At 71.4% G+C, this 54,449-nt stretch carries 58 protein-coding genes (2 of these 58 running past the window's edge); 32 read left to right on the forward strand and 26 right to left on the reverse strand.

Going from position 1 to position 54,449, the window contains the following annotated elements:
- The 5 genes from AMY39116_RS0314480 to AMY39116_RS0314500 all read right to left on the reverse strand — a co-directional run.
- On the reverse strand, positions 1-86 hold the 5' portion of the coding sequence (locus AMY39116_RS0314480; RefSeq protein ID WP_235716128.1) for a hypothetical protein. The gene continues 784 nt to the left of window position 1, outside the view; the window shows 86 of its 870 coding nt (coding positions 1-86); its start codon is at positions 84-86; the stop codon falls past the left edge of the window.
- A 54-nt stretch (positions 87-140) separates the two neighbouring features.
- On the reverse strand, positions 141-758 hold the full coding sequence (locus AMY39116_RS0314485) for a hypothetical protein (RefSeq protein ID WP_020418356.1): 618 nt from the start codon (positions 756-758) through the stop codon (positions 141-143).
- A gap of 23 nt (positions 759-781) precedes the next feature.
- Positions 782-1,786: a cation diffusion facilitator family transporter gene (locus AMY39116_RS0314490; protein WP_020418357.1), complete on the reverse strand. Its 1,005-nt coding sequence runs from the start codon at positions 1,784-1,786 to the stop codon at positions 782-784.
- A 20-nt stretch (positions 1,787-1,806) separates the two neighbouring features.
- The gene (locus tag AMY39116_RS0314495; RefSeq protein ID WP_020418358.1) at positions 1,807-2,520 is read right to left on the reverse strand and encodes a DUF742 domain-containing protein; all 714 of its coding nucleotides are present in this window, start codon (positions 2,518-2,520) and stop codon (positions 1,807-1,809) included.
- Between the two features lie 463 nt (positions 2,521-2,983).
- A complete protein-coding gene (locus AMY39116_RS0314500; protein WP_020418359.1) occupies positions 2,984-5,269 on the reverse strand; it encodes a (Fe-S)-binding protein in 2,286 nt (761 codons plus the stop codon).
- Positions 5,270-5,416: 147 nt separating this feature from the next.
- Between AMY39116_RS0314500 and AMY39116_RS0314505 the strand changes: the two genes are divergently transcribed.
- Together AMY39116_RS0314505 and AMY39116_RS0314510 are read left to right on the forward strand one after the other, a co-directional pair.
- Entirely contained in the window at positions 5,417-5,740 is a 324-nt protein-coding gene (locus tag AMY39116_RS0314505; RefSeq protein ID WP_020418360.1) for a multidrug efflux SMR transporter, read from the forward strand.
- Complete coding sequence (locus AMY39116_RS0314510; RefSeq protein ID WP_020418361.1) at positions 5,737-6,297, forward strand: TetR/AcrR family transcriptional regulator; 561 nt, start codon at positions 5,737-5,739, stop codon at positions 6,295-6,297. Before AMY39116_RS0314505 ends, AMY39116_RS0314510 begins: the two co-directional genes overlap by 4 nt.
- A 43-nt stretch (positions 6,298-6,340) precedes the next feature.
- Here AMY39116_RS0314510 and AMY39116_RS46105 read toward each other — a convergent pair whose 3' ends face one another.
- Both AMY39116_RS46105 and AMY39116_RS0314520 read right to left on the reverse strand, forming a co-directional pair.
- Entirely contained in the window at positions 6,341-6,604 is a 264-nt protein-coding gene (locus tag AMY39116_RS46105; protein ID WP_020418362.1) for a hypothetical protein, read from the reverse strand.
- Positions 6,605-6,783: 179 nt separating this feature from the next.
- Entirely contained in the window at positions 6,784-7,326 is a 543-nt protein-coding gene (locus tag AMY39116_RS0314520; RefSeq protein WP_020418363.1) for a YbhB/YbcL family Raf kinase inhibitor-like protein, read from the reverse strand.
- 148 nt (positions 7,327-7,474) lie between these two features.
- Here AMY39116_RS0314520 and AMY39116_RS0314525 point away from each other — a divergent pair, with 148 nt between their 5' ends.
- From AMY39116_RS0314525 to AMY39116_RS0314550, 6 genes are all read left to right on the forward strand, one after another.
- Positions 7,475-8,152: a DUF4097 family beta strand repeat-containing protein gene (locus AMY39116_RS0314525; protein ID WP_020418364.1), complete on the forward strand. Its 678-nt coding sequence runs from the start codon at positions 7,475-7,477 to the stop codon at positions 8,150-8,152.
- Positions 8,149-9,525 carry an alpha/beta hydrolase gene (locus tag AMY39116_RS42850; RefSeq protein WP_020418365.1) on the forward strand — a complete coding sequence of 459 codons (1,377 nt, stop codon included), beginning with the start codon at positions 8,149-8,151 and terminating at the stop codon, positions 9,523-9,525. Before AMY39116_RS0314525 ends, AMY39116_RS42850 begins: the two co-directional genes overlap by 4 nt.
- 133 nt (positions 9,526-9,658) lie before the next feature.
- Positions 9,659-11,515, forward strand: a complete 1,857-nt coding sequence (gene dnaK, locus AMY39116_RS0314535) for a molecular chaperone DnaK (protein ID WP_020418366.1) — start codon at positions 9,659-9,661, stop codon at positions 11,513-11,515.
- On the forward strand, positions 11,512-12,207 hold the full coding sequence (gene grpE / locus AMY39116_RS0314540) for a nucleotide exchange factor GrpE (RefSeq protein ID WP_020418367.1): 696 nt from the start codon (positions 11,512-11,514) through the stop codon (positions 12,205-12,207). Before dnaK ends, grpE begins: the two co-directional genes overlap by 4 nt.
- A 27-nt stretch (positions 12,208-12,234) precedes the next feature.
- Positions 12,235-13,413 carry a molecular chaperone DnaJ gene (gene dnaJ, locus AMY39116_RS0314545; RefSeq protein WP_020418368.1) on the forward strand — a complete coding sequence of 393 codons (1,179 nt, stop codon included), beginning with the start codon at positions 12,235-12,237 and terminating at the stop codon, positions 13,411-13,413.
- A gap of 5 nt (positions 13,414-13,418) precedes the next feature.
- Positions 13,419-13,847: a heat shock protein transcriptional repressor HspR gene (locus tag AMY39116_RS0314550; RefSeq protein ID WP_020418369.1), complete on the forward strand. Its 429-nt coding sequence runs from the start codon at positions 13,419-13,421 to the stop codon at positions 13,845-13,847.
- A gap of 55 nt (positions 13,848-13,902) precedes the next feature.
- Here the strand turns inward: AMY39116_RS0314550 and AMY39116_RS0314555 are convergent, their stop codons facing one another.
- Together AMY39116_RS0314555 and AMY39116_RS0314560 are read right to left on the reverse strand one after the other, a co-directional pair.
- The gene (locus tag AMY39116_RS0314555; RefSeq protein WP_020418370.1) at positions 13,903-14,610 is read right to left on the reverse strand and encodes a dienelactone hydrolase family protein; all 708 of its coding nucleotides are present in this window, start codon (positions 14,608-14,610) and stop codon (positions 13,903-13,905) included.
- A gap of 10 nt (positions 14,611-14,620) precedes the next feature.
- Entirely contained in the window at positions 14,621-15,793 is a 1,173-nt protein-coding gene (locus tag AMY39116_RS0314560; protein ID WP_193354354.1) for a globin domain-containing protein, read from the reverse strand.
- A 302-nt stretch (positions 15,794-16,095) separates the two neighbouring features.
- Here AMY39116_RS0314560 and AMY39116_RS0314565 point away from each other — a divergent pair, with 302 nt between their 5' ends.
- The gene (locus AMY39116_RS0314565) at positions 16,096-16,593 is read left to right on the forward strand and encodes a MarR family winged helix-turn-helix transcriptional regulator (RefSeq protein WP_020418372.1); all 498 of its coding nucleotides are present in this window, start codon (positions 16,096-16,098) and stop codon (positions 16,591-16,593) included.
- A 35-nt stretch (positions 16,594-16,628) separates the two neighbouring features.
- Complete coding sequence (locus tag AMY39116_RS0314570; RefSeq protein ID WP_235716132.1) at positions 16,629-18,911, forward strand: MFS transporter; 2,283 nt, start codon at positions 16,629-16,631, stop codon at positions 18,909-18,911.
- A gap of 76 nt (positions 18,912-18,987) precedes the next feature.
- Here AMY39116_RS0314570 and AMY39116_RS0314575 read toward each other — a convergent pair whose 3' ends face one another.
- Entirely contained in the window at positions 18,988-20,235 is a 1,248-nt protein-coding gene (locus AMY39116_RS0314575) for an MFS transporter (protein WP_020418374.1), read from the reverse strand.
- Positions 20,232-20,771: a transcriptional regulator gene (locus AMY39116_RS0314580; RefSeq protein ID WP_020418375.1), complete on the reverse strand. Its 540-nt coding sequence runs from the start codon at positions 20,769-20,771 to the stop codon at positions 20,232-20,234. The genes AMY39116_RS0314575 and AMY39116_RS0314580 overlap by 4 nt, the downstream gene beginning before the upstream one ends.
- A 141-nt stretch (positions 20,772-20,912) precedes the next feature.
- Between AMY39116_RS0314580 and clpB the strand changes: the two genes are divergently transcribed.
- From clpB to AMY39116_RS0314595, 3 genes are read left to right on the forward strand one after another with little or no spacing between them, the layout of a single operon-like run.
- Positions 20,913-23,516 carry an ATP-dependent chaperone ClpB gene (clpB, locus tag AMY39116_RS0314585; protein ID WP_020418376.1) on the forward strand — a complete coding sequence of 868 codons (2,604 nt, stop codon included), beginning with the start codon at positions 20,913-20,915 and terminating at the stop codon, positions 23,514-23,516.
- Positions 23,517-23,576: 60 nt separating this feature from the next.
- A complete protein-coding gene (locus AMY39116_RS0314590) occupies positions 23,577-24,302 on the forward strand; it encodes a hypothetical protein (RefSeq protein ID WP_020418377.1) in 726 nt (241 codons plus the stop codon).
- Complete coding sequence (locus AMY39116_RS0314595; protein WP_020418378.1) at positions 24,299-25,063, forward strand: SDR family oxidoreductase; 765 nt, start codon at positions 24,299-24,301, stop codon at positions 25,061-25,063. The genes AMY39116_RS0314590 and AMY39116_RS0314595 overlap by 4 nt, the downstream gene beginning before the upstream one ends.
- A gap of 10 nt (positions 25,064-25,073) precedes the next feature.
- Here AMY39116_RS0314595 and AMY39116_RS45450 read toward each other — a convergent pair whose 3' ends face one another.
- Entirely contained in the window at positions 25,074-25,457 is a 384-nt protein-coding gene (locus AMY39116_RS45450) for a hypothetical protein (RefSeq protein ID WP_020418379.1), read from the reverse strand.
- Here AMY39116_RS45450 and AMY39116_RS42855 point away from each other — a divergent pair.
- A complete protein-coding gene (locus tag AMY39116_RS42855; RefSeq protein ID WP_020418380.1) occupies positions 25,443-25,610 on the forward strand; it encodes a hypothetical protein in 168 nt (55 codons plus the stop codon). The genes AMY39116_RS45450 and AMY39116_RS42855 overlap by 15 nt on opposite strands.
- A 6-nt stretch (positions 25,611-25,616) precedes the next feature.
- Here the strand turns inward: AMY39116_RS42855 and AMY39116_RS0314610 are convergent, their stop codons facing one another.
- Both AMY39116_RS0314610 and AMY39116_RS0314615 read right to left on the reverse strand, forming a co-directional pair.
- Entirely contained in the window at positions 25,617-26,279 is a 663-nt protein-coding gene (locus tag AMY39116_RS0314610; RefSeq protein ID WP_020418381.1) for a DUF4097 family beta strand repeat-containing protein, read from the reverse strand.
- Positions 26,280-26,375: 96 nt separating this feature from the next.
- On the reverse strand, positions 26,376-26,978 hold the full coding sequence (locus AMY39116_RS0314615; protein ID WP_027935923.1) for a PadR family transcriptional regulator: 603 nt from the start codon (positions 26,976-26,978) through the stop codon (positions 26,376-26,378).
- Positions 26,979-27,034: 56 nt separating this feature from the next.
- On the opposite strand from AMY39116_RS0314615, the gene AMY39116_RS42860 reads away from it, so the two are divergent.
- On the forward strand, positions 27,035-28,252 hold the full coding sequence (locus AMY39116_RS42860) for an NAD(P)/FAD-dependent oxidoreductase (protein WP_020418383.1): 1,218 nt from the start codon (positions 27,035-27,037) through the stop codon (positions 28,250-28,252).
- Here AMY39116_RS42860 and AMY39116_RS0314625 read toward each other — a convergent pair.
- Positions 28,212-28,733, reverse strand: a complete 522-nt coding sequence (locus AMY39116_RS0314625) for a DinB family protein (protein WP_020418384.1) — start codon at positions 28,731-28,733, stop codon at positions 28,212-28,214. The genes AMY39116_RS42860 and AMY39116_RS0314625 overlap by 41 nt on opposite strands.
- An 84-nt stretch (positions 28,734-28,817) precedes the next feature.
- Between AMY39116_RS0314625 and AMY39116_RS0314630 the strand changes: the two genes are divergently transcribed.
- Positions 28,818-29,771 (forward strand): YafY family protein, encoded by a 954-nt coding sequence (locus tag AMY39116_RS0314630; RefSeq protein ID WP_020418385.1) that lies wholly within the window; start codon positions 28,818-28,820, stop codon positions 29,769-29,771.
- Here AMY39116_RS0314630 and AMY39116_RS0314635 read toward each other — a convergent pair.
- On the reverse strand, positions 29,732-30,217 hold the full coding sequence (locus AMY39116_RS0314635; protein WP_020418386.1) for a DoxX family protein: 486 nt from the start codon (positions 30,215-30,217) through the stop codon (positions 29,732-29,734). The genes AMY39116_RS0314630 and AMY39116_RS0314635 overlap by 40 nt on opposite strands.
- A gap of 77 nt (positions 30,218-30,294) precedes the next feature.
- On the opposite strand from AMY39116_RS0314635, the gene AMY39116_RS0314640 reads away from it, so the two are divergent.
- Positions 30,295-30,843, forward strand: coding sequence for a TetR/AcrR family transcriptional regulator (locus AMY39116_RS0314640; RefSeq protein ID WP_020418387.1), 549 nt, complete (start codon positions 30,295-30,297; stop codon positions 30,841-30,843).
- Positions 30,844-31,035: 192 nt separating this feature from the next.
- On the opposite strand, the gene AMY39116_RS0314645 is transcribed toward AMY39116_RS0314640, so the two are convergent.
- Together AMY39116_RS0314645 and AMY39116_RS0314650 are read right to left on the reverse strand one after the other, a co-directional pair.
- A complete protein-coding gene (locus tag AMY39116_RS0314645; RefSeq protein WP_020418388.1) occupies positions 31,036-32,271 on the reverse strand; it encodes an FAD-dependent oxidoreductase in 1,236 nt (411 codons plus the stop codon).
- Entirely contained in the window at positions 32,268-33,476 is a 1,209-nt protein-coding gene (locus tag AMY39116_RS0314650; protein WP_235716129.1) for an MFS transporter, read from the reverse strand. The genes AMY39116_RS0314645 and AMY39116_RS0314650 overlap by 4 nt, the downstream gene beginning before the upstream one ends.
- A 126-nt stretch (positions 33,477-33,602) precedes the next feature.
- Between AMY39116_RS0314650 and AMY39116_RS0314655 the strand changes: the two genes are divergently transcribed.
- A complete protein-coding gene (locus tag AMY39116_RS0314655) occupies positions 33,603-34,472 on the forward strand; it encodes a LysR family transcriptional regulator (RefSeq protein WP_020418390.1) in 870 nt (289 codons plus the stop codon).
- 36 nt (positions 34,473-34,508) lie between these two features.
- Here AMY39116_RS0314655 and AMY39116_RS0314660 read toward each other — a convergent pair whose 3' ends face one another.
- A complete protein-coding gene (locus tag AMY39116_RS0314660; protein ID WP_027935924.1) occupies positions 34,509-35,708 on the reverse strand; it encodes an IS110 family transposase in 1,200 nt (399 codons plus the stop codon).
- 247 nt (positions 35,709-35,955) lie between these two features.
- Positions 35,956-37,161, reverse strand: a complete 1,206-nt coding sequence (locus AMY39116_RS0314665; RefSeq protein ID WP_027935925.1) for an IS110 family transposase — start codon at positions 37,159-37,161, stop codon at positions 35,956-35,958.
- Between the two features lie 334 nt (positions 37,162-37,495).
- On the opposite strand from AMY39116_RS0314665, the gene pyrE reads away from it, so the two are divergent.
- From pyrE to AMY39116_RS0314685, 4 genes are all read left to right on the forward strand, one after another.
- Entirely contained in the window at positions 37,496-38,056 is a 561-nt protein-coding gene (gene pyrE, locus AMY39116_RS0314670) for an orotate phosphoribosyltransferase (protein WP_027935926.1), read from the forward strand.
- Between the two features lie 123 nt (positions 38,057-38,179).
- Positions 38,180-38,563 (forward strand): DUF2784 domain-containing protein, encoded by a 384-nt coding sequence (locus AMY39116_RS0314675; RefSeq protein ID WP_027935927.1) that lies wholly within the window; start codon positions 38,180-38,182, stop codon positions 38,561-38,563.
- A gap of 15 nt (positions 38,564-38,578) precedes the next feature.
- The gene (locus tag AMY39116_RS0314680) at positions 38,579-38,944 is read left to right on the forward strand and encodes a hypothetical protein (RefSeq protein WP_020418395.1); all 366 of its coding nucleotides are present in this window, start codon (positions 38,579-38,581) and stop codon (positions 38,942-38,944) included.
- Positions 38,941-39,591 (forward strand): TrmH family RNA methyltransferase, encoded by a 651-nt coding sequence (locus AMY39116_RS0314685; protein WP_020418396.1) that lies wholly within the window; start codon positions 38,941-38,943, stop codon positions 39,589-39,591. Before AMY39116_RS0314680 ends, AMY39116_RS0314685 begins: the two co-directional genes overlap by 4 nt.
- Here AMY39116_RS0314685 and AMY39116_RS0314690 read toward each other — a convergent pair.
- The gene (locus tag AMY39116_RS0314690; RefSeq protein ID WP_027935928.1) at positions 39,557-41,737 is read right to left on the reverse strand and encodes a molybdopterin-dependent oxidoreductase; all 2,181 of its coding nucleotides are present in this window, start codon (positions 41,735-41,737) and stop codon (positions 39,557-39,559) included. The two genes, AMY39116_RS0314685 and AMY39116_RS0314690, sit on opposite strands and share 35 nt — an antisense overlap.
- 56 nt (positions 41,738-41,793) lie before the next feature.
- Here AMY39116_RS0314690 and AMY39116_RS0314695 point away from each other — a divergent pair, with 56 nt between their 5' ends.
- The gene (locus AMY39116_RS0314695; protein WP_020418398.1) at positions 41,794-42,783 is read left to right on the forward strand and encodes a glycoside hydrolase family 76 protein; all 990 of its coding nucleotides are present in this window, start codon (positions 41,794-41,796) and stop codon (positions 42,781-42,783) included.
- Positions 42,784-42,879: 96 nt separating this feature from the next.
- Here AMY39116_RS0314695 and AMY39116_RS0314700 read toward each other — a convergent pair whose 3' ends face one another.
- Complete coding sequence (locus tag AMY39116_RS0314700) at positions 42,880-43,890, reverse strand: LacI family DNA-binding transcriptional regulator (RefSeq protein ID WP_020418399.1); 1,011 nt, start codon at positions 43,888-43,890, stop codon at positions 42,880-42,882.
- A gap of 118 nt (positions 43,891-44,008) precedes the next feature.
- Between AMY39116_RS0314700 and AMY39116_RS0314705 the strand changes: the two genes are divergently transcribed.
- From AMY39116_RS0314705 to AMY39116_RS0314740, 8 genes are all read left to right on the forward strand, one after another.
- Complete coding sequence (locus AMY39116_RS0314705) at positions 44,009-45,013, forward strand: substrate-binding domain-containing protein (RefSeq protein WP_027935929.1); 1,005 nt, start codon at positions 44,009-44,011, stop codon at positions 45,011-45,013.
- Entirely contained in the window at positions 45,010-45,993 is a 984-nt protein-coding gene (locus tag AMY39116_RS0314710; RefSeq protein WP_020418401.1) for an ABC transporter permease, read from the forward strand. The genes AMY39116_RS0314705 and AMY39116_RS0314710 overlap by 4 nt, the downstream gene beginning before the upstream one ends.
- Positions 45,990-46,796 carry an ATP-binding cassette domain-containing protein gene (locus AMY39116_RS0314715; RefSeq protein WP_020418402.1) on the forward strand — a complete coding sequence of 269 codons (807 nt, stop codon included), beginning with the start codon at positions 45,990-45,992 and terminating at the stop codon, positions 46,794-46,796. The genes AMY39116_RS0314710 and AMY39116_RS0314715 overlap by 4 nt, the downstream gene beginning before the upstream one ends.
- A complete protein-coding gene (locus AMY39116_RS0314720) occupies positions 46,793-47,632 on the forward strand; it encodes a PfkB family carbohydrate kinase (RefSeq protein ID WP_020418403.1) in 840 nt (279 codons plus the stop codon). Before AMY39116_RS0314715 ends, AMY39116_RS0314720 begins: the two co-directional genes overlap by 4 nt.
- Positions 47,629-48,270: a nucleoside/nucleotide kinase family protein gene (locus AMY39116_RS0314725; protein ID WP_020418404.1), complete on the forward strand. Its 642-nt coding sequence runs from the start codon at positions 47,629-47,631 to the stop codon at positions 48,268-48,270. Before AMY39116_RS0314720 ends, AMY39116_RS0314725 begins: the two co-directional genes overlap by 4 nt.
- Positions 48,267-49,013 carry an SDR family oxidoreductase gene (locus AMY39116_RS0314730; protein ID WP_020418405.1) on the forward strand — a complete coding sequence of 249 codons (747 nt, stop codon included), beginning with the start codon at positions 48,267-48,269 and terminating at the stop codon, positions 49,011-49,013. Before AMY39116_RS0314725 ends, AMY39116_RS0314730 begins: the two co-directional genes overlap by 4 nt.
- A 119-nt stretch (positions 49,014-49,132) precedes the next feature.
- Positions 49,133-49,546, forward strand: a complete 414-nt coding sequence (locus AMY39116_RS0314735) for a VOC family protein (RefSeq protein ID WP_020418406.1) — start codon at positions 49,133-49,135, stop codon at positions 49,544-49,546.
- Positions 49,547-49,634: 88 nt separating this feature from the next.
- On the forward strand, positions 49,635-51,116 hold the full coding sequence (locus AMY39116_RS0314740) for a class I adenylate-forming enzyme family protein (protein ID WP_020418407.1): 1,482 nt from the start codon (positions 49,635-49,637) through the stop codon (positions 51,114-51,116).
- Here AMY39116_RS0314740 and AMY39116_RS0314745 read toward each other — a convergent pair.
- Positions 51,073-51,489 carry a YdeI family protein gene (locus AMY39116_RS0314745; protein ID WP_020418408.1) on the reverse strand — a complete coding sequence of 139 codons (417 nt, stop codon included), beginning with the start codon at positions 51,487-51,489 and terminating at the stop codon, positions 51,073-51,075. The genes AMY39116_RS0314740 and AMY39116_RS0314745 overlap by 44 nt on opposite strands.
- Entirely contained in the window at positions 51,486-51,881 is a 396-nt protein-coding gene (locus tag AMY39116_RS0314750) for a VOC family protein (protein ID WP_020418409.1), read from the reverse strand. Before AMY39116_RS0314750 ends, AMY39116_RS0314745 begins: the two co-directional genes overlap by 4 nt.
- Before the next feature lie 80 nt (positions 51,882-51,961).
- Between AMY39116_RS0314750 and AMY39116_RS0314755 the strand changes: the two genes are divergently transcribed.
- Positions 51,962-52,897 carry a YafY family protein gene (locus AMY39116_RS0314755; protein ID WP_020418410.1) on the forward strand — a complete coding sequence of 312 codons (936 nt, stop codon included), beginning with the start codon at positions 51,962-51,964 and terminating at the stop codon, positions 52,895-52,897.
- Positions 52,898-52,903: 6 nt separating this feature from the next.
- Here the strand turns inward: AMY39116_RS0314755 and AMY39116_RS0314760 are convergent, their stop codons facing one another.
- Entirely contained in the window at positions 52,904-53,584 is a 681-nt protein-coding gene (locus AMY39116_RS0314760; protein ID WP_020418411.1) for a DedA family protein, read from the reverse strand.
- A gap of 111 nt (positions 53,585-53,695) precedes the next feature.
- Positions 53,696-54,449, reverse strand: partial view of a YceI family protein gene (locus AMY39116_RS0314765; protein ID WP_020418412.1) — the 3' portion only. It continues 68 nt past the right edge of the window; 754 of the gene's 822 nt are visible here — the last part of the coding sequence; the start codon falls outside the window, past its right edge; it ends in the stop codon at positions 53,696-53,698.

Here is a 54,449-nt window from a genome sequence, read left to right on the forward strand (position 1 = left end):
TCGGGCAGTTCGGCGGCTTGCGCGGGCACGGCCAGAAGCGCCGTCGACGCCACGAACGCGGCGGCGAGGCTCAGGACTTTACGCACGTCGGTTCCCCACAGATCGATGATCGAATTGGTGAGGCGCACACTATCGCCTCGTCAGGTTTCGACCAGCGGGCGCAGTGCGTTCACCAGATCTTCCTCGCGGGGGCTTTGCAGCATCCGGTAGTCCGGGCGGCCACCGTTGTCCGCGGCGACCGAGCTCGGGCACACGTCCCCGCTCTCCAGGGTGAACTCCGCGACCGGCCGGGAGGTGCGCGCTTCGAACACGCGGTAGGCGTAGGAGGTGCGCAGGAAATCCACCTCGTGGGCTCCGCCGTACGTGCAGGTGGTCGCGACCTCGCCGGCCGAAACGGCGTACTCGCAGACGATCAGTTGCACCGCGGACTCCGGCTCGCCTTCGGCGTCCCACTCGACGGGCACGCGCAGGCTCCACGTGTCGTAGGGCCGGCCGACATCGCCGACGCCATCTCCCGCGTTGACGAAGAGCACGGGGTGCACTCCGCTGCCGCTGTAGGGCGCGGCGCGGTCGGTGTAGGCGTTGGGGTGCCGCACCTCGGCGTCGGGGCGGCCGACCGGGCACGGGTTCGGCGGGAGCACCGGCGCCGGTTCCGAGGACACCGGCTCGTCCTCGAACAGGGCTTCCCCGTAGAGCGGCAACGTCACGAGGGCCAGCGCGAAGAGCATGGGGAAGACCAGCAGCCACCGACGCGACATTCCGCCCTCCCCAGCGAGGTCACCTACCGCCCGTAGCGTTTCGCGATCTCGCCGTACCGCGCAAGTACCGCGGCGCGCAGCTCGGGATCGCTGCGCGGCACGGGCTCGATGAAGACCTCGGTGACGTCGGAGAACTCGTCGTGCAGCTCGGCGGCGAGGCGGACGCACGCGCGCTCCACGTCCGCCGCCCCGAGCGCGTCGTCGAAGTCCACGCGCGCGCACACCAGGATCTGGTCCGTCCCCAGCAGCATCGTCTGCAGGTCGACCACCGACTCGATCTCGGGCGCCCCGGCCAGGTGCTCGCGGATCCCCCGCAGCACGGGCAGATCCGCCTGCCGCCCGATCAGCAGCCGCAGGTTCGTCCGGCCGAGCACGTACGCAACGACGGCCAGCAGCACGCCGATCAGGATCGACGCGAACCCGTCGTACACGGCGGAACCGGTGACGTGGTGCAGGAACAACCCGGCGAACGCCAGCACCAGGCCGATCAGCGCGGCCGAATCCTCCAGGAACACCGTCTTCGGCGCCGGATCGTCGATGTAGCGCAGGAACTTCCAGATCGTCCGGTTCTGCTCCGCCGCGCCCCGCCGCACCTGGCGGAACGCCTGCGACCACGACACCGACTCCAGGACGAACGCCAGCGCCAGCACGACGTACCCGACGATCGGACTGGTCTGCTCCACCGGCTCCCCGAACACCGTCGAGAAACCTTCGTACAGGGCGAAAGTCGCACCGGAGGCGAAGATGGACACCGCCGCGAGCAGCGACCAGAAGTACCGCTCCTTACCGTACCCGAACGGGTGCACGACATCTGCCGGGCGGCCGGACCGGCGCAGCGCCGTGAGGAGCAGGATCTCGGTGAACGTGTCGGCCACCGAGTGCGCCGCCTCGGAGAGCATCGCCCCCGAACCGGTGATCACGCCGGCCACGGCCTTCATCACGGCGATGGCCAGGTTCACCCCGCCCGCCAGCAACACGGTGAGGGTGCTTTCGCCGCCGGCGTCCCGGCGCTCCGGTTCCTCGCTCACCGGCCGATCCTACGAGCGGATCACAGCCGCTGCAGGCCGTCCAGCACGCGCTTCATCAGCTCGAGCGGCGGGCGCCCCTCGGCGGTCCGTTCGATGCCGTGGATGTGCAGCAACCCCAGTTCGGCCATGTCAGACAACAGCACCCTGGCCACGCCGAGCGGGATCGACAGCAGCGCCGCGACCTCCGCCAGCGAGCGCGGGGTGTCGACCACCGCGCGGACCGGCTGGTACTCCGCGCTCAGCGCGGGACCGGTCCACTTCGCGTCGGCGCGGACCGAGACCAGCGTCTCGATCGCCAGCTCGTAGACGGAGTGCGTGCGCCCCTTGGTCAGCACGTACGGCCGCACGCGCAGCCGGTTCTCGTCGTCGGGGTCGAGCAGCTCGGGTGGCTCCGGCTCGGCGGCGGGCGCGGGCTCGGGGCGGGGCCGCGGCGAGGGTTTGAACTCCTCGCGCGGTTCGGGGTCCGGCAACGGTTCGGGCTCCGGTTCGGGCGCGGGCCGCGGCTCCGGTTCACCGAACCGAGCGAGCTGCTTCTCGGTCGGGAACCGCGCGCCTGCGGCCCGTTTGGTCGTCGTGGTCTCGGCGGGGACAGGGCCCGGAGCTTGTGGTTCCGGGCCAGGGGGGTCGGCGTGTTCGCCGGTCAGCTTCCGCAACTGCTTCACGGACGGGAACCGGGCACCGGCGCGCGCGACCACCGGCTCACCGGCCGGCCCGGTCCCGTCGGGTACTCCCATGCTCAGCCCCGTTCGCGCGCGTCAGCATCCTCCGCGGGCAGCGTCGGCAGCGTGACGAACAGGATAACCCGGGTGTCGAGACCCCAACGGGTGGTGACGGTGAAGGCGCCCGCCGTGCGGAACGCACTGGCGCGGAGTGGAACTCGCGTGCGCGAGAGTGGAACTCGGAGTCAGCGACGCGCCCGCCCACGGGCGGCGCACCTGCCCCGCGGTGCGGCAGCGCACCCGACCGGCCGCCCCACCGAGCCGCGCGGCCAGCGACGCACCCACTCCGCAGCGCGGTGGGCGGCAATCCGCCGCCGGTGGCGGCCCTGCGGGTGGTGACGGTGAAGGCGCCCGCCCGGCCGCACGTCCGCCCCGGCGGGTCGCGCGGCACCCGAGGCACTCCCGTCGAACCGTCCCGCGGGCGGTAACGACGAAGGCCACCCCGCCGCGGCGGGGTGGCCTTCGTGTGCCCCGGAAGTTACTTGTCCTCGGTCGGCAGCGGCGTGCCGGTCGACACCTTGTCCGTCGGGGCGTCGGCCTCCAGCGGGTCCGACTCGACGGCCGGCAGCGAGTCCGCACCGGGCGCAGGCGCGGGCTGCGGGCGGCGCTTGACCGCCGACAGCAGCAGCTGCGAGACGTCGACGACCTCGACCTTCTCGCTCGCCTTGCCGTCGTTCTGCCGCGCGGTCACACCGTCGGTGAGCATGACTCGGCAGAACGGGCAGCCGGTCGCGATCTTCGACGGCGCGGTGCCGAGCGCCTCGTCCACGCGCTCGACGTTGATCCGCTTGCCGATCTTCTCTTCCATCCACATGCGGGCGCCACCGGCGCCACAGCACATCGACCGGTCGCCGTGCCGCGGCATCTCGCGGAACTGCGCCCCCGACGCGCCGACCAGCTCACGCGGCGCCTCGTAGACCTTGTTGTGGCGGCCCAGGTAGCACGGGTCGTGGTAGGTGACGTCGTCGGCGATCGGCGCGACCGGCACCAGCCGCTTCTCCCGCACCAGGCGGTTGAGCAGCTGCGTGTGGTGCACGACCTCGAACTTCCCGCCGAGGTCCGGGTACTCGTTGGCGAGGGTGTTGAAGCAGTGCGCGCAGGTCGCGACGATCTTGCGGCTGCCCGCCTCCCGGCCCTCGAACACCGAGTTCAGCACCTCGACGTTCTGCTGCGCGAGCATCTGGAACAGGAACTCGTTGCCTGCGCGGCGGGCCGGGTCACCGGTGCACGACTCCTCCGGGCCGAGCACGGTGTACTTGACGCCCGCGATGTGCAGCAGCTCGGCCACCGCGCGGGTGGTCTTCTTCGCCCGGTCCTCGAACGCGCCGGCGCAGCCGACCCAGAACAGGTACTCGGTGTCGCCCAGCTCGCCGTCGAACACCGGCACCTCGAAGTCCAGGTCCTCGGCCCAGGCCATCCGGTCCTTGGCGTTCTGGCCCCACGGGTTGCCCTTGTTCTCCAGGTTCTTGAACATCCCGTTCAGCTCGGTCGGGAAGTTCGACTCGATCATCACCTGGTAGCGGCGCATGTCGACGATGTGGTCGACGTGCTCGATGTCCACCGGGCACTGCTCCACGCACGCGCCGCAGGTGGTGCACGACCACAGCACCTCGGGGTCGATGACACCGCCGTCGTCGCCGACCAGCGGGCGCTCGGCCTCGGCCAGCGCCAGCACGTCGATGCCGGCGTACGGGTTCTCGCCGGTCAGGCCGACCTCTTCACCCGTGACGTCCTTCTTGCCGCCCGCGAGCAGGTACGGCGCCTTCGCGTAGGCGTGGTCGCGGAGCTGGGTGATGACCAGCTTCGGCGACAGCGGCTTGCCGGTGTTCCACGCCGGGCACTGCGACTGGCAGCGGCCGCACTCGGTGCAGGTGGTGAAGTCGAGCCAGCCCTTCCAGCTGAAGTCCTCGATCTGGCCGGCGCCGAAGACGTCCTTCTCCGGGTCGGCCTCTTCGAAGTCGAGCGGCTTGCCCCCGCTCATCATCGGCTTCAGCGCGCCCAGCGCGGTGCCGCCGTCGGCCTCGCGCTTGAAGTAGATGTTGAAGAAGGCGCTGAAGCGGTGCCAGGCAACGCCCATGGTGAGCGTCTGGCCGACGATGTAGAGCCAGATCATGCCGGACAGCAGCTTGACCAGCGCGGTGATCGTGACGGCGACCGTGCTGGCGGGCAGGATCTCGGCGAGCGGCTTCGTGACGAAGCTCGTCCACAGCGCCGGGTCCTCGATGCCGCTGGAGATCTTGAACGCCTTCACGCCGAGGATGCCGAGACCCTCGACGATCACCACGGTCTCGACGAAGTAGGCCTGCTTGAAGTTCGACCCGGCGAAGCGCGACTGCCGGTCGGCGCGGCGCGGGTGGTTCAGCTGGCGGATGATCACCAGCGCGAGACCGCCGACGACGGTGCCGAGGCCGAGCAGTTCGGTGAGCAGCAGCCAGATGCTCCAGTTGCCGATGATCGGCCAGTGGAAGTGCGGGTCGAACGTCTCGCCGTAGGCCTCGAACCAGGACAGCGAGCCGATCAGGAAGCCCCACATGACCAGCCAGTGCCACGGGCCGACGTGGCGGAACTTGTTCATCCGCGTGTGGGCGGCGAACTCCTTGATCAGCGTCATGATGCGCGGCCCGAACGGGCCGTTGCGCGTCGCGTCCGGTTGACCGAGCCGGATGATCCGGACCATCCGGTACACGCCGGTGCCGAACATGATCCAAGCGACGATGCTTACGGCGACGCCGACCACGCCGAGCGTGATCTGCAGTGCACCCATGATCGGGGCCTTTCGTCCGTGATGTGGTGGGTTGGCGGGAGCCTAACCGGATTTACTCATGAGTAACCGATCGGCGCGAGTTGAGTCCCACGAGTGTGGCGTAGGACTCGCTGGATATCGGGACGATCGTACCGGTAGTTTGGCGGGATGGTCGCCTATCTGCTGCTCGCTCTGGCCATCGCGGCCGAGGTCACCGCCACTGTTTCGATGAAGTTGTCCGAGGGCTTCACCAAACTGTGGCCGTCGGTGATCGTCGTGGCCGGGTACCTCGTCGCCTTCGCGGCGCTGGCGAGCGTGTTGAAGCGCGGGATGCCGGTCGGGGTGGCGTACGCGATCTGGGCCGCGGTGGGCGTCGCGGCGGTCGCGATCATCGGCGTGCTGTTCCTGGGCGAGCCGGTGAACCCGACGATCGTCGCCGGACTGGCACTGGTCATCGGCGGTGTGGTGCTGATCGAGGTGGGTTCGGCGTGAAGCCCCAGCGCGACGGGCGGCGGGCCCGCGGCGAGAAGCGGCGGCAGGAGATCATCGACGCGACGCTGCGGGTGATCGAGCGGGACGGCGTGGCTGGGGTGACGCACCGGACGGTCGCGGCCGAGGCCGGGGTGCCGACGACGTCCACGACCTACCACTTCGAGACGCTCGACGACCTGCTGATCGCGACCCTGATCGCGTGCGCGCGCGACATGGCGACCGAGGTGTACTGGACGATCGACCGGGCCAGGTCGCGGGGCAGCCGGGGCGCGTCCGAGGTGGCGACGCTGCTCGCGGAGGCGCTGGGCCCGCGGCGGGGCCGGACGATGGCGGAGTACGAGCTGTACCTGCTGGCCGCGCGCCGGCCGGAGCTGCGGCCGGCGGCGCGGCGGTGGCTGGACGTGCTGACCACGATGGTGCGGCCGGACGACCTGGTGGCGCTGCGGGTGTTCCTGGCCGGGATCGACGGGCTGCTGATCCAGGGCCTGATCGACGACGAGCCGCCGACCGCCGAGGAGCTCCGGCCGACCGTGGAGTACCTGCTGAAACCCCGGTGATCAGCGCGGGACCGGCACCGTGTGGCGACCGCCGCGGTCGCGGTCACGCGTTCGGCCGCTGGGTGCGTCGCGCCGACCAGCACCGGGTTCCGCAGCAGCGCAGGTCGACCAGCGGCGGGGCCATCCGGCGCTCCACCACCGGGAAGGCGAGCGCCGTGACGGCAAGGCAGACCACGGTGGGCACCGACCACCAGGCCGCGCCTGCGGCACCCTGCACGACCCGGCCGACGACGACCATCCACCCGCCGCGCGCGAGCGCCATCAGGGCGCACGACACCACGAACAGCCCGAGACCCAGCACGAACATCCGGCGGCCCGAAGACGTCGCCGAGCGCGCCGGACCTCACGATCTCGCGGCCCCGACGAGCGCAGGCGGTGCCGAGCACCCCGCCGGTCTTCACCGCGCTGGTCGTGGACATCCCGCCTCCCGTGGTCCGGCGACCATGGCGGCCGCCGCCACGGCGCCTCATCCGGGGGTGAAAGGACTCAGCCCTTGTTCTCGTACACCGGCACGACCATCGCGCGCGCCAGCGTCGCCCCGAACATGTTGAAGCCAAGGAACGCGGGCGTCGCCGTCTCGGGGAGGTCCAGGGACTCCACGTTCAGCGCGTGCACGACGAAGAAGTAGCGGTGCGGCCCGTGCCCCGGCGGCGGCGCGGCGCCGAGGAACTGCCGCACGCCACCGTCGTTGGTCACCGTCACGGCGCCGGACGGCAGGCCGGACCCCGACGCGTCCCCGGCGTCCGACGGGAGCGAGGTCACCGAGGCCGGGATGTTGTACACCGCCCAGTGCCAGAACCCGCTGGCCGTCGGGGCGTCCGGGTCGTAGCAGGTCACGGCGAAGCTCTTGGTCTCGGCCGGGAAGCCCTCCCACGCCAGGTGCGGCGACCGGTCCTCGCCGCCCGGGACGCCGAAGATGCCGCTGAGGTGCGGCGCCGCGAGCGTCTCCCCGTCCGCCACGTCGTCGCTGCGCACCGTGAAGGCGGGCACCGACGGCAGGAACTCGTACGGATTCGGTGGTTGTGGCATCGATTCCTCCTCGTCACAGAGTGGCCGGTGATCACCCTAGTGCCGTTCGGGGTGACCCCCGGGACGAACCGGGGGCTTCCCTGATACCGGCGCGCCCCGCGCAGGCCATAGCGTGACCGGCACAGCAAAGTTCACTGGGGAGGACGCAATGCGCAAGCCGGCACTCGCGATAGGCGGGATCGCGCTCATCGTCGCCGGGATCGGGCTCGCACTGGGGTGGAACTGGAACTGGTGGCGCATCTCGGACCGCGCCGAGATCACCGAAACCGTCGCCCAGCCGGTCTCCTCGGTCCGCATCGACAACAACTCCGGTGACGTGCGGATCCGCGTCGAGGACACCGCCACGACGTCGGTCAACCAGGTCCTCCACTACGACGGCGACCAGCCCGCCCGCGCCTTCCGCCTGGACGGCGCCCAGCTGGTCCTCGACGGCTGCGGCGGGGACTGCACCGTCGACTACGAGGTGGTGGTCCCACGCGGGACCACCGTGACCGGCGAGGTCCGCTCCGGCAACCTCACCGTCTACGGGGTCGGCGCGGTCGACCTGGCCGCCAGTTCCGGCGACATCCGCGTCGAAGACGTCACCGGCCCGGTCACGACCCGCACCAAGTCGGGCAGCATCGAGGTCGACCTCGCCACCGCCCAGAACGTCCGCGCCGAGGCCCAGAGCGGCGACGTCCGCGTCGTCGTGCCCGCCGACCGCTACCGGGTCACCGGCGAGACCAGGAGCGGCGACCGGTCGATCGAGGTCGTCCAGGACCCGTCGGCCCCGTACGTCCTGGACGTCAGCACCTCCAGCGGCGACGCGAGCGTGAAGCAGGCATGATCCCGGCACTCGCCCTCGCCGCCACCCTGCTCGTCACACCCGCCGCCACCCCCGCCGCGCCCGCTCTGACCTGGCGCGACTGCGCCACTCCGCAGACCGCGCAGCGCCTGCAGTGCGCCGAGCTCGACGTGCCCGGCGCGACGCTGCGGCTGGCCCGCCTGCCCGCGCTCGACCCGGCCCGCCGCATCGGCTCGCTGCTGGTCAACCCGGGCGGCCCGGGCGGATCCGGGGCCGACGTCGTCGCGTACGGCGGGCTCGGCCTCGCCACGCCGGAGTTCGCCGAGCTCACCCGGCGGTTCGACGTCATCGGCTTCGACCCGCGCGGCGTCGGCGGCAGCACCCCGGCGATCACATGCGGCCCGGTGCACGACCCCGCGGTCAGCCGCTTCCCCGCCGACGACGCCGGCTACGCGCGGCTCGCGGCGCACAACCGGAACGCCGGCCTCGGCTGCCGCGGACCCCGCGACGTCGACACGGCCACCGTCGCCGAGGACGTCGAGCGGATCCGGCTCGCCATCGGCGAGGAGCGGATCTCCTGGCTCGGCGCCTCGTACGGCACCGAGATCGGCGCGCTCTACGCCGCCCGCCACCCGCACCACGTGCGTGCCATGGTCCTGGACGGCGCGGTCGACCACGCCCTGCCGATGCGGCAGGCCGTCCTCGACGCGGCCGCGGCCACCGAGGACGCCCTGCTGCGCTTCGCCCGGTGGTGCGCGAGCAACTGCGGCGACGACGACGTGCTCGCCCGCTACGACGCGCTCATGACCACCGGCGCGCCCTCCGCGCAGCTCGGCCGCAACGCCACGCCCGAGGAGCTGGCCGCGGGCGTCTACTCGCACCTCTACTTCCCGCAGCTGTGGCCGCGGCTGGCCGACGCCCTGCGCGCCGCGCCGGCGGACGCGAGCGCGCTGACCTCGGCCATGCCCTTCGGCTCGGCCGAGTACCCCGCCTACCGGGCCGTCGGCTGCCAGGACTTCCCGTCACCCTTCACCGGCCCGGCGGACCTGCGCCGGACGGCCGACCGGGTCCGGGAAGCCGCGCCGCACAGCTGGCGCTACTCCGAGTTCTGGGACTTCGCGTCGGGCTGCCTCGGCTGGCCCGTCCCGGCGGCGAACCCGCCGCACGCCGAGCCCGTTCGCGGGGCCCCGCCGATCCTGGTGGTCGGCGGGGAGCACGACCCGGCCACGCCGCTGACCTGGGCGCGCAGCCTCGCTTCCCGGATCGAGCGCAGCGTGCTGCTCACCGACCCCGAGGACGGCCACACCGGGGTCTACAACTCCGCCTGTGCGCGGTCCCACGAGGCGGCCTACCTGATTTCGGGTACGCCGGGAACAACACCGCAGACCCGCTCGTTACCCTGTCAGAAAGGTTGAGCGGGCAGCACTCAAGTCTGATTGACGCCCGACACGCGCCCGAGATAGAACTTGAGTACCACCCGCTCAACGCGGGCGCGAAACCGCAGCTCACCGGGGCTGCGCACACAGCATGACCAGGAGGGAACACACCATGGCGCGAGCGGTCGGCATCGACCTCGGCACGACCAACTCGGTCGTCGCTGTCCTGGAGGGCGGCGAGCCGACGGTCATCGCCAACTCGGAAGGCTCCCGCACGACCCCGTCGATCGTCGCGTTCGCCAAGAACGGCGAGGTGCTGACGGGCCAGCCGGCGAAGAACCAGGCCGTGACCAACGTCGACCGGACGATCCGGTCCGTGAAGCGGCACATCGGCACCGACTGGAAGACCGAGATCGACGGCAAGGCCTACACGGCCCAGGAGATCAGCGCGCGCGTGCTGATGAAGCTCAAGCGCGACGCCGAGGCCTACCTCGGTGAGGAGATCACCGACGCGGTCATCACCGTCCCCGCCTACTTCGAGGACGCGCAGCGGCAGGCCACCAAGGAGGCCGGCCAGATCGCCGGCCTGAACGTGCTCCGCATCGTCAACGAGCCCACCGCGGCCGCGCTGGCCTACGGCCTGGACAAGGGCGAGAAGGAGCAGACCATCCTGGTCTTCGACCTCGGTGGCGGCACCTTCGACGTGTCGCTGCTGGAGATCGGCGAGGGTGTCGTCGAGGTGCGCGCCACCAGCGGTGACAACCACCTCGGTGGTGACGACTGGGACCAGCGCATCGTCGACTGGCTGGTGGACAAGTTCAAGGCCAGCCACGGCATCGACCTGACCAAGGACCGGATGGCGCTGCAGCGCATCCGCGAGGCCGCGGAGAAGGCGAAGATCGAGCTGTCCAGCTCGAGCAGCGCGAACATCAACCTGCCCTACATCACGGTCGACGCGGACAAGAACCCGCTGTTCCTGGACGAGACGCTGTCCCGCGCGGAGTTCCAGCGGATCACCTCCGACCTGCTGGACCGCACCAAGGCGCCGTTCAACAACGTGATCCGCGACGCCGGCATCTCGGTCGGCCAGATCGACCACGTGGTGCTGGTCGGCGGTTCCACCCGCATGCCCGCCGTCGCCGAGCTGGTCAAGGAGCTGACCGGCGGCCGCGAGCCGAACAAGGGCGTGAACCCGGACGAGGTCGTCGCCGTCGGCGCCGCGCTGCAGGCCGGTGTGCTCAAGGGTGAGGTCAAGGACGTCCTGCTGCTCGACGTGACCCCGCTGTCGCTGGGCATCGAGACCAAGGGCGGCGTGTTCACCAAGCTCATCGAGCGCAACACGACCATCCCGACGAAGCGGTCCGAGATCTTCTCCACGGCGGACGACAACCAGCCGTCGGTGCAGATCCAGGTGTTCCAGGGCGAGCGCGAGATCGCCGCGCACAACAAGAAGCTCGGCATGTTCGAGCTGACCGGCATCCCGCCGGCCCCGCGCGGCGTGCCGCAGATCGAGGTCACCTTCGACATCGACGCGAACGGCATCGTGCACGTCACGGCGAAGGACCTGGGCACGAACAAGGAACAGTCGATGACCATCACCGGTGGCTCCGCGCTGCCGAAGGAGGACATCGAGCGGATGGTCAAGGACGCCGAGGCGCACGCGGAGGAGGACCGCAAGCGCCGCGAGGAGGCCGAGACCCGCAACCAGGCCGAGACGCTGGTCTACCAGACCGAGAAGTTCGTCAAGGACAACGAGGACAAGCTGCCCGAGGACCTCAAGGGCAAGGTCAAGACCGCGATCGACGAGGCCAACGAGGCGCTCAAGGGCACCGACACGGCCAAGATCAAGGAAGCCATCGAGAAGCTGAACACCGCGTCGCAGGAGCTGGGCACCGCCCTGTACGCCAACGCGCAGCAGGCCGGTGGCGCCAACCCGGGCGCTGACTCGGGTGCGGCGGGCGCGTCCGGCGACAAGGGCGCGGACGACGTGGTGGACGCCGAGATCGTGGACGAGGACGAGAAGAAGTGACGGGACGCCACTCGAACGAGATCGACGAGCAGGAGCCGGTCACCGAGCCTCTGGTCGTGCGGGACCGGCGCAAGATCGACCCCGAGACCGGCCAGGTGCGGACCCAGCCGGAGGCTTCCGAGGCGCCTGCCGCGGAAGCCCCGGCGGCCCACGCGGGCCCGTCGCTCGGTGAGTCCATCGTGGACGACGCGGTGGCGGCTCCGTCCGAGGTCGAGAAGGAACTGGCGGAGCGCACCGCCGACCTGCAGCGCCTGCAGGCGGAGTTCGCGAACTACCGCAAGCGCGTCGACCGCGACCGCGAGGCCGTGGTCAGCGCCGCGAAGGCGTCGGTGGTGAACGAGCTGCTGCCGCTGCTCGACGACTTCGAGCGGGCCGAGCAGCACGGCGACCTCACCGGCGCGTTCAAGGCGGTCGCGGACAAGCTGGTCGCGAGCCTGCAGCGGATCGGGCTCGAGCCGTTCGGCGCGGAGGGCGAGCCCTTCGACCCGAGCGTGCACGAGGCCGTGCAGCACAACACCTCGCCGGAGGTGTCGGGGCCGACGGTGACGACGGTGCTGCGCCGTGGTTACCGGTTCGGCGACCGGACGCTGCGGGCCGCGCTGGTCGGCGTCACCGACCACGAGCCGGGCGAGGCCCCGGTCGAGGGTGAGCTCCCGGTCGAGCAGTTGTCGGATGAGAACGCACAGCAGTAACGAACAGGCGAGAGGAGGAGACGTCCGGTGAGTGCACGGGAGTGGATCGGTAAGGACTTCTACCGTGAGCTGGGCGTCTCCTCCGACGCTTCGCAGGACGAGATCAAGAAGGCCTACCGCAAGCTGGCGCGGGAGAACCACCCGGACGCCAACCCCGGCAACACGGAGGCCGAGCAGAAGTTCAAGGCCGTGTCCGAGGCCTACGGCGTGCTGTCGGATCCGGCCAAGCGCAAGGAGTACGACGAGGCGCGGCGGCTGTTCGGTTCGGGCGGCGGGCCGGGTGGCTTCGGCTTCCCCGGCGCGGGCGGCACCGGTGGTTTCGACTTCGGCGACATCTTCGGGCAGACCGCGGGCGCGGGCGCGCAGGGCGGTTTCGGCGGGCTCGGCGACATCCTCGGCGGCCTGTTCGGCCGGCGGGGCCAGCAGAACCCGGGCGCCCGCGGCCAGCGCGGCGCCGACGTCGAGACGGACGTGCGGATCGATTTCGCCGAGGCGGTGAAGGGCGCGACGCTGCCGCTGCGGCTGTCCAGCCCGGCGACGTGTTCGACGTGCCACGGCAACGGCGCCCGCCCGGGCACCACGCCGCGCACCTGCCCCACCTGCAAGGGCGCCGGGCTGGTGAGCCGCAGCCAGGGGGCGTTCGCGTTCTCCGAGCCGTGCCCGGACTGCCGTGGCCGCGGCCGGATCATCGACGACCCGTGCCCGGAGTGCGGCGGCGAGGGTGTCAGCACCCAGACGCGCACGCTGACCGTGCGGGTGCCTGCGGGTGTGGACGACAACCAGCGGATCAGGCTGGCCGGCCAGGGCGAGCCGGGCCGCGGCGGCGCGGCCGCCGGTGACCTGTACGTGCGGGTGCACGTGAACCCGGACCCGGTGTTCGGCCGGTCGGGTAATGATCTGACGATCACGGTCCCGGTGAGCTACCCCGAACTGGCTCTGGGTGCGACGATCACCGTGCCGACGCTGGACGGGAAGGTTTCGGTGAAGGTGCCCGAGGGCACCGGCAGCGGCCGGGTCCTGCGGGTGCGCGGCAAGGGCATCAAGAAGCGGGACGGTTCGCAGGGCGACCTGCTCGTCACGTTGCAGGTGGCCGTGCCGTCGCGGTTGGAGTCTTCGGAGCGGGAGGCGCTCGAGGCGTACGCCAAGATCGCCGAGAAGCACGACCCGCGCCCGGAGATCACGAAGCTGCTCCGCGAAAGGGGTTGATCTAGGTGTTCGGCGGGTTGCCGCACGGGGCCGACGAAGAGACGCCGGTCTTCGTGATCTCCGTGGCCGCTCAGCTGTCCGGCCTGCACGCCCAGACCCTGCGCTCGTACGACCGCATGGGCCTGGTCTCCCCGGGCCGGACCGCGGGCGGCGGGCGGCGCTACTCCATGCGGGACATCGCGCTGCTGCGTGAGGTGCAGCGCCTGTCCCAGGAGGAGGGCGTCAACCTGGCGGGCATCAAGCGGATCATCGAGCTGGAGAACCAGGTCGAAGCGCTGCAGTCCCGGATCGCCGAACTGACCGAAGAACTCGCCACCGCGTACGCCGCAGCCGAACAAGCCGCGGCGGCCGTGCACCGTTCCTACCGCAAGGACCTGGTGCCGATGAAGCAGGAAACCGCCCTGGTGGTGTGGAAACCACGCCGAAGGCGATAAACGACGAAGGGCCCCGCAGCACGCGGGGCCCTTCTTTCTTTCAGCAGAACGCGCTCTACGCCGCCTCGCGCCCCAAGTGCTCCGCGAAGAAGGCCAATACGCGCCGCCAAGCGTCCTCGCTGGCCTCCCGGTCATAGCTCATCCCGGCGATCTTCAGCAGCACATTGACCGGCCCGTGGAACTGATTGGCGAAACTGTGCCCAACCCCCGGGTACTCCTTGACGTCATGCGGCACCCCCCGAGCCGACAACTCCCGCTCCAGCTTCGCCGCGGCCCCACGCAAGGAAAAGTCCTTCTTCCCGAACGAAGCCACCACCGGGCAAGCACCGTCCAAAACGGACAAATCCTTCGGCAGCTGACCGTAGTACGGAGCCGACGCGTCGAACCCCCGGGAAGCCGCCACCAGGGCGAACCCGCCACCCATGCAGAATCCGACGATCCCGACCCGCCCGGTGCAGTCGGACCGCGCAGCCAGCAACGACCGCGCCGCGTCCAGGTCGTCGAACGCCCGCCCCTTCCCGGCCGCCAGCTCCTTGAACACCGACTTCACGCACCGCACGAGCCCGCCACGCGAGTACATGTCCGGCGACAGCGCGACATATCCGGCGGTGGCGAACCGGTCGGTGATGTTCTTCGCGTCCTGCGACAGGCCGACCGCGTCGTGCACGATCACGACCCCTGGCCACGGCGGCTCGCCCGAGACCTCCCTCTGCGGGGTGGCCAGATAGCCGCGGATGGTTCCGTCTGCGACAGGAATGTCCATCCGTCGCAGGCTAGTCGATCGTGAACGGGTCGTACCTGATCTGATCGAGTGCCGTTCCGGCCACCAGCATCCGGGAAACCGTCGCCCGGATCATCGCGGGCGAACCGGACACCAGCACGTCGTGGCCGGGCCACGCGCCGTACCGAGTCACCACGTCGGCCAGCGTGCCCTGCTCGCCGCCGACCAGGCCCGGCCCGTTCTCCACCACCGGCGTCACCGTCAGCCACGGGTTGCACGACGCGACCATCCGCAGCCCCTCCAGCGCGTACAGGTCCTCGCGCGTCCGGCCGCCGTAGAACAGGTGCACCTTCGGGTTCTCGCCCCACTGGCCCAGCTCGTCGAGCATCGCCTGCATCGGCGCGACACCCGTGCCGCCCGCGACCATCAGCACGTCCCGGCCGCTCTCCCGGTCCACGCCCAGCGTCCCCAGCGGCGGCCCGAACCGCCACACGTCACCGGCCTGGGTGTGGCTGACGATCGCCCGCGACACCCAGCCGCCCTCGATGGCGCGGATGTGGAACTCCAGCGAGCCGTCGGGGCGCGGGGCGTTCGCCGGCGACAGGTACCGCCACAACCGCGGCCGCTGCGGCACCTCGACGCTCAGGTACTGCCCCGGCCGGAACGGGATGTGCTGCTCCGGCTCCAGCCGCACCATCGCCAGGTCCCAGCTCAGCCGCCGGTGCTCGGCCACCCGCGCCGACCAGTTCGGCGGGTTCGTGTCGGTGGCCGCGGCCTCCTGCATCTGCCGGGCGATGATCGTGAACGCCTCCGCCCACGCCCGCTCGACCTCGTCGGTCCAGTCCGGGCCCAGCTGCGTCTTCATCGCCGCCAGCAACGCGGTGCCGACCGCCTCGTAGTGGCCCGGCACCACGCCGAACTTGCGGTGGTCGCGCCCCAGCTGCCGCAGGAACGGCACCAGGTCGTCGGGCTGGTCGACCATCTGCACGACGTGCACCAGCGCGCGCACCATGCGGTTGCGCTGGACCTCCATGTTGATCGGGAAGAAGTCCCGCGTCGCGGGCGCGAGGGTGAACAGCATCCCGTAGAAGAACTGCGTCACCTCGGGCAGGTACGGCTCCGCCTTGACCCAGGAGTCCCGGATCAGGCGCACCATCGCGGTGACGGCAGGGGGCGCCTCCCGGTGCACGGACCGGGGAACGGGGCTGACGGGGTCGGCTGTCATGGGATCGGGGCTGCTCCGTAGTGCGCGTTCATGCTCGCCGTCGATTATTCATGAACACGCAATAGCACGTGAGCGTGTGAAAAGATCATGAATAATCCACCCTACTCGGTTAATCGTAGCCAGGTAATGCGAACACGATCCGTCGCAGGGTAACCGCCTCCGTCGCAATCCTCGCGAAGTTGCTCCTTCCGGGTGGTTCGGAGATGCCCTCCATCAGTGGGACAAGTCACCAACTTAGATAGTTGTGGCATACAACTACTGCTCCTATAGTTGTATGTGACAACCAACCAGGAGGTGGGTCCATGGGGGACCGCGACGAGAAGGCCGTCCAGCTGATGCGCGAGCTGCGCGCGGCCGGCCAGCTGCAGCACGCCTGGATCAACCAGTCCTGGCAGCGCGAGCACGACGGCCTGCACCCCGCGGCCGCCATGCTGCTGTCCGATCTCAACGTGCACGGCGAGAGCCGCCCGTCGGACCTCGCGAAGCGCAAGATGGTCGACATCTCGGTGATCAGCAGGCAGATCGGCCAGCTGGCCGCCGCCGGGCTGGTCGAGCGCAGGCCGGCGCCCGAGGACGGGCGCGCCAGCCTGATCAGCCTCTCCGAAGCCGGCCGCGCCGAGCTCGAGCGGTGGCGGCAGCTGCACGTCGACTTCATCCGGCGCGCGCTCGCGGACTGGTCCGACGACGAGGTCGAAGCACTCACCGCCCGGTTGACCCTGATGAACCAAGGACTGCGCGAGGCCCTCGGCCAGACGCCGGTCACCTGCCCGCCGGACCCGGCGGCGGAGAAGAGGAAGTGATCCCCGAAGTGAGCACGACAGCGAACCAGGAGGCGATGACGCGGCGCCAGGTCGGGCGCGCGTTCGTCGGCCTGCTCCTGGCACTGCTGGTCGCCGTGCTGTCCTCCACGATCGTCTCGAACGCACTCCCGACGATCCTGGCCGACCTCGACGGCTCGCAGAGCCAGTACACGTGGGTGGTCACCGCCACCCTGCTGGCGTCCACGGCGAGCACCCCGATCTGGGGCAAGCTGTCGGACCTGTTCAGCAAGAAGATGCTCTACCAGCTGTCGATCGTGATCTTCACGGTCGGCTCGGTGCTCGGCGGCATCTCCCAGTCCATGCCCGAGCTGATCGCGTTCCGCGCCGTCCAGGGCCTCGGCCTCGGCGGCATGCAGGCGCTGATCCAGGTCGTGATCGCGGCGATGATCTCGCCGCGGGAACGCGGCCGCTACAGCGGTTACATCGGCGCGGTGTTCGCGCTGGCGACCGTCGCCGGCCCGCTGCTCGGTGGCGTGATCGTGGACTCGCCGCTCGGCTGGCGCTGGAACTTCTGGATCACGGTCCCGGTCGCGGTGGTCGCGTTCATCGTGCTGGGCAAGACGCTGCACCTGCCGGTCCTCAAGCAGCAGGTGAAGATCGACTGGCTGGGCGCGACCCTGCTCGTCGGCGGCGTCTCGCTGCTGCTGATCTGGGTGTCGCTGGCGGGCAACAGCTTCGCCTGGTGGTCCTGGTCGACCCTGTTCTACGTGCTCGGCGGACTGGTCGCGCTGGCGCTCGCGGTGTTCGTCGAGTCGAAGGTGCCGGACCCGGTGGTGCCGCTGAAGTTGTTCCGCAACCGCACCTTCACGCTGGCCGTGATCGGCAGCCTGTCGGTCGGCACGGCGATGTTCGGCGGCGCGGTGTTCCTCGGGCAGTACTACCAGCTCGCCCGCGGCTACTCGCCGACGCACGCCGGGCTGATGACCATCCCGATGATGCTGGGGCTGTTCCTGTCCTCGACCATCTCGGGCCAGGTCATCTCGCGCACCGGCAAGACCAAGGCGTGGATGCTCGGCGGCGCGGTGCTGCTGGTGGCGAGCCTGTTCCTGCTCAGCACGATCGACCACCAGACCAACCTGGTGCTGATGGGCACCTACCTGGCGCTGCTCGGCCTCGGCGTCGGCACCCTGCTGCAGAACCTGGTGCTGGTCGTGCAGAACACCGTCGCGATGAAGGACATGGGTTCCTCGTCCTCGGTGGTGACCTTCTTCCGCACGCTGGGCGGTTCGGCCGGGGTGTCCGCGCTGGGCGCGCTGCTCGCGGCGAAGGTCAGCAGCCACGTGTCGAGCGCGCTGGCCGCGCTGGGCATCCAGGGCGGATCGGCAGGCGCGGGCAGCAGCCTGAACCTGGCCGCGCTGCCGGAGCCGATCCAGTCGATCGTGCGGGCCGCCTACGGCGACAGCATCGGCTCGATCTTCTTCGCAGGCGGGATCGTCGCGATCGCGACGCTGATCGCGGTGGTGCTCATCAAGGAGGTCCCGCTGCGCCGCAGCATCGACCTGACCGAGAGCACCGAGGCGGTCGCGGCCCCGGTCACCGGTCCGGCCGTCCACGGCGTGGTGACCGGCCCGTCGGGTCGTCCGCTGGCCGGTGCCGCGCTGACGCTGACCGACTCGTCCGGGCAGCAGGTGGCGCGGACGCTGACCGCGGCCGACGGCAGCTACCGGCTGCCGGCCCCGCCGAACGCCATCTACCTGCTGATCACCTCGGCGGCCCGGTTCCAGCCGAGCGCCGTGATGGTCACGGTCGACGGGCAGCCGGTGCGCCGGGACGTCGAGATGAGCGGCGCCGGTGGCCTCAGCGGTGTGGTGCGGTCGAGCGCGGGCCAGCCGGTCGGCGGCGCGACGCTCGTGCTGACCGACGACCGGGGCGAGGTGGTGTCGTCGGTCGTCACCGGTGGCGACGGCTGGTACCACTTCGACGACGTGCCGGGCGGCGTGCACACGCTGACCGTCACGGCCGCCGGTCACCAGCCTGCCGCGGTGCCACTGGCGACCACCGAGGGCGAGCAGGCCACGCACGACGTCGAACTCGGGCTCACCGCCCGGCTCGGCGGAGTGGTTCGCGCCGGCCGGGACGACCGCCCGGTCGCCGAGGCCCAGGTGACGCTGCTCGACGCGGGCGGCGAGGTGGTCGCGATGACGCTGACCGACGAGGACGGCCGGTACTCCTTCAGCGACCTCCCCGCGGGCGACTACACGCTCGTGACCAGCGGATACGCCCCGGTCGCGGCGCCGCTGGAAGTCGTCGCGGGCGCCCCGCTCTCGCGTGACGTGGAGCTGACGCACCCGCGCTGACCCGCGAACTACAGACCCGCGAAGACCGCCTCAATCCCCCGGGAGGCGGTCTTCGTGCTTTTCCGGGGCGGCAGCGTCACGACACGGCGGCCGGGGCGGCGGCCCGCAGCGCCGCTTCGACCCGGCGGTTGCTGGTCATGGACGCCGTGACGGCGGTCATCGCCAGTAGGAGGACGGCCGCGGCGTAGAGCGGGGTGCGGACGTCGTAGGTGGTGGCCAGCCAGCCGCCGAGGAAGGCCCCGAGCGGGGCGGCGCACATGGCCAGCATCCGGGAGGTGGAGGCGACCCGGCCCATGAGGTGGGCCGGGACGATGGCCTGCCGGAGGGAGGGTCCGAGCACCATCGTGGCGCCCATGCCGGCCCCGCACACGGCGAGCGCCAGCCCGGCCAGGTACGGGTTCGACGCGGTGGCCAGGCCCAGGATGGCGAGCCCCTCGACGGCGGCCGTGCAGGTCAGCGCGGTGCCGGTGCCCAGGCGCCTGCCCAGCGGGGAGGCGATGGCCGCACCGAGCAGGCCGCCGGTGGCCTCCGCCGTGAGGAGCAGGCCGAAGCCGGCGGTGCCGATGCCGAGGCGGTCGTGCGCGAAGAGGGCGAGAACGGTCTCCACGGCGAGAAAAGCGACGTTCCCGACCGCCGGGCGGAGCGCGAGCCCGAGCAGCACGCGGTCCCGGAAGACGTAGGAGGCGCCGGCCCGCGCCTGCCGGAGCAGCGACTCGCGGACCTCCGGCACGGGCCTGGGCATGGCGGGCAGCGTCCGCACGAGCAGTGCGGAGAACAGGAACGACACCGCGTCGGCGACCAGCGGGACGGCCCGCCCGAGCGCGAGCAGCGCACTGCCCGCGGGCGGTCCCGCGAAGCCGGACATGGCGGTCTGGGCGCCACGCAAGCGGGAGTTGGCCCGCTCCAGGAGCGCGGGGTCGCGGCGGAGCAGGTCCGGCAGGTAGGCCGAGGCCGCCGTATCGAAGAAGAGCCCGCCGAGGCCGAGCAGGAAAGCGACGATCGCGAGCAGCGGGATGGACTGCAGGTCGAACACCGCCGCCGCGGCGGGGATTGCGAGCAGCACCGCGCGTGCCGCGTCCGCGACCCACATCGTGCGGCGCCGGTCCCAGCGGTCCACCAGCGCACCGCCGAGCACCCCGAAGAGCAGCCACGGCAGCGTTCCCGCGGCCGTCACGACGGCGAGCGCCATCGGCTCCCGTGTCAGCGTCAACGCGATGAGCGGCAACGCGGCGTGCGTGACCCCGTCGCCGAGCGAGGAGATCGTCTGCGCGGTCCACAGCCGGCCGAACCCGGTCGGCAGCGTCTTCCGGACGTCCGAGGTCATCTGGCGCCTCCTTCGGGCTTGGCGCCCTGGGCCGGGTGGAACAACGCGAAGACGAGCGAGGTGTCCGGCAGCGACGGATCGGACAGCTTCCGGTACTCGTCCGCCAGCGCGTGCAGCCGCGCTCCCAGCTCCGCGAACTGCTCGTCGGTGAGCCGCAGGTGCGCCATCCGCACGTGCCGCTCGCCGTCCGCGGGCGATGCCTCCAGGTCCGCCACGGCGTGCCGCATCAGCACGTCCGGCCCGCCCTCGCCCGGATCAGGCAGCTCGATGCTCCGCGCGGTCATCGCGTAGTACCGCTCGACGACCCCGCGGACCTTCCGCGTCCGCACGACCTTCACCAGGCCGGCCTTCTCCAGGAGCCGCACGTGGTAGCTGGAACTCCCCTTCGCCAGACCGACCCGCTCGGCGATCTGCGTGATGGTGGCCGGCTCGAAGCGGAGCACGGCCATGATCCGGTGGCGCGTCAGGTTGGACACGGCGCGCAGTTGTTCGTCGGTGGTGACGCGGAACGTCTCGGACTGATCATCGGCAGGCATGCCAGCAATGGTCAACGATTCTTGACCATTGCGCAACGGGAAAAATCAGGGTTGAGCGGAACACACTCAAGTTTGTTGACGTTGTAGATGTCGAGGGACCTGGAGGAAGGTCTCCGGCAGGCATGCGACATGGAGTGTGGGATGGACGCTTTCAACCCGACGACGAAGACCCAGCAGGCGATCTCGTCGGCGGCGCAGGCGGCGACCGTGGCGGGCAACCCCAGCGTCACCGCCGCACACCTGCTCGGCGCGCTGCTGGCGCAGGGCGACGGGCTGGCCGGCCCGCTGCTGACGGCGGTCGGCGCCGATCCGCGGCAGGTGCACAAGGAGCTGGAGCCGATCACGCAGGGGCTGCCCTCCGCGACCGGCGCGACCGTGTCCACTCCGCAGTTCGACCCGCCCGCGGTGAAGTCGCTGACGCACGCCCAGAAGCTCGCGACCGAGCTCGGTGACGAATACGTCTCCACCGAGCACCTGATGGTCGGCCTCGCCGCGGAGGGCGGCCAGGTGGCGGACCTGCTCAAGCGGCACGGCGCCACCCCGGACGCGCTGCGCGAGGCGTTCACCAAGGTGCGCGGCTCGGCCCGCATCACCAGCCCCGACCCCGAGGGCACGTTCAAGGCGCTGGAGAAGTACGGCGTCGACCTGACCGACCGCGCCCGCAAGGGCGAGCTGGACCCGGTGATCGGCCGCGACGCGGAGATCCGCCGCGTGGTCCAGGTGCTGTCGCGGCGCACCAAGAACAACCCCGTCCTGATCGGCGAGCCGGGCGTCGGCAAGACCGCGATCGTCGAGGGCCTCGCCCAGCGGATCGTGGCAGGCGACGTGCCGGAGTCGTTGCGCGGCAAGCGGGTCGTGGCGCTGGACCTGGGTTCGATGGTCGCCGGCGCGAAGTACCGCGGCGAGTTCGAGGAGCGGCTCAAGGCCGTCCTCAAGGAGATCACCGAGTCGGCGGGCCAGGTCATCACGTTCATCGACGAGCTGCACACCATCGTCGGCGCGGGCGCGACCGGCGAGGGCGCGATGGACGCCGGGAACATGATCAAGCCGATGCTCGCGCGCGGTGAGCTGCGCATGGTCGGCGCCACCACGCTCGACGAGTACCGCCAGCACATCGAGAAGGACGCCGCCCTGGAGCGGCGCTTCCAGCAGGTGCTGGTCGGCGAGCCGTCGGTGGAGGACACCATCGGCATCCTGCGTGGCCTCAAGGAGCGCTACGAGGTGCACCACGGTGTCCGCATCACCGACGCCGCGCTGGTGTCGGCCGCGACGCTGTCCGACCGCTACATCACCGCGCGCTTCCTCCCGGACAAGGCGATCGACCTGGTCGACGAGGCCGCGTCCCGGCTGCGCATGGAGATCGACTCCCGCCCCGTCGAGATCGACGAGGTCGAGCGCGCCGTGCGGCGCCTGGAGATCGAGGAGATGGCGCTGTCCAAGGAGGAGGACCCGGCCTCGATCGAGCGGCTGGCCGCGCTGCGCGCCGAGCTGGCCGAGAAGCGCGAGGAGCTCTCCGCGCTGACCGCCCGGTGGCAGAACGAGAAGGGCTCGATCGAGAAGGTCCGCGAGCTGAAGGAGCAGCTGGAGCAGCTGCGTGGCGAGGCCGACCGGGCCGAGCGCGACGCCGACCTGGGCCGCGCCGCCGAGCTGCGCTACGGCAAGATCCCGGCGCTGGAGAAGGACCTGGAAGCCGCGCAGCGCAACACCGCGAACAGCTCGTCCGGCGCCGACGTCATGCTGAAGGAAGAGGTCGGCGCGGACGACGTGGCCGACGTGGTGAGTGCGTGGACCGGCATCCCGGCCGGCCGCCTGCTCGAAGGCGAGACCGGCAAGCTGCTCCGCATGGAGGAGGAGCTGGGCAGGCGGGTGGTCGGCCAGCGCGAGGCGGTCCAGGCGGTGTCGGACGCGGTGCGCCGCACGCGCGCCGGTGTCGCGGACCCGGACCGGCCGACCGGTTCGTTCCTGTTCCTCGGCCCGACCGGTGTCGGCAAGACCGAGCTGGCCAAGGCGCTGGCGGAGTTCCTGTTCGACGACGAGCGCGCGATGACCCGCATCGACATGAGCGAGTACAGCGAGAAGCACAGCGTCGCGCGGCTGGTCGGCGCTCCCCCGGGGTACGTCGGCTACGACCAGGGCGGCCAGCTGACCGAGGCCGTCCGGCGGCGGCCGTACTCGGTGGTGCTGCTGGACGAGGTCGAGAAGGCGCACCCGGACGTGTTCGACGTGCTGCTGCAGGTGCTCGACGACGGGCGGCTGACCGACGGCCAGGGCCGCACGGTCGACTTCCGCAACACGATCCTGATCCTGACCTCGAACCTCGGTTCGCAGGCGATCGCGGACGCCTCCCTCGACGAGCAGCAGCGGCGGGACGCGGTGCTGTCCACGGTGCAGCGGCACTTCAAGCCGGAGTTCCTGAACCGGCTGGACGACATCGTGGTGTTCCACTCGCTCGACACCGAGCAGCTGACGTCCATTGTGGACATCCAGGTCGCGAAGCTGGCCACCCGGCTGGCGCAGCGCCGCCTGACGCTGGACGTCACCCCCGGCGCCCGCGACTGGCTCGCGCTGAACGGGTTCGACCCGATCTACGGCGCCCGTCCGCTGCGCAGGCTGGTGCAGTCGGCGATCGGCGACCAGCTGGCGAAGAAGCTGCTGGCAGGCGAGGTCCGCGACGGTGACACGGTGCGCGTGGACGTGCCGGACCTGAACGCGGGCGACACGCTCGTGGTCACCCGGGCGGACTAACGGGTTGCGACACGGGCCGCTGACCTTGGTTCAGCGGCCCGGCGCGCTACCCTCACCCTCGTGGGTATTCCGGCGTGGGTCTGGTTCGTCATCGCCGCCGTCGCACTGGTGGCGGGGCTGCTGCTGCTCGCCGTCGACCGGACCAGGGAGGGCTCCCGCAACCGGGAGCGGATGCGCTGGTCCGACCTGCGCGGATGGCAGTTCGTGGAGGAGGACGAGCGGCTCGTCCGGCAGTGGTCCGGCGGCGCGCTCGGGTACTTCCGCGCCGAGACGGCGGTCAACGTCGTCGTCGGCTCGACCTTCACCGCCGACGGCCGCCGCCCGGTGTTCGTGTTCGACATCGAGGCCGACGGCCAGATCCCGGCGGTCGTGGTCGCCGTGCGCTGCAACCGCGTGCACCCGGTGCTCGTCGAGCTGTGGCTGGCGAGCGTGCCGTTCCAGCGCGCGGACATGCCGGAGCTGCTCGGTCCGGTGGGCCAGCGCTACGCGTTCGCCGACGACCCCGAAGGCGCCCGCGCGGTCATCACCCAGGAACTCGTGGACGCCGCCGACGCGCTCGGCGGTGACGTCGGCGTGGCGTGGCTGGAGAACGAGTGGGTGCTCGCCAGCGTCGCGCCGCAGGCCGGGCCGTCCCGGCTGGAGCGCCTGCTCCGCGACCTCGGCGAGATCGCCGACATCGTGGACCCGTTCGACGAGGAGTACCCGGCGGCCGGTCGTCACTGGCAGCCCGGCCAGTCCGAGCAGCCGGGCCTGAGCACGCCGCCGCCGGCCGGGCCCGCCCAGTGAGCACCGCGCTCGTCACCGGCGCGACCGCCGGGATCGGCGCCGCGTTCGCGCGCCGGCTCGCCGAGGAGGGTTACGACCTGGTCCTCGTCGCCCGCAACGCGGAGCGGCTGGAAGCGCTTGCCGGTGAGCTGTCGCGGCGGCACCGGATCAAGGCGGTCACGTTGCCCGCGGACCTCGCTTCGGCGGAGGGCCGGGCGGCCGTCGAGCAGCGGCTGGCCGCGGAGCCGGTCGACATGCTGGTCAACAACGCCGGGTTCGGCCTGGCCGGCGAGTTCTGGACCGCGCCGGTGGACGAGCTGCAGGCGCAGCTGGACGTGAACGTGACCGCCGTGCTGCGGCTGACCCGCGCGGCCCTGCCCGGGATGATCGAGCGCGGCCGCGGCGACATCATCAACGTGTCCAGCGTGGCCGGTTTCTTCTCCGGCCGCGGCTCGACGTACACGGCGAGCAAGAACTGGGTCACCTCGTTCACCGAGGGCATCGCGGCGGCGCTGCCTGCCGGCATTCGGATGACCGCGCTGTGCCCGGGTTTCACCGAGACCGAGTTCCACGAGCGGGCCGGACTGGAGAAGCCGGGCCCGAAGGCGTTCTGGCTCAAGGCCGACCGGGTGGTCGCCGAGGGCCTTGCCGACCTGCGGCGCGGGAAGGTCATCTCCATCCCGTCACCCCAGTACAAGACCATCGTCGCCATCGGCGGCCTGCTGCCGCGCGGCCTGCTGCGGCGGATCAGCAGCCTCGTCGCGGGGCGCGACCGCACCTGAGCCGCACCTCTCAACGCGCGGCGCCGTAGTCCTCGACGCGGACCAGAGCCCGCACGCCCAGGCGGGACCGGGGAACCAGGGTTCTCGCCGCCCTGAGCGCCGCCGCGCGGCTGCCCCGCACGTGCTCCGCCATCGCCCGCTCGTACGCGGGGAAGGCGCGCTCGTGGTCGCCGCCCGCCCGCGCCAGCTCTCCCGCGAGGACGTACGCGCCGACGACGGCCAGGCTGGCGCTGCCACCGACGGCCGGGCCGGGACAGTAGCCCGCGTCGCCGACGAGCGTCACCCTCCCCCGGGACCAGGTTTCCATGCGGAGCCGGGTGATCGAGTCGAAGTCGACCTCGGCCTGATCGACCGCGTGCTCACCTGGCGCGATCGGCTGGTGAGGCTGCTGCAAGGTCCCGAGCCCACCCTGGAGCAGGCCGCCCGCGCGGTGATCGCGTTCGGCGGGATCCAGGACTGCACCGTCCTGTTCCCCGATGTGCCCCAGGACGCGTTGCGCCGCGTTGCCGTGGACGGCGCGTGCGCGGCCCTGGGGCTCGGGACCTGACCCGCTTCACAGGCTGTGCGCGTGGATGTCGCCGTAGTCCGTGGTCGCGCGGATCGTCAGCCCGGCGGTCCCGTCGTTGCGGACCGCGTTGCGGATCCGGCCGAAGCTGGTGCCCGCGTCCAGCGAGGCGGAAACCCCCGCGGCGGCGCCGATCGACACGTCACCGGCCTCGGTGCGGAGCACGACCTCGCCGCGCTCGGCCTCGGCGATGCGGATGTCGCCCTTGCGGGTGCTGATCCGCGCGGAGCCGGTCAGGCGGCCGACCGTGACGTCGCCTGCCTGCGTCTCGACCCGGACGGCCGCCGCCTCGTCGAGTTCGATCTCGCCGTGCGCGCCCTCGACCACGACCTCGCCGAGCCGCCCGGTGCCACGCAGATCGAGGCCGGCGCCGGTCGCCTCGACGCGCGACCCCACGGGCAGCTGTACCGTCACCGCGACGAAGCCGGAGCTGCCGAGGACCTGGTTCCCGGCCGGGCCGGCGATCCGCAGCACGCCGTCGGCGTAGGCCACGGTCGTCTGCTCGGCCGCCCGCACGTCACGCCTCTTCGCGGCGTCCCCCGGCCGGACCTCGACGGTGGTGTCGGCCCGGTCGGCGGCCACGAACCGGATGCTCCCGGCGGGGATGTCGGCGACGGCGGCGATCGGGGCGGCGGTGTCGAAGTTCTGCATCGTGCTCTCCTGTGCTCGTTGTTCCTGCTGTCGAGGACAACTTTCGCCGGGAGCGCTGACACCGGGCCGCCACCGCGCTGACGCCGCCGCTGACACCTACGCGAACTTCTCCGCCACGGCGCGTATCGAGGCCTCCGACCAGGTGAGCTCACCGGACCGGAGCGCCGCCAGCAGGCGGTCGACCCACTTCAGCTCCGCCTCGCGAACGGCGATCGAGTACTCCTCGTCCAGGAGGAACAGGCGCGGGAGGCCGGGAACCGCCTGGAGTGCCGCGCGGTCGGCCGCCAGCGAGGCGGACAGCTCGGCCGCACGGTCGGACAGCCGGGCGAGCGCCTCGTCCGGGGTCAGGACCATGAGGGTGGCGAGCGCTGCCGGGAACTCCGGGAACTCGCGCGCTGGGCTGCCGAGCATCTCGGCGGTCCACTCGCGGAGGGCCGCCCGGCCGGCGTCGGTGATCTCGTAGACGGTGCGCTCGGGACGGCGCTCGTCGCGCTCGGTCTCCCGGACGGCGATCAGCTCGGCGCGCAACAGGCGGTCGATGGTCTGATACACGCTGTTGCGCTGCGCAACGTTCGCGATCCGGTCCTTGCCGCGCTCCTTGATCAGCTCGCGCATGCGGTACGGGTGCATGGGCTGCTCAGCCAGCAGGGAGAGCAGCACGAGTGCCAGCACGGACCGCCGATGAATGCTCCTCGCCACGCCAACGACCTTAACCGCCGCCTTGACTCGATAGTCATGATATGTATAGTCATGTTATGACTATCAAGGCACTGGTGATCGGCGGCGGCATCGCCGGTCCGGTCACGGCGATGGCACTGCGACGGGCCGGCATTGAGGCGACCGTCTACGAGGCGTACAACCGTGGCGCGGACGGCGTCGGAGCGTTCCTGACCCTGGCAGTCAACGGCGTCGCGGCGCTCGGCGCCCTCGACCTGCAGGCGGTGGTGCGCGACAAGGGGTTCGCGACCACGAAAATGTCCATCGGCATGGGCGGGAAGAAACCCATGGCCGAGTTCGGCTTCGGCGCCGCGTTGCCCGACGGGACCGGCACGCACACCATCAGGCGGGCCGATCTCTACGACTCGCTGCGCGACGAGGCGGTGCGACGCGGCGTGCCGACCGAGTACGGCAAGCGGCTGGTCGCCGCCGCCCCGGAGGCCGGCGGCGTGACGGCCACCTTCGCCGACGGCAGCACCGCGCACGCCGACCTGCTGATCGGCGCCGACGGCCTGCGCTCGACCGTACGGACGATCATCGATCCCGGGGCGCCGCCGCCCCGGTACGTGCCATTGCTCAACACCGGGGGCTACGCCAGGGGGCTGCGGCTCGACGTCGAGCCCGGCGAGATGCACATGGTGTTCGGACGCGGCTGCTTCTACTCCTACGTCGTCCACCCCGACGGCGACGTGTGGTGGTTCGCGAACCCGCGCCAGCCTCGGGAGCAGACACGCGAAGAACTGGCCGCCGTCACCGCGGACGAGTGGCGCGCCCGGCTCCTCGACCTCTTCGCCGAGGACGACGGTCCCGCCCGCGATCTCGTGACCGCCACCGACGAGATCTTCGCGGGCTGGAACACCTACGACTTCCCGAAGGTGCCGGTCTGGCACCGGAACCGCATGATCATCGTCGGCGACGCGGCGCACGCCACCTCACCGGCTTCGGGCCAGGGCGCGTCGATGGCCATCGAAGACGCGGTCGTGCTCGCGAAGTGCCTGCGCGACGCCGGCGACGTGCACGACGCGTTCACCACGTACGAATCCCTGCGCCGCCACCGGGTGGAACGCGTGGTGGCGCAGGGCAAGCACAATGGCGACGGCAAGACACTCGGTCCGGTGATGCGGCACCTGCTCCCGTTGCTGTTCAAGCTGTACCGGCCGGGACCGGAAGCAATGGACTGGCTGTACGGACACCGCATCGACTGGGACTCGCCGGTCAGCCCATGCTCTTCTGGCCGTCCAGGGATTCGCGGATGATGTCGGCGTGGCCGGCGTGCTGCGCGGTCTCGGCGATGATGTGCATCAGCACGCGCCGGTTCGACCACTCCGTGTCGGTGAACCACGGCGCCTTCGGCAGCTCGTGGCTCGCGTTCAGGTCGATGGTGCCGACCAGCTCGTCGGTGCGGCGCGCGACCGCTTCGTACTCGGCGATCACGCCGGCCAGCGTCTCGTCCGGCAGCAGCTTGAACTCGTTCTCCCGCTGCTTGAAGTCCTCCTCCGTCATCTCCTCGAAGTTCGGCATCGCGGGAGCGCCCTCGACGAGGAAGTTCGCCCACCCGCGCTCGACCGAGGTCACGTGCTTGATCAGCCCGCCGAGGCACAGCTCGCTCGCCGTGGTGCGCTGCCGGGCCTGGTCGTCGGTCAGGCCGCGCGTGGTGAAGGTCAGGAAGAACCGGTGCTTCGCCAGCATGGCCAGCAGGTCCGCGCGCTCGCCGGTGACGGTCTCGGTGGAGGTCATTTCGGAGTCCCTTCGTCGTCGTTGAGACCAAGGTAGAACGCCTTGCGGCCACTTTTTGACCGCAATTGCGCGAGAATCGGGAACATGGCGAACACGAGCTCGCGGACGCTGCGGTTGCTGTCCCTGCTGCAGACCCACCGGTACTGGCCGGGCAGTGAACTGGCCGAGCGGCTGGGCGTCTCGCCGCGCACCCTGCGCCGGGACATCGACCGGCTGCGCGAGCTGGGCTACCCGGTGGAGGCGCAGCGCGGTGTCGACGGCGGCTACCAGCTCGCCGCGGGCGCGTCGCTGCCGCCGCTCGTGGTGGACGACGAAGAGGCGGTGGCGCTGACCGTCGGACTCCAGACGGCCGCGCAGAGTTCGGTCGACGGCATCGCGGAGTCGTCGGTGCGGGTGCTGGCGAAGGTCGTGCAGGTGATGCCGGCCCGGCTGCGCCGCCGGGTCGACGCGCTGCGGGCGATGACCGTGCCGGCGACCTGGCCCGGCGCGTCCGCGCCCCGGATCGACCCCGGCCTGCTCACCACGATCGCGCTGGCCTGCCGGGACAGCGAACGCATCCGCTTCGGCTACACCGACGCCGGGGGCCGCGAGTCCGAGCGGGAGGTCGAGCCGTTGCGGCTGGTCCCGCTCGGGCGGCAGTGGTACCTGGTGGCCTACGACCTCACCCGGCACGCGTGGCGCAACTTCCGCATCGACCGGATCAGCGGTCCACGCGGCACCGGCGCCCGGTTCCGGCCACGCGAACTGCCCACCGGCGACGCCGCCGAGTTCGTCCGCAGCTCGCTCGGCGCGCTGCCGCAGCCGTACGAGGTCGAAGTCGTCGTCGACATCCCGGCGGCGGTGGCGCGCGAGCGGATCGGCCGGTGGGGCACGGTCGAGGAGGTCGACGAGGGCCGGTGCCGGGTGCGGATGACGACCGCCTCCCTGGACTGGCCCGCGCTGGCGCTGGGTTCGCTGTGCGCCGAGTTCCGCGTGGTCGGGCCGCCCGAGCTGCGTGATCAGCTGCGGGAGTGGGCGGGCCGGTTCAGCCGGGCCTGATCGCCGCGGCGGGCGTGCACGAAGACCGTCAGCGTGGCGGCCAGGAACACGACCTGCATGAGCGTGCGCGGGACGATCTGGTCGTCCCATGCGGTGAGCACGCCGCTCTGCACCGCGTAGACGTTCGCCGGGAACATCAGCACGAGCATGGCGGTCAGCCCGGCCGCGGCCCACGGGGCGGTGCGCGGCCACAGCACACCGACAGCGCCGGCCAGTTCCAGGACTCCGGTGACGGTCACCAGCAGAGCAGGCGCGGGCAGCGCCAGCGGGACCATGTCGATGAGCTGCTCCCGCATGCCCACGAAGTGCGAGATGCCGGTCGCGGTGAACATCGCGGCGACGCCGCCGCGCACGGCCATCGGCCACGGTCTGAGCCACCGGACCCCGGCCGCGCCGGCGAGCGCGAGGACCAGCGTGACGACGATCAGGATGATCAGCGGTGCCATGGTTCTCCTCCACATCTTGTCAGTGACAAGATTGCCCTCACGTCCGCATCTTGTCAATGGAAAGATATGCTGGGGGCATGGCTGAGCGCTCCTACCACCACGGCGACCTGCGGCGCGCGATCCTCGAAGCCGCCGCCGAGACGATCGGCGAGCACGGCGTCGCGGCCCTGAGCCTGCGCGAGGTGGCGCGACGGGCCGGCGTGTCACACGCGGCGCCGGTGCACCACTTCCGCGACAAGGCCGGCGTGGTGACCGCGCTGGCGACCGAGGGGTACGACCTGCTGGCCGACGCCCTCACCGCTGCCCGGGACCAGGGCCTGGTGGAGATCGGCGTCGCGTACGTGCGGTTCGCGGTGGGGCACCGCGCGCACTTCGACGTGATGTTCCGGCCGGACCTGCACCACGCCGAGGACGCGGACCTGCTGGCGGCGCGGCAGCGGGCGTGGGCGGTGATGGCGGACGCGGTGTCGGAGGGGAAGCTGGCGCAAGTCGCGGCCTGGTCGATCGTGCACGGTTTCGCGACGCTGTGGCTCAGCGGCGCGATGCCGCCCGAGGTGACCGGGGATTTGGAGGCGTCCGCCCGGGCGGTGGCGGAGATGCTGGCACCGGGCGGCGCGGGCCGGTAGCCGGAGTCCCGGAGCGCTCGCGCCGGGCAGTCAGGCGGGAAATCCGACCGGGCGTCGCGGAATCCCTCGCGCCGGGCGGCCCGGGTCGGCAGGCCCGGCACCCCGCCACGCCGGCGGGAGCCGAGGCGCGGGGTGCCGCAGCGCGGGCGCTCAGCGGGAAGCAGCGCAGGCCACGCTGTGGCAGGCGGGGGCTCAATCCGGTAGCCGCGCGCCCTGGCGCTGCAGTTCCTCCCGCACGGCGGCCGCGCTCACCGCACCCCGGGCGCTCAGCGCCGCGGCCACCCCGGCCGCGTGGCCGGTCGCGAAAGCGGTTCCCATGGCGCGCAGTGAAGCGCCCGCACCGCGGTCGCCGTCCACGGTCCGGCCCGCGCAGAACAGGTTCGGCGTGTTCCGGCTCCACAGCACGCCCAGCGGGATGCCGTAGTAACCCGGCTCGCCGATGAACCGCCACTCCGACGGCACGCCCACCCCCGGGTGGTACTCGATCGGCCACGCGCCGATCGCCACCGCGTCGTCCGCGGGGGCCGGCGACAGCACGTCCTTCTCGGTCAGCTGGACCCGTCCGACCAGGTGCCGCGACTCGCGCGTGCCCAGTTCCGGGCCCGTGCTGACGATGTAGGCGTCCGCGCACCCCGGCAACGTCCGGATCACCCGCAGGTACGCCGCGGCCTGCCGTCGTGCGCTGCGTTCGGCTCGGCTCGTGTCCGCGGCGTCGCGCGCGTCGTAGCCCTCGTCCGCCAGGTACGTGATCAGGTCGCCGGACACCGGCATCCGCGCGATCAACCCGGATTCCGCCGTCAGACCGGGCACACCACGAGCCTTCGCCGCCCGGACCGCCTCCCGCACCGCATCCCGCGAGACCTCGGCGTTCGCCGCGATCCCGCCGAACCGCACACCCAGCGTGCCGTTCTGCACCCAGCCGTCGTTGCCGTACCGCACCTCCGCGCCCGCGTGCTGCGCCAGGTCGGCTTCACCGGTGGCGTCCACGAACACGTCCGCGGAGTACTCGTGCACCCCGGCGTGATCGGCCACCCGCACCGTCCGAACGCGATCGTCCACTCTGGACGCGTCCAGCAGGTGCGAGTGCAGCAGCACGTCCACCCCGGCGGCGTCGCACAGGTCGTCGGCGACCCGCTTCACCGCTTCCGGATCGAACACCACCGCCACCGCGGTGAAGCGCGTCGGCTCGCTCACCGCGCCCAGCTCGCGCAGCCCGTCGAGCACCTCGCCCGCCACGCCGAACACCACCTGCTCGCGGTCCTCCCGCGTGAACAACCCGCAGTACGTCACCACGTTCCGCAGCGTCGCCGCCCCGCCCAGGCACGGTCCGCGCTCGATCAGCAGCGTCCTGGCCCCGGCCCGCCGCGCGCCGACCGCCGCGGCGATCCCGGCCGAACCGCCACCGGCGACGATCACGTCGTAGTTCACACAGCCTCCTTCTCGCGATCCGGCGCCGGCTGCTGTTCGCGGACGCCGAGCATGAGCAGCGCTCCCACGAGCGGGCCTGCGGCCAGCGTGGCGAACGCCGCGAAGAACGAATGGGTCGCCTGGAACACCGCGCCAAGCACCACTGGCACGACCGTGCTGCCGAGCTGCCAGAACGCGTTCGTCGCACCGGCCGCCGAACCGGCCAGACCGACCCCGGCGATGCGCGGGATCATCGCGACCATCAGTGGGCTGTAGACGTAGGCCGCGACGCCGAGGAACGGCGCCACCCACAGGAAGCCGGTCAGGCTGTCCCGCGTGCCGAACACCAGCAGCGCCACCACGAACGCGCCGAGCACGACGACGGTCAGCGCCTTCCGCCTGCCGCCGAGCAGGTCGGACACGAACCCGATGCACGGCTTGGCCACGATGGCGGCGATCCCGAAGATCGCGACCACGCCGCCCGCCTGCACCCCGGTCAGGCCGTTGCCCTTGACCATCAGCGCGTTGGACCACGTGATGAACCCGTAGGTGCCCCACAGGCCGCCGAACCCGGCCAGCCCGAGCAGCCACAGGTCACGCGAGCGGGCCAGCGGGCGCAGGTCCGGCACCGCGCGTTCGGCCGCGTCTTCCGCCCGGGTGCGCACCAGGAGCAGGCACAGCACCGCGATGACCATCGAGGCGCCGCCGAACACGTGGTACGACGTCTGCCACCCGGCGGATTCGAGCAACCGCGGCACGACCGCGTTGGCGATCACCGTGCCGAGCGAGGTCGCGGTCATGAACACGCCCATCGCGAACCCGCGGTCCTTCGGCGTGAACCACTGCGCGATCAGCTTCACACCGGCCGAGTAGTCGCAGCCGGCGAAGATCCCGACCGCGGCCTGGAAGGCGATGCCGACCGGCACGGAGTCGGTCTCGCCGAACAGGATCATGAACCCGCCTGCGAGGAACAGCGACGCGCCCATCACGACCCGCGCGCCGAGCCAGTCGGTGAGGACGCCGCCGGCCGCGTTCGAGATGACGTAGCCGACGTAGTAGCCGGTGGCGAAGACGCCCAGACCGGTGAGCGAGACCCCCAGGTGCTCGCCCACCGCGACCGACGCCGGTCCCCACGTCGACCGGTCCACCGACGTCATCGTGAACGCGGCCCAGGACAGCACCAGCACCACCCAGCGGTACGGGTCCCGGCCGGGAGTTCGACTCATCGTTGAGCGTCCCTTCTCCATTGATGTCCTGCCTGAGAGGCAGGGAGTAGTACACGTGCCTTGACACGCGCCTGTCCAATGCCGGTTAATCAGCCCGGTCATGCCTCACAGGCAGGGGAGAAGCGCGTGGAGCTGCGTCACCTGCGGTACTTCGTCGCCGTCGCGACCGAGGGCTCGCTCACCCGTGCGGCGGAACGGCTGCACCTCACCCAGCCGTCACTGAGCCGTCAGATCCGGCAGCTCGAACGGGACATCGGGGCGCCGCTGCTGGAGCGCGGGGCGACGGGCACGACGCTCACGCCGGCCGGCGCCGCGCTGCACGCGCACGCGGTGCTCCTGCTGCGCCTGGCGGACGCCACCAGGGAGACCGCACACGCGGCCGCGGGCCGGTCCCGTGAGGTGGTGGGGATCGGCATCCCGCCCGGGCTGTCCGCGGAGTGGCTGCTGGACACGCTGGCCGCGCTCGACGCGGCGGTCCCGCACGCGGCGGTCGCCCTCACCGAGGCGAGCAGCACCGAGCAGCTCCGGATGGTCCGCGAGGGCAGGCTCGACCTGGGCCTGGTGCACGAGCAGCCGGCCGGCAGCTTGCGGGGCGCGCGGTTGTTCGACCAGCCGTTCGGGGTCGCCGTCCGGCCAGGGCACCCGCTGGCCGACGGCCCGGCGTGCCGGCTGCGGGACCTGGACGGGGTGCGGATCCTCGCCCACGGGAGGCAGCAGGTGCCGGTCGCGCACGACCGCCTGGTCGTCGCGGCGCACGACGCGGGTGTGGTGCCGCTGTGGCAGTTCGCGCAGTTCTCCGAGCACGCGCGGGCATGCGCCGAGGCGACGAAGTCGGACGCCGTGTTGCTGACCGAACACTCCGCGACGCGGCTGCTGCCGGGCTGGCCGTGGCGGCCGGTGGTGGACCCGGCGCTGGAACTGGTGACGTGGCTGGTGTGGCCCCCCTCGACGCGCACCGTGGTGGACGAGGTGGCGCGGACGATCAGCGACCGGTGACGCGCGGGAGGCGCGGGGGGTGTCCCTATGGGGTTGTCAAGCGGCAGCGGGCGTCGGGGCTGGGTGTCGGTAGTGGGTTTTGTTGCGGAGCATGGCGTAGATGACGTCGCAGCGGCGGCGGGCGAGGCAGATGAGTGCGGCGTTGTGTTTCTTGCCCTCGGCTCTTTTGCGCTGGTAGTAGGCCCTGCTGGTGGGGTCGGAAAGGGCGGCGAAGGCGGCGAGGAAGAAGGCGCGTTTGAGTTTGCGGTTGCCGGTGTGGGCGGGGTGTTCGCCCTTGATGCTGGTGCCGGAGCTGCGGGTGACGGGGGCGATGCCGGCGTAGGCGGCCAAGTGGCCGGAGCTGGCGAAGTTCGAGGCGTCGCCGATCTCGAGCAGGATGCGGGCGGCGGTCCTGACTCCGATGCCGGGCATCGAGGTCAGGACCCCGGCGAGAGGGTGCGCATCGAGTATCTCCTCAACTTCGGTGGCAAGCTGCGCCCGTTGCTGCAGCACAGCTCTCAGGCTGTCCGCCAGTCGCGGGAGCACCGTGTCCGCGGCAGCGGTGCCGGGAACGGTGACGGTTTGCTCGCCGAGCGCGGTCATGATCGCTTCAACGAGCTTGTCGCCCATGCGAGGTGCGTGGACCTTCGCGATCGCGGCGAGTTTGCGGCGCCCGGCCTTCGCGATGCCGGTCGGCCCACCGCAACGCGACAGGATTTCCAGCACCGCCGGATGACTGATACGAGGTCCGATGGTGCGTTCCAGCGCCGGATGGATGCCGGTGAGCAGGCCGCGGATGCGGTTAACCAGGCGTGTGGCTTCGCTGGCCAGGTCGTCGTCGAAGCCGACCAGCACATCGAGCTCGGCCAGAGCCTCGTCGCCGACATCAACCGGGCGCAGCGCGTGAGGCAGCGAGCGAGCGGCGTCGGCGATGATGAACGCGTCCCGGGCGTCGGTTTTTGCCTTGCCGGGGTAGAGATCGGCGATGCGGCGCATCGCCAGACCAGGCAGGTAGGCGACCTGGTGTCCGGTCGCGCGGGCGACCGCGACCGGCAGCGCACCGATCGTGGCGGGCTGATCGACCACCACCAGCAACGGGCCATGCTGGGCGAGCTTGTCGAACAACGCCCGGAGTTTGGGCTCGCTGTTGGGCAGTGGCCCGTCATGCAGCCGCTTTCCCTCGGGGTCGAGACCGACCGCGTGGTGGGCGTCCTTACCGACATCGAGCCCGAGGAACACACCATAACTGCTGGTCATGCACGGTATCTTTCGCTCGTCGCGGGCGGCCGCCGGTCAGGCATCGATGGCCGGCACCCACGTTACGACGAGACCTACCCAGCGGTGGCCGTGTCCCTATCAGCGGTCCTTCGATGCCACCAGGCCCGGCGACACCACCCCCCGGATCATGGACTCGACTGGGGGCATCAGTCATACCGAACCTGGCGACCACAACTCCCTGCTCAGGAGCCACGAAAAAGGTAACGGGGGTGTCCCTATGTGGTTGTCAAGCGGCGGCGGGCGTGTTTTTGGGTTGCGGGGTTCGGTAGTGGGTGTGGTTGCGGAGCATGGCGTAGAGGACGTCGCAGCGGCGGCGGGCGAGGCAGATGAGGGCGGCGTTGTGTTTCTTGCCCTCGGCTCTTTTGCGGTCGTAGTAGGCCCTGCTGGTGGGGTCGTGCAGGGCGGCGAATGCGGCCAGGAAGAACGCCCGTTTGAGCTTGCGGTTGCCGGTTCGGGCGGGGTGTTCGCCCTTGATCGAGCTGCCGGAGGTGCGGGTGACGGGGGCGATGCCGGCGTAGGCGGCCAGGTGGCCGGAGCTTTTGAAGGCGGAGGCGTCGCCGATCTCGAGCAGGATGCGGGCGGCGGTCCTGACTCCGATGCCGGGCATGGAGGTCAGGACCCGGGCAAGAGGGTGCGCATCGAGTATCTCCTCTACCTCGGTGGCGACCTGGCTGCGTTGCTGGAGCACGGTTTTCAGGCTGTCGGCGAGTCGGGGCAGGACGGTGTCGGCGGCGGTGGTGCCCGGGACGGTGACGGTCTGCTCGTCCAGTGCGGTCCAGATGTCGGCGACCAGTTTTTCGCCCATGCGGGGCGCGTGAGTGGTGGCGATGGCGGTGACTTTGCGGCGGCCGGCTGTGCGGATGCCGGTCGGTCCGCCGCAGCGGGACAGGATCTCCAGCACCGCCCGGTGGGTGACGCGAGGCCCGAGAACGCGTTCGAGGGTGGGGTGGATGCCGGTGAGCAGGCCGCGGATGCGGTTGCTCAGCCGGGTGGCTTCACCGGCCAGGTCGTCGTCGAACCCGACCAGCACTTCCAGCTCGGCCAGGGCCTCGTCACCGGGGTCGACCTGGCGCAGGGTGTGGGGCAGGCTGCGGGCGGCGTCGGCGATGATGAACGCGTCCCGGGCGTCGGTCTTGGCGGTGCCCGGGTAGAGATCGGCGATGCGCCGCATGGCCAGGCCGGGCAGGTAGGCCACCTGGTGCCCGGCCGCGCGGGCGACCGCGACCGGCAGCGCACCGATCGTGGCCGGTTGATCGACCACGACCAGCAGCGACCCGTGAACAGCAAGCGTGTCGAACAACGCCTGCAACTTGGCTTCGGTGTTGGGCAGCGGCCCGTCGTGCAGCCGCTTGCCGGTCGGGTCCAGCCCCACGGCGTGATGGTTGCCTTTGCCGACATCCAGACCGAGGAACACGCCATAACTGCTGGTCATGCACAGTGTCTTTCGTCCGTCGCGGGTGGTCACCGGTCAGGGCATCGATGGCCGGCACCCACGTTACGACGAGACCTACCCAGCGGTGGCCGTGTCCCTATTCAGCGGTCCCTCGATGCCACCAGGCCCGGCGACACCACCCCCCGGATCATGACCTCGACTGGGGGCATCAGTCATACCGAACCTGGCGACCACAGCTCCTTGATCAGGAACCACGAAAAAGGTAACGGGGCGGGAGCCCGCCACCAGGTCGAGCAGCTCGTTGATCTCCATGGCCCGCACGTTGACCGTCGAGAGCGCAAGCCTGTCGTGGTCGTGTGTAAGACTTCCGGGCGTGGCGAACCCCGGGTTGGATCAGGCAGCGAAGTTCGAACTGGCACGTCTCATCACCGAGCTGTCGGTGGTGCACGGCAAGGTGACGCTGGCCTCCGGCAAGGAGGCCGACTACTACATCGACCTGCGGCGGGCCACGCTGCACCACGCGGCGGCCCCCCTCATCGGCCGGCTCATGCGGCAGCTCACGGCGGACTGGGACTACGTGGCGGTGGGCGGGCTCACCCTCGGCGCGGACCCGGTCGCGACCGCGATGCTGCACTCGGCGTCGGCGGACGGGAAGGTCCTCGACGCGTTCGTGGTGCGCAAGGCCACGAAGTCGCACGGCATGCAGCGCCGCATCGAGGGCATCGAGGTCGCCGGGCAGCGGGTGCTCGCCGTGGAGGACACCTCGACCACCGGCAGCAGTGTGCTGACCGCCGTCGAGGCGCTCACCGAGGCGGGCGCGACCGTGGTCGGCGTGGCGACGGTCGTCGACCGCGGCACCGGCGCGCGTGAGGCCATCGAGAAGGAAGGCCTCACCTACCGGTATCTGCTGGACCTCGACGACTTGGGTCTGTAGCCGATTCACGCCGCCCCCTAGGGGGAAACCCCGAAGTGATCTCCGGAATTCGAGTCGACATTCCTGCCTTGATCAGGAGTAACCTCGATACCAGGGGAATCGCGGGAAGGGGGCGGCGTGACGATCGCGGGAGTTCTGGCCGACATAACGGTCGGATTACACATTCTGGCCCTGCTTTACATCGGCCTCGGCGGGTTTCTCGCCTGGCGCTGGCCGCGCAGCATTTTCGTGCACGTGTTCTTCGCCATCTGGGGTGTGGCGGTCAACGTCTTCCCGATCCCCTGCCCGCTGACGGCGCTGGAGGACTACTTCCGCGGCCTGCAGGGCCTTGGCCCGCTGCCGGGCGGCTTCAACGCCTACTACCTCTACGACACGGTGTTCCCGCGCTCGATGCTGCCGGTGGTCGCCGTGGTCGCGCTGGCGCTGGTGGTCTTCTCCTACGCGGGCGCGTACCTGCGCTGGAAGCACCGCGAGCACCCGTCGACGCACGCCATGCCGCAGGCCTAGGACACAATCCTCCGTGTGGTCATCCTCCTGATCCTGCTCGGCATCCTGCTCTGCGGCGTGGTCGCCGGGCTGGTCATGCGCCCCCGCGCGCGGGCCACGCAGGACGCCTTCGCCGACGGGGTGCAAGCGCTTGCCGCACGCACCGGGTGGCGGCCCGGCCACGCACCGCTGCCGCCGCTGCAGTCGACGTTCGTGACGATCGACGACGTCCTCGGGTCGAGCAACCACCTCCCGGCGGAGGTGTCGCCGCGGATCACCACCCAGACCGTGTTCTTCACCACCGAGCACATCGCCGCGGTGTTCCCCGGTGAGCTGGCCCAGCAGGACCTCACCACCGCGACCGCGGACCTGCTCGCGGACCTGTCCGGGGCCCGCCGATGAGCGAGGAGACCGGCCCGACCGAGTGGACCGCCCGGGAACCGGTCGGCGTCGGCCCGTGGGAGGGCGAGTGGCCCACCGGTGCGCACTACGACCCCGAGCTGCTGGCCGAAGGCGACCGCCGCAACGTCGTGGACGCCTACCGGTACTGGCGGCGCGAAGCGATCGTCGCCGACATCGACCGGCGACGGCACCCCTTCCACGTCGCCATCGAGAACTTCCAGCACGACCACAACATCGGCACCGTGGTGCGCACCGCGAACGCCTTCGCCGCGGCCGCCGTGCACATCGTCGGGCGGCGGCGCTGGAACCGGCGCGGCGCGATGGTCACCGATCGGTACCAGCACCTCGAACACCACCCGGACGTGCCGTCACTGCTGACCTACGCGCGCGACCGCGGCCTGGCGATCGTCGCCGTGGACAACACCCCCGGCTCGCAGCGCGTGGAAACCGCTGAGCTGCCACGGGAGTGCGTGCTGCTGTTCGGCCAGGAAGGCCCCGGCCTGTCCGCCGAGGCGCACGACGCGGCGGCGGTGGTCGTGTCGATCGCGCAGTTCGGCTCCACGCGCTCGATCAACGCCGGGGTCGCCGCCGGCATCGTGATGCACGCCTGGATCAGGCAGCACGCGGACCTGTCGGCGGCCTGGTAGGCGTCACCTCGACCGGGATCCCGTTCAGCACAGCGGTTCCGGACAGCGCGTCCAGCAGGGTCTCGTCGGCCACCAGGTTGCTGTTCACGCCCGCGTGCGCCGCCGCGACCGCGGTCTGCGTGCCCGGCCCGCCGTGGCCCCAGCCGTGCGGGATGCTGACCACACCCGGCCGGATCTCCTCGGTCACCTCGACCGGCACCTCGATCTTGCCCGCCTTGGAGCTGACCAGCGCCGGCTCCCCGTCGGCCAGTCCGAGCCGCTCCGCGTCGTCCGGGTGGACCTGCACGGTGCACCGGTTCTTGCCGCGCACCAACGGTTCCAGGTTGTGCATCCACGAGTTGTTCGACGACAGCTGCCGCCGCCCGATGAGCACCAGCTCGCCGTCCGGCACGTGCGCGAGTTCCGCGGCCAAGCGCGGCACGTCCGCGGTGATCGCCTCCGGCGCCAGCTCGACCTTCCCGCTCGCCGTCGACAGGATTTCCGGCAGGCGCGGGCGAAGCGGCCCGAGGTCCACGCCGTGCGGGGCGGCTTCGAGGTCCGCCAGGGTCAGGTCGTACGGCCCGGCGCGCAGCATCAGGTCGATCAGCCGCGCCGGCCCGCGCCGGTTCCCCGCGACGGCCGGGTCGAGCCCGGCGCGCTGCGCGATCTGGCCCGCGAGGAACGCGTCCAGCGCCTCGATGTCCGGATCGGGGCCCTGCCCGGTGACGATGCTGGTGAGCCGCAACATGGTCGCCCACTCCGGCGGCAGCTCGCTGGTCAGCGCGGCCGGGGTCCAGTTCGCGACGTTGCGCACGGCCAGCTGGTACAGCGCGACGTCGTAGTGCTCCCGTTCGAGCGGGGTGGGGCCGGGCAGGATGACGTCGGCGTGCCGGGTCGTCTCGTTGCGGTAGATGTCCAGCGACACCATGAAGTCCAGCCGCGCCAGGGCTTCCGCGAGCCGACCGGCGTTCGGGGTGCTCAGGCACGGGTTGCCGCTGACGGTGATCAGCGCGCGGACCTGGCCGTCGCCGGGCGTGAGGATCTCGTCGGCCAGCGTCGCGACCGGCACCTCGCCGAGCACCTCCGGCAGACCGCGCACGCGGGTGCGCCAGCGGCCGTGCCGGAACGGGCGGCGCTTGCCGGGCGCGCTGTTCGCCTGCCCGGCGGCGGCGAGCGGGAACATCACACCGCCGGGGCGGTCCAGGTTGCCGGTGAGGACGTTGAGCACGTCGACCAGCCAGCTGGCGAGGGTGCCGAACGCCTGCGTGGTGGTGCCGATCCGGCCGTACACCGCGGCGGACTCGGCGGCCGCGAGCTCGCGGGCCATCCGGCGGATTTCGCCGGCCGCGATGCCGGTGACCGGCGCGACCGCCTCGGGGGTGAAGTCGCGGGCCAGTTCGCCGACGTCCTCGACGCCCGTCACGTGCTCGGCGAGGCGCCCAAGGCTCACGCTCCCGTCCGCGAACAGCACGTTGACCAGCGCGAACAGCAGGAGCGCGTCGGTGCCCGGGCGGATCGTGTGGTGCTCGTCGGCGACCTGCGCGGTGCGGGTCCGGCGCGGGTCGACCACGACCACCTTGCCGCCGCGCTCGCGGATCGCCTTGAGCCGCCCGCGCATGTCCGGCGCGGTCATCAGGCTGCCGTTGGAGACCAGCGGGTTGGCGCCGAGCACCAGCAGGTGCTGGGTGCGGTCGACGTCCGGCACCGGGATCGTCATGCCGTCGCCGAACAGGTAGCCGCTGGAGTAGTGCTTGGGCAGCTGGTCGACGCTGCCCGCGGTGTAGAAGTTCTTGGTGCCCAGGGCCTTGAAGAAGACGCGGCCGTAGAGCGCGGTCGACAGGTTGTGGACGCTCGGGTTGCCCGCGTACACGGCGACGGCGTCGCGGCCGTGCGCCTCCATGATCGGCAGCAGGCGCGCGTTGATCTCGGCGAACGCCTCGTCCCAGGAGACCGGGACGTGCTTGCCGTCGCGCTTGACGAGCGGGGTGCGCAGGCGGTCAGGGTCGTGGTGCAGCGCGGCCAGCGACGCGCCCTTGGGGCAGATGAAGCCGCGGGAGAAGACGTCCCCGGCGTCCCCGCGCACCTCGGTGACCTGGCTGCCGTCGAAGGTGACCGTCAGGCCGCAGGTGGCCTCGCAGAGCGGACAGGTGACATGCGCCGTTGCCATCCCCTGATCGTCGACGGAACCCAGCGACATGTCGAGGGCCAATCCATGATGGGTTCATGCACAGCGACTGGGCCGCCGCCGCGGAACGGGCGATCGTCACCCGGCACCTGCGCCGGCTCTGGGGACTGCCGGGCACGCTGCTCGCCCGGAGCGGCTGGCCGGCGACCCCCGATCAGCGGCTGCACGTGCACTGGAACTACTGGTGGCAGGCGCACCTCCTGGACTGCCTGACCGACGCGCAACTGCGGGACCCGACGCCGGCGCGCGAGGCCGCGATCGAGCGGTTCGTGTCGTCGATGCGGCTGCGGAACCGGGGCAGCTGGCGCAACGACTACTACGACGACCTGGCGTGGCTGGGCCTCGCGTTGCAGCGCACCGGCCGGGACGTGGGCTTCTTCCTCGGCGAGCTGCGGTCCGGCTGGACGACGGAGGGCGGCGGCGGCATCTGGTGGCGGCGCGGCGACCGGTTCAAGAACGCGCCGTCGAACGGGCCGGCGGCGATCCTGTTCGCCAGGGCCGGTGACGTGGAGCGGGCGCGGGAACTGCTGGACTGGATGGAGAAGACGCTCGTCGACCCGGACACGGGTGTGGTGTGGGACGGACTGCGGGTGGACAGCGGCGACCTCGTGCAGGAGATCTACACCTACTGCCAAGGGGTTTTCCTCGGCGCGTGCCTGGAGATGTCCGAATTGGACCAGGCAGCGCGCACGATCCGGGCGGTGGCCGCGAATTGCGCGCCGGGCGGGGTGCTGCGCGGCCAGGGCGGCGGCGACGGCGGGTTGTTCGCGGGGATCCTGGCGCGGTACCTGGCGCTGGCCGTGCACCGGTTGCCGCCAGGCCCGGAGGCGGACGCGGCGCGCGATCTGGTGCTCGCCTCCGCGGAGGCGGCGTGGACCGGAGCGGCCGACGCCTACGGCGGCCCGCTGTTCAGTCCGGAGTGGAACGAGCCGGCGCCCACCCCGCCCCTGCCGAAGAACCACCCGGCGCGGGACCTCTCGGTGCAGCTGGGCGCCTGGATGCTCCTAGAGGCGGCGGCCACGCTCTAAGGGTGGCAGCGAACGTGGAACTCGCGCCCGAGAACGCAGAACTCGCGTTCGTGAGCGTGGGACTCGCGCGCGGGAACGTGGGACTCGCCGAGCGCTCTAGAGGTGACAGCCGCAGGAGGCGCGGTGCATCAGGCGCGGCGGCAGGCGGACCGTCTCGTGTGGGCGGTCCGGGTCCTTGATCCGGGCCAGCAGCAACCGCACCGCGCGGCGGCCGATCTCCTCGATCGGCTGGGCCATCGTGGTCAGCGGCGGCTCCACCAGGTCCGACCACTCGACGTCGTCGAAGCCGGCCAGCGCCAGGTCCGCGCCGACCCGCAACCCCTGCCTGCGGACCTCGTGCAGCACGCCGACCATCATCGAGTCGTTGGCCACCACCAGCGCCGTCGGCCGGTCCGGCAGCGCGAGCAGTTTCGCGGTCGCCGCCGCGCCGCCCTCGCGCGAGGAGTGCCCGGACACCACCAGCTCCGGGTTCCACGACAACCCGCCGCGCCCGAGGCCGAGCCGGTAGCCCAGCGTCCGCTCCTCGGACGTGGTCAGCCCGGGCATCCCGCTGACGAACCCGATCCGCCGGTGCCCCAGCGAGGCCAGGTGCTCGGTCAGCGCCGACGTCGACTGGATGTTCTCCGACCCGACCTGGTCCACGTCGGTCCGCATGGTCAAGCGGTCGATCAGCACCGTCGGCAGCCCGAGCGACACCAGCTCGCTGATCACGCGACCATCGCCCGCCGCGGGGGTCAGCAGCATCCCCTCGACCCGCCGGGACCGCAGCGTCCGGACCGTCTCCTGCTCGGTCTTCACGGTGTCGTGGGTGTCGGCGAGCAGCACCGTGTACCCGGCCGCGGCGGCTTCGCGTTCGATCGCCTGCATCAGCGCCGCGAAGTACGGGTTGGCGAGCAGTGAGATCGCCACGCCGATCTGCCGCGTGCCGCCGGTGACCAGCGAACGGGCGATCGCGTCGCCGGTGTAGCCGGTCTCCTCGATGGCGCGCAGCACCGCGGCCTTGGTTTCCGGGGCCACCGCGCGGGTCCCGTTCACCACGTGTGAGACGGTGGTGATCGAGACGCCGGCCAGATCGGCGACGTCCTTCTGGGTGGGCCTGGACGGCATCAAAGTTCTCCATCGAGCACGAGCGATCCGCAAGCGTTTGCGCAAACGCTTGCCGGAGTAGTGTAAGCCCTCCTACCGTCCCCGTCGGCAAACGATCAGCCTCGATGGGGAGGGCAGCGTGAGACAGCGGAGTCTCCTGTGCCTCGTCACGGCCGGCTTGCTGGCCGTCAGCGGGTGCACCGTCGAACGCCACTGGGGCGGGAGTTCCGCTCCGGCGGGCAGCGGCCAGGCCAAGGTCGGCCTGGTGACGAAGACCGAAACGAATCCGTACTTCGTGGAGCTGCGCAACGCGGCGAGCGCCGCCGCGCAGGCCCAGGGCGCCGAGTTCATGGCGCTGGCCGGGCAGTTCGACGGCGACAACGACGGACAGGTCCGGGCCATCGAGAACATGGTCCAGCAGGGCGTCACCACCATCCTGATCACCCCGAACTCCTCGACCGGCGTGCTCGCCGCGATCGAGCGGGCGCGGCAGGCCGGGGTCATGGTGATCGCGCTGGACACCGCGACGGACCCGGCCGACGCGGTCGACGCCACCTACGCGACGGACAACGTCGCGGCCGGGCGGCAGCAGGGCGCCTACGTCAAGGCCGCGCTCGCCGGCGCCGCCCCGAAGGTGATCATGATCGACGGCACCGCGGGCAGCACGGTGGACACCTACCGGCACAACGGGTTCCTGGAGGGCATCGGCCTGAAGGACGGCGATCCGGCGATCGTCGGGCGGGACAACGCCAACGGCGACCAGTCCATCGCGCAGCAGAAGATGGAGAACCTGCTCCAGCGCAGCACGGACCTCAACGCCGTCTACACGATGAACGAGCCGACCGCGCGTGGCGCGTACGCCGCATTGCAGGCCCGCGGGCTGCGGATCCTGATGGGCTCGATCGACGGCGGCTGCCAGGGCGTGCAGAACGTGCGCGACGGCCAGTACGCGGCGACGGTCATGCAGTTCCCGCGCAAGATGGCCGAAGAAGGCGTCGCCGCCGCCGTGCGGTACGCGCAGACCGGCCAGAAGCCGAGCGGGTTCATCGACACCGGCTCGGTCGTGATCACCGACCGCCCGATGCCCGGCGTGCCCAGCCAGGACACCACGTGGGGCCTGCAGAACTGCTGGGGGACGAAATGACGGCGTCCACTGTGGAGCGGCGCGAGTCGCTCGGTGAGTTCTTCCTGCGCGCCCCGGCGATCGGGCCCGCGCTCGCGCTGGTGGTCGCTGTCGTCGTGTTCTCGTTGTCCACCAGCACGTTCCTGGAGCTGGACAACCTGTCGCTGGTGGTCGAGCAGTCGCTGGTGGTCGGCACGCTCGCGCTCGGCCAGACGCTGATCATCCTCACCGCGGGCATCGACCTGTCGAACGCGGCGGCGATGGTCCTGGCGACGCTGCTGATGGCGAAACTGCTGGTCGGCGGCGTCCCCGGAGGCCTCGCGCTCATCCTCGGCGTGCTGGTCACGGCCGTGCTGGGCCTGGTCACCGGTTCGCTGGTCACCCGGGTCAAGCTGCCGCCGTTCATCGTCACGCTCGGCTTGTTCACCATGCTCACCGCGGCGGCCAAGCTGGTCGCCGACGGCCAGGCGGTGCCGATCGCGCCCGACTCGCTGCTCGCCTGGCTCGGCACCCGCCGCTACCTGTTCGGCGGTATCCCGGTCACCTACGGCATGACGCTCGCGCTGGTCATGTACCTCGTGCTCTGGTACGCGCTGACCAGGACAGCGTGGGGCAAGCACGTCTACGCCGTCGGCAACGCGCCGGAAGCCGCGCGGCTGAGCGGCATCAAGGTCAACCGGACGATCGTGTCGGTGTACCTGGTGGCCGGGCTGATCTTCGGCATCGCCGCGTGGCAGGCGCTGGGCCGGGTGCCCAACGCCGACCCGAACGCCTACCAGCTCGGCAACCTCGACTCGATCACCGCGGTCGTGCTCGGCGGCACCAGCCTGTTCGGCGGACGCGGGTCGGTGTTCGGGACGATGATGGGTGCGCTGATCGTGACGGTGCTGCGCTCCGGGCTGACCCAGCTCGGCGTCGACTCGCTCTACCAGGACGTCGCCACCGGTGCGCTGGTGATCGCCGCGGTGGCCGTGGACCGGCTGGCCAGGAGGCAGAAATGACCCCGACACTCTCGGCGCGCGGCCTGGTCAAGCGCTTCGGCAGGGTGACCGCGATCGACGGCGCGGACTTCGACCTCGAACCGGGCGAGGTGCTCGCCGTGGTCGGTGACAACGGCGCGGGCAAGTCGAGCCTGATCAAGGCCCTGTCCGGGGCGCTGGTGCCGGACGCGGGCGAGATCTTCGTCGACGGCGAGCCGGTGCACTTCCGCACGCCGCTGGACGCGCGGCGCTGCGGCATCGAGACCGTCTACCAGGACCTGGCGCTGGCGCCGGCGCAGGACATCGCGACCAACATGTTCCTGGGCAGGGAGATCCGCCGCCGTGGCCCGCTCGGTCTGGTCCGCAAGCTGGACACGGCGAAGATGCGCGCCGAGGCCCAGCGGGTGCTCGACGAGCTGGACATCAAGATCAAGTCGATCACCCAGCCCGTCGAGACGCTCTCCGGCGGCCAGCGGCAGGGCGTCGCGGTCGCGCGGGCCGCGGCGTTCGGCACCAAGGCCGTGATCATGGACGAGCCGACCGCCGCGCTCGGGGTCGCCGAGTCGGCGAAGGTGCTGGAGCTGATCGACCGGATCCGGCAGCGCGGCCTGCCGGTCGTGCTGATCAGCCACAACATGCCGCACGTGTTCGAGATCGCGGACCGCATCCACGTGCACCGGCTGGGCAAGCGGGTCGGCGTGGTCTCGCCGAAGACGACCAGCATGAACCAGGTCGTCGGGCTGATCACCGGCGCGCTGCGCGTCGGGGCGGACGGCCAGGTCGAGGAGGTCGAGTCGGCGGTGCGGACGGGGTTGTCGGCGTGACCGTCCTGCTCGCGGGGCTGTGCACGGTCGATCTCGTGCAGCGGGTGGTGGAGCTGCCGTCCCCCGGCGAGAAGGTGCAGTCGCTCGGCGTCGAGGTGGCCGCGGGCGGGCCGGCGACCAACGCCGCCGTCACGGTCGCGGCCCTCGGCGAGGAGGCCGTGCTGGTGACGGCGCTGGGCAGGCACCCGCTCGCCGGGCTGGCCCGCGCCGACCTGGCCGCGCACGGCGTGCGGGTCGTGGACATCGCCCCCGAGCAGGACGAACCCCCCGCGGTGAGCGCCGTCGCGGTGCGTGACCGCGACGGCGAGCGGACCGTCGTCTCGCGCAACGCCGGGTCGAACCCGGGCGCCATGCCGTCCGAACTGCCGGACGGCGTCCGAGCCGTGCTGGTCGACGGGCACCTGCCGCGGCTGGCGCTGGGCGTGGCGCGCTGGGCTCGGGACCGGGGCGTGCCGGTCGTGCTGGACGCGGGCAGCTGGAAACCGGTGCTGGACGACCTGCTGCCGCTGGTCGACATCGCGGCCTGCTCGGCGCGGTTCCGCGCGCCGGGGCCGAGCCTGCGTGAGCGCGGGGTGCCCACGGTGGTCGTGACGAACGGCCCCGGCCCGGTGCGCTGGGAAACGAGCGACGATGCTGGTGAGATCGAGGTGCCGCGGGTGCCCGCGGTGGACACACTGGGCGCGGGGGACGTCTGGCACGGTGCGCTGGTCCACGGCGTCGGGAGGTTCGGGCTGCCGGAACTGATCCGGTTCGCCAACGGAGTGGCCGCGGAGAAGGTGCGGCACGCGGGGCCACGGACGTGGGTCCCGGAGGTAGGGAAGTTGGGAGTGCGATGACGAGTCCGACGTTCGACGAGCTGCTGACCAGGGCGGAGGGCCTGGTGACGCGCGGGAGGCGGTCCATCCTCGGGATCGTGGGCGCGCCCGCGGCAGGCAAGACCACCCTGGCGCGCGGGCTGGCCGACGCGCTCGGCAACCGCGCGGTCGTGGTCGGGATGGACGGGTTCCACCTGGCGCAGGTCGAGCTGCAGCGGCTGGGCCGGACCGACCGCAAAGGCGCGCCGGACACCTTCGACGCCTTCGGTTACGTGAGCCTGCTGCGCCGCATCAAGGAGACCAAGGAGACGGTGTACGCGCCGCTGTTCCGGCGCGAGATCGAGGAGCCGATCGCGGGCGCGGTGTGCGTGCCGCCAGAGGTGCCGCTGGTCATCACCGAGGGCAACTACCTGCTGGTCGACGAGGAGCCGTGGAGCGACGTGCCCGGGCTGCTGGAGGAGATCTGGTTCCTCAAGCCCGACGAGCAGGAGCGGATCGAGCGGCTGGTCAACCGGCACCGCCGCTACGGCCGCACGCTGGTCGAGGCGAAGGGCCGGGCGCTGGGCAGCGACCAGCGCAACGCGGACCTGATCGAGACCACCGCGAGCCGGGCCGACCTGGTGCTGGAGAACCTGCCGCTGCAGAACTTCGTGATATGAGCGGGGTCCTCGTCGTCACCGGGGGCAGCCGGGGCATCGGCGCGGCGGTCGCGACGCTGGGCGCCGCGCGCGGGTACGACGTAGTGATCAACTACGCGAGCGACACGGCGGCGGCCGAGGAGGTCGCCGCCCGGGTTCGCGCCGCGGACCGGAAGGCGCTGGCCGTCCGCGGCGACGTGGCGTCCGAGGAGGACGTGATCGCGTTGTTCGACGCGGCGGCCGGGCTGGGGCCGGTCACCGCGGTGGTGAACAACGCGGCGATCACCGGCAACACGCCGGGGCGGCTGGACTCCCAAGACGTGGCGACGGTGCGGCGAGTGCTGGACGTCAACGTGACCGGGGTGTTCCTGTGCTGCCGGGAAGCGGTGCGCCGGATGTCGACGCGGTACGGCGGGTCCGGTGGCGCAGTGGTCAACATTTCGTCCACAGCCGCGCGCACCGGTTCGCCCGGCGAGTGGACGCACTACGCGGCGACGAAGGCGGCGGTCGAGACGCTGACCTGGGGACTGGCGCAGGAGGTGGCCGGCGAGGGGGTGCGGGTCAACGCCGTGGCGCCCGGCCTGGTGGACACCGGCCTGCACGCGGCGGCCGGGCTGCCGGACCGGGTGGAGCGGCTGGCGCCGACGATCCCGCTCGCGCGCCCCGGCCGGCCGGAGGAGATCGCCGAGGCGGTCCTGTGGATGCTTTCGCCCGCCGCGTCCTACGCGGTGGGCGCGATCCTGCCGGTCGGCGGCGGCCGCTGACGCTGTCCACAGCCTGTGGATGAAAGTTCGAGTTGTCCACAGGTACACCCGTGGAAACCGGGAACCCGAACGGGACGTTGTCATTCCTGAGGGGGCTCGATCGGGTGAGAAGGGACTGCATGTCGAAGCTGACCGGAGTGCACCACTTGGCGCTCACGGTGACCGACGTCGACCGGAGTGTGCCCTGGTACGAGCGCGTGCTCGACCTGCGGGAGACCGGGCGGCGGGAGGATCCGGAGACCGGCCTGCGCAAGGTGCTGCTCCAGGCCCCCGGCGACGCGTTCTCGGTGGTCCTGCTGCAGCACCCGGACACCGAGCGCGGCCCGTTCGACGAGCGCCGGACCGGGCTGGACCACGTCGCGTTCACGGTGCCGACCTTCGCCGAGCTCAAGCAGTGGGAGCAGCGGCTCGCGGACTACGGGGTCGAGTACAGCCCCGCCAAGCAGTCGCGCACGCTGCCCGGCTCCGCGGTCATCGTGTTCCGCGACCCGGACGGGATCCAGCTGGAGGTGTGGGCCGGCATCGACTCCTGAGGCCCGGCGCTGTTGATCTGCGCGGTCGACCGCGAGAACCTGGTTCCACCACGCGACCGCGGTGGAAGCGCCAGCCCCCGGAGGACCGATGACGGACCGGATCTTCGACGCACTCGCCGACGCCGCCGCGGACCCGGCCGCCATCGGCTGGCTGTCCGGTGGCCGCGAGATCGGGTTCGCCGAGGTGGACCGGCTGTCCGACCGGTTCGCGGCCGGCCTGCTGCGGCACGGGATCCGGCACGGCGACCGGATCGCCGTCCTCGGCCCCACCGCGCCGGAATGGCTCGTGGTCTACTTCGCCGCGGCCAAGATCGGCGCGGTCGTGGTGGGCCTGAGCGTGCGCTACCGGGAGAACGAACTCGCCCACATGCTGCGTGACTCCGGAGCGCGCCTGGTGGTCACCGTGCCGTCGCACGACGGTATCGACTTCCCCGCGCTGCTCGCCGGCCTCGTCGAGACCGTGGTGACCTTCGGCGGCGACGGCCTGACCTTCGACGACCTCCTGGTCGACGGGCCGACGGCGGAGGCAGGGGCAGCGGTCACCCCGGACGACCCGGTGATGATCATCTACACCTCGGGCACCACCGGCACGCCCAAGGGCGCCGTCCTCACCCACCGCGGCCAGCTCGCGGCGGCTCGCTCGCAGGCCAGGCACATGCGCATGACCGAGCACGACGTCCTGCCGGTCGCCGTGCCGCTCAACCACGTCAGCGGGATCACCTGTTGCGTGCTGGCCGCACTCGTCGCACGGGCGCGCGCGGTCCTGCTGCCCGCCTTCGACCCCCGCGAGATCGCCGGTCTCTTCGCCACCGCGGGCCTCACCCTGTGGGTCGGGGTGCCCACGATGCACACGCTGCTGCTCAACCGTCCGGAGCTGGACGCGGTGGACACCTCGGCGGTGCGGCTGGTCGTCACCGGCGGCGCGAACGCCGAGCCCGCCCTGCTGGAGCGCCTGCACGCCCGGTTCCCGCGCGCGAGGGTGATGAACCTCTACGGGCTGAGCGAGACCGCGGGCGCCGTGTTGATGACGGCGTGGGACGACGACTTCGACACGACCGCGACCACGGTCGGCCACCCGCTGCCGGACGTCGAGATCAGGGTGGACGCCGCCGCGGACGGGACGGGTGAGCTGCTCGTGCGGTCGCCTTCGCTGATGGCCGGCTACCACGGCCGCCCGCGGGAGACGGCCGAGGCCTTCGCCGACGGCTGGCTGCGCACCGGCGACCTCGCGACCGTGACGGACACCGGCGCGGTGCGGCTGCGTGGGCGGGCCAAGGAGATGTTCGTGCAGGGCGGGTTCAACGTGTACCCGGTGGAGGTCGAGAACGTGCTCACCGCGCATCCGGACGTCGTGCTGGCCGCCGGGATCGGGGTGCCCGACCCGGTGCTCGGCGAGATCGGCCGCTACTACGTGGTGCTCGCGCCAGGGGCCACCGCGACCGCCGACGACCTGAAGTCGTTCTGCGCCGGGAAGATCGCCGACTACAAGGTGCCGAAGGAGATCGTCGTGCGGGACAGCCTGCCGCTCACCCCCGCGGGGAAGATCCAGAAGAGCCGCCTGCGCGACTAGCGCACGCCTCGGGGCTCACGGGCCGGTCCGGGAATGCGCCGCGGGCCTTGGCCAGGTCGATCTGCTCCTGGCCGCGCTCGGTCATCAGGCCCTGCTCGATCATGCGAGCGGCTCGCTCCTGGTTCACCCGGCTCCAGTTGCTGCCCGGCCGCCGCGGGGTGAAGCGCAGCCGGAAGCTGGTCGCGTCGTGCTTGCGGGCGTGGCTGTCGATCCAGCCGAAGCACAGCGCCTGCTCGATCGCCTCGCCGTAGCCGACGCTCGGCACCGGGCTGTCCTTGTGCTGGATGACCAGCCAGATCTCCCGCTCGGTGCCGCTGTGCGCGGCCAGCCAGTCCCGCCACTCCGCCGCGGTGCGCGCGCTGTACGTGGTCATCGCAGCATGTCCAGGTAGTGCTGGTTGAACATCACGCCGAGCACGTTGCCGAACGGGTCGACCACCGACGCCGTGACGAAGCCCGGCCCGCGTTCGATGGGCTTCTCGTGCTCGGTGGCGCCGAGGTCGAGCAGCCGCCGGAAGGCGCCCTCGACGTCGTCCACGTGCCAGTACACGATCGCGCCGTTCGCGCCCGGCTTCTCCGGCGCGTAGCGGCTGTCCTTGATGCCGAGTTCGTGCTGGTGGTCGCCGATGCGGAATTCGAGGTAGGCAGGCGGTCCGTCCAGCGGGCGGCGGAAGTACGGCTCGGCGCCGAGCACTTCGCTGTACCAGCGGGCGGCGGCCTCGACGTCGTCGGCGTAGTAGGTGACGGTGGTGAGTCCTCGCAACATTTTTCGGTCCTTTCTCCGGTGACAGGACCATGCTCGCGCCTAAAGTGCTCACCAACTGAGCACTTTCCGGAGAGGATTTCGTGCGAGCCGACCGGTTGATTTCCGCGGTGCTGCTGATGCAGGCCCGCGGCCGGGTCACGGCCGCCGAACTGGCCGCCGAACTGGAAGTGTCGGTGGCGACCGCGCGACGTGATCTGGAGGCGTTGTCCACAGCCGGGATCCCGGTTTATCCACAACCGGGCCGCGGCGGCGGGTGGTCGCTGGTCGGGGGCGCGCGGACGGACCTGAGCGGGTTGTCGGCGGCCGAGGCGCGGGCGTTGTTCCTGCTCGCCGGGCCGGTGGCGGAGTCGGACGAGGCGAAGGCGGCGTTGCGCAAGCTGGTTCGTGCGCTGCCGGGACCGTTCCGGGCGGACGCGGAGGCCGCGGCGAGCGCGACGATGATCGACCCGGCCCGCTGGGGCGAGCGCGACAAGACCCGCCCGGAGCTGGTGGACCGCCTGCAGGCTGCGGTGATCGGGCGGCGGAAGGTGCGGCTGGCGTACGCGAACTCGAAGCGGGAGCGGTCGGAGCGGCTGGTCGACCCGTGGGGCCTGGTCGACAAGGACGAGGTCTGGTACCTGGTGGCCGGCACCGAGCGGGGCAGGCGGACCTTCCGGGTGGACCGGATCCTGGCCGCCGAGGCGACGGACGAACCGGCCGGGCGGCCGGACGACTTCACGCTGGCGCAGGCGTGGGACGAGGTGGTCGCCGAGGTGGAGCGGCGCCGGTCCCGCACCTGGGCGACGGTGCTCGTGGAGTCGCGGTTCGCGGATGTGCTGCGGGACCAGTTCGGGCGCCACAGCGAGGTCGTCGCGGAGGAGGACGGCCGCAGCCGGGTCCGCCTTGCCGCGCCGACGCCGCTGGACATCGCCCGCCACCTGGCCGGCTGGGGCGCGCTGATCGAGGTGCTGGACCCCGAGCCGGTCCGCGCGGAACTGGCCCGGATCGGCGCCGAACTGACGGCGCGGTACGGCTAGCTGAAGCTAGGCCGCCGCGGGGTACTCGTTCTCCGGGTCTTCCTCGACCGGGCGGCGCATCTCCTGCCGGTACCGCACGAAGCCGTACCCCGTGCCGACCACGAAGAACGCGACCGACAGCCACACCAGCACGGTCTTGACCCACGGGATCGCGTCCAGCAGGCCGGCGCCGTAGTAGCCGATCAGCACCAGCGTCGGTACCCAGAACACGCCGCCGATCGTGGTGGCGAGCATGAACCGCCGCGGGTCCATCCGGGCGGCGCCCGCGATGAGCGGCGCCAGCGTGCGGATCCACGGGATCCACCTGGCCGCCACGATCGCGAAGAAGCCCTTGCGGTCGAGGAACTCGCGCGCCCGTTCGAGGTTGTGCCGGTTCAGCACCTTGCCCCCGCGTCTGGCGATGAACCTGACGCCGGTCTGCTGCCCGATGTAGTAGCCGACCTGGTTGCCGACCACCGCGACGACGAGCGCGGCCCCGGACAGCAGCCAGGCGCTCGCGTGCGCCCCGTGCGAGGCGAGCACGACCCCGGCCGCGAACAGCAGCGAGTCCCCGGGCAGGAACAGCCCGATGATGAGCGCGCACTCGATGAACACGAAGCTGAGCACGATGACCCAGACCAGCAGCGGGCCGGCTGTGTTCAACCAGCCGACGCCGACGGCTTCGGACGCGGCGAAGTCGAAAGTCACCCGGAAAGCGTACGTGCCGCACGCAACCAACGGTCGACGGATCCGCGGAAAACAGGTGATCGTTACGGAACGCGGTCGCACACCGAACAGGGTGTGCGACCGCGGATCCGCTCACATTTGCGGCAGCGACTCGCCCTGAACAGCCTCGATGTCGAGTTCGATCTTGATGTTCGACCCGATCGCGGCGACGCCGGCACGCACCATCGCGTTGTAATTGATCGCGAAATCGTTCCGGTGCAGTTGCGTTTCCGCGTGGAACGCGACCCGCACCCCGCCCCACGGATCCGGCCCGTAACCGCCGTAGGTCAGGTCCAGCTCGATCGGCTTGCGCTCGCCGTGCAGCGTCAGCTCCCCGGCCAGCGTCCACGTGTCGGCGCCGCGCTGCCGCAACCCGGTGCTGACGAACCCGATCACCGGGTAGGACTCGACGTCCAGGAACTCCGGCGACCGCAGGTGGTCGTCGCGCATCTTGATGCCGGTGTCGATGCTCGCGGCCTTGATCTCGGCCTCGACCCGCGACTGCTCGGCGGGGCGGCCGATCTCGATGCGGCCGCTGATGTCGGAGAACCGCGCCTTGATGCTGGCGATGCCAAGGTGCCGCGCGGTGGCGACAGCGCTGGAGTGCACCGGGTCGATCGTCCACGGCCCGGCGGGCGGCAGCTCGACCGCGCCCGCCACCGGCGTCACCACCAGGTCGCCGAGCGAGCCAGACCCGTCCGATCCGATCTGCGCGGTCCGCGCCACCGGGGCGTACCCGGCGGCGGTGAGGACCGCGGTGTAGACGCCCGCGGGCAGCGGTGGGGTGACCACCGCTCCCGTCTCGTCGGCGACGGCACGAGCGACCTGCTGGCCGCTCATGTCCGTC

This window comes from Amycolatopsis sp. ATCC 39116 (genome assembly GCF_000231075.2).
GTDB classification, from domain to species: Bacteria; Actinomycetota; Actinomycetes; order Mycobacteriales; family Pseudonocardiaceae; genus Amycolatopsis_E; species Amycolatopsis_E tucumanensis.

What these genes read in the sequence shown, in the direction of transcription:
- AMY39116_RS0314750 (WP_020418409.1), bottom strand. Translation starts at nt 51,881, where the DNA reads ATGTTGCGAGGACTCACCACCGTCACCTACTACGCCGACGACGTCGAG.
- AMY39116_RS0314560 (WP_193354354.1), bottom strand. Translation starts at nt 15,793, where the DNA reads ATGACAGCCGACCCCGTCAGCCCCGTTCCCCGGTCCGTGCACCGGGAG.
- AMY39116_RS0314570 (WP_235716132.1), top strand. Translation starts at nt 16,629, where the DNA reads ATGACGCGGCGCCAGGTCGGGCGCGCGTTCGTCGGCCTGCTCCTGGCA.
- AMY39116_RS0314505 (WP_020418360.1), top strand. Translation starts at nt 5,417, where the DNA reads ATGGTCGCCTATCTGCTGCTCGCTCTGGCCATCGCGGCCGAGGTCACC.
- AMY39116_RS0314520 (WP_020418363.1), bottom strand. Translation starts at nt 7,326, where the DNA reads ATGCCACAACCACCGAATCCGTACGAGTTCCTGCCGTCGGTGCCCGCC.
- AMY39116_RS0314610 (WP_020418381.1), bottom strand. Translation starts at nt 26,279, where the DNA reads ATGCAGAACTTCGACACCGCCGCCCCGATCGCCGCCGTCGCCGACATC.
- AMY39116_RS0314700 (WP_020418399.1), bottom strand. Translation starts at nt 43,890, where the DNA reads ATGCCGTCCAGGCCCACCCAGAAGGACGTCGCCGATCTGGCCGGCGTC.
- AMY39116_RS0314740 (WP_020418407.1), top strand. Translation starts at nt 49,635, where the DNA reads ATGACGGACCGGATCTTCGACGCACTCGCCGACGCCGCCGCGGACCCG.
- AMY39116_RS0314690 (WP_027935928.1), bottom strand. Translation starts at nt 41,737, where the DNA reads ATGGCAACGGCGCATGTCACCTGTCCGCTCTGCGAGGCCACCTGCGGC.
- AMY39116_RS0314580 (WP_020418375.1), bottom strand. Translation starts at nt 20,771, where the DNA reads ATGCCTGCCGATGATCAGTCCGAGACGTTCCGCGTCACCACCGACGAA.
- AMY39116_RS0314625 (WP_020418384.1), bottom strand. Translation starts at nt 28,733, where the DNA reads ATGACCTCCACCGAGACCGTCACCGGCGAGCGCGCGGACCTGCTGGCC.
- AMY39116_RS0314640 (WP_020418387.1), top strand. Translation starts at nt 30,295, where the DNA reads ATGGCTGAGCGCTCCTACCACCACGGCGACCTGCGGCGCGCGATCCTC.
- dnaK (WP_020418366.1), top strand. Translation starts at nt 9,659, where the DNA reads ATGGCGCGAGCGGTCGGCATCGACCTCGGCACGACCAACTCGGTCGTC.
- AMY39116_RS0314635 (WP_020418386.1), bottom strand. Translation starts at nt 30,217, where the DNA reads ATGGCACCGCTGATCATCCTGATCGTCGTCACGCTGGTCCTCGCGCTC.
- AMY39116_RS0314735 (WP_020418406.1), top strand. Translation starts at nt 49,133, where the DNA reads ATGTCGAAGCTGACCGGAGTGCACCACTTGGCGCTCACGGTGACCGAC.
- AMY39116_RS0314745 (WP_020418408.1), bottom strand. Translation starts at nt 51,489, where the DNA reads ATGACCACGTACAGCGCGCGCACCGCGGCGGAGTGGCGGGACTGGCTG.
- AMY39116_RS0314565 (WP_020418372.1), top strand. Translation starts at nt 16,096, where the DNA reads ATGGGGGACCGCGACGAGAAGGCCGTCCAGCTGATGCGCGAGCTGCGC.
- AMY39116_RS0314495 (WP_020418358.1), bottom strand. Translation starts at nt 2,520, where the DNA reads ATGGGAGTACCCGACGGGACCGGGCCGGCCGGTGAGCCGGTGGTCGCG.
- AMY39116_RS46105 (WP_020418362.1), bottom strand. Translation starts at nt 6,604, where the DNA reads ATGTTCGTGCTGGGTCTCGGGCTGTTCGTGGTGTCGTGCGCCCTGATG.
- AMY39116_RS0314685 (WP_020418396.1), top strand. Translation starts at nt 38,941, where the DNA reads ATGAGCGAGGAGACCGGCCCGACCGAGTGGACCGCCCGGGAACCGGTC.
- AMY39116_RS0314715 (WP_020418402.1), top strand. Translation starts at nt 45,990, where the DNA reads ATGACCCCGACACTCTCGGCGCGCGGCCTGGTCAAGCGCTTCGGCAGG.
- AMY39116_RS0314485 (WP_020418356.1), bottom strand. Translation starts at nt 758, where the DNA reads ATGTCGCGTCGGTGGCTGCTGGTCTTCCCCATGCTCTTCGCGCTGGCC.
- AMY39116_RS0314525 (WP_020418364.1), top strand. Translation starts at nt 7,475, where the DNA reads ATGCGCAAGCCGGCACTCGCGATAGGCGGGATCGCGCTCATCGTCGCC.
- AMY39116_RS42850 (WP_020418365.1), top strand. Translation starts at nt 8,149, where the DNA reads ATGATCCCGGCACTCGCCCTCGCCGCCACCCTGCTCGTCACACCCGCC.
- AMY39116_RS0314725 (WP_020418404.1), top strand. Translation starts at nt 47,629, where the DNA reads ATGACGAGTCCGACGTTCGACGAGCTGCTGACCAGGGCGGAGGGCCTG.
- AMY39116_RS0314575 (WP_020418374.1), bottom strand. Translation starts at nt 20,235, where the DNA reads ATGACCTCGGACGTCCGGAAGACGCTGCCGACCGGGTTCGGCCGGCTG.
- AMY39116_RS0314500 (WP_020418359.1), bottom strand. Translation starts at nt 5,269, where the DNA reads ATGGGTGCACTGCAGATCACGCTCGGCGTGGTCGGCGTCGCCGTAAGC.
- AMY39116_RS0314555 (WP_020418370.1), bottom strand. Translation starts at nt 14,610, where the DNA reads ATGGACATTCCTGTCGCAGACGGAACCATCCGCGGCTATCTGGCCACC.
- AMY39116_RS0314665 (WP_027935925.1), bottom strand. Translation starts at nt 37,161, where the DNA reads ATGACCAGCAGTTATGGCGTGTTCCTCGGTCTGGATGTCGGCAAAGGC.
- AMY39116_RS0314710 (WP_020418401.1), top strand. Translation starts at nt 45,010, where the DNA reads ATGACGGCGTCCACTGTGGAGCGGCGCGAGTCGCTCGGTGAGTTCTTC.
- AMY39116_RS0314660 (WP_027935924.1), bottom strand. Translation starts at nt 35,708, where the DNA reads ATGACCAGCAGTTATGGTGTGTTCCTCGGGCTCGATGTCGGTAAGGAC.
- AMY39116_RS0314650 (WP_235716129.1), bottom strand. Translation starts at nt 33,476, where the DNA reads ATGAGTCGAACTCCCGGCCGGGACCCGTACCGCTGGGTGGTGCTGGTG.
- AMY39116_RS0314730 (WP_020418405.1), top strand. Translation starts at nt 48,267, where the DNA reads ATGAGCGGGGTCCTCGTCGTCACCGGGGGCAGCCGGGGCATCGGCGCG.
- clpB (WP_020418376.1), top strand. Translation starts at nt 20,913, where the DNA reads ATGGACGCTTTCAACCCGACGACGAAGACCCAGCAGGCGATCTCGTCG.
- AMY39116_RS42860 (WP_020418383.1), top strand. Translation starts at nt 27,035, where the DNA reads ATGACTATCAAGGCACTGGTGATCGGCGGCGGCATCGCCGGTCCGGTC.
- AMY39116_RS0314695 (WP_020418398.1), top strand. Translation starts at nt 41,794, where the DNA reads ATGCACAGCGACTGGGCCGCCGCCGCGGAACGGGCGATCGTCACCCGG.
- AMY39116_RS0314630 (WP_020418385.1), top strand. Translation starts at nt 28,818, where the DNA reads ATGGCGAACACGAGCTCGCGGACGCTGCGGTTGCTGTCCCTGCTGCAG.